The following is a 44,850-nucleotide window of genomic DNA, read 5'->3' on the forward strand; positions in this document are numbered from 1 at the left end:
ATCAATTGGGAGCAACTCCGCCATGCCGCCAAGCTCAGGCCCCGGTCCAGGTGGGCAAGATGGACGCGGTGATGTCCGTCCGGATGACAACCAGTGTCCGCAAAAGGGGGTCGACTCCGGCCGGTGGCTGAAGGTCAGCTAACGAGGCGCGCTGCGAATGACCGGTAGTGGCGCAACCACGACCCTTCTTGGGATGTCGGCTTTCAGGAAGGGGCAATGCTGATCTCAATGTCCGATTTCGGGCGCGATGCAGTCCGACTACTCTACGGCTCGCTTGGGCCGCTTGCCGGCCGGCAGCTTGGGGGCCGAATCCAGTCGGTCCGGTTTCAGATCGAGGATGGGAAAATCGGCCATTCGCTACCGCGGACGCTGCTGAAACCCAATTGGTAACTCTGTTTCAAACGCGTCGTCGCAAGCTGCAAAGACGGGTGGCAGCTCTCTCAGGGCCAAGTGAAGGCCGCCCGGAGAGTGCCGATCTGAGTTGCGCTTCATGCCACCAAGATGCATGCCTTGCGAGCAAGGCTCCGCGGTTCACCAAGAACCTGAAGGGAACGACTGTGCAAAAATTCGTGACGATTGGATATGGAGACCGTGAGGGATACGACCCGCAGTGGCCGTTCGAGATGCAGCCCACGCGCACGACGCTAAGTTGCAGAAAGACGGAGCGTTGATGGGTATCGCGGGCGCTCCTGTGCAAGTGGATCTGGCTCACCGGTTCGACTGCCGGCGCCGTGATGATCGTGCAGTTGGTGATGCCGAGTTTCTTGTTATGCGCTCAGAGGCCGGCGAACGAGAACGGCTGGTGGTCCGGCAGGTGAATATGCCACGGATCCTTGCCGCCTCGGTCGGCGAGATCGTCCATTCGTAAACCCCAGGAAGCGGCGCATCAGTTCCAAGTGTGGAGGCATACTCTCCACGATCCATCAGTTTCGCGTCGGAAGATTGTGACTATGGATCCTTCGTAGCGCTGCGTTTCGCCGCCTTCGGCCGACCATTTCCCGGTCGCGTAGGCAATGTCACCGGCGGCCACTGCATCTACCAGTTCGATGCCATGGTTCCCCACACCAGCCGAGATCAATTCCTTCCAGAAGTCTTTGATAGCGCTCGTCGCCCTTATGAAGGCATGGGTGGACGGCAATACAACCGCGTCGGGTGTGTAATGAGCGGCGACTGCGTCAGCATTGCCGCTATTGAAGGCCGAATTCCAGCCATCATTCGCCTTCTGAAGCACGTCGCGGATATTCTCGGTCGGTTGTGCCATGGCGTTCCTCCTTTGTCTGTCGCCAATTTCTATTAATTGGCCGCCCGAAGGCTTTCAGCCGGTGTTGCGAGTGCTCGTGCGGCTTGCAGGTCAGGCAACGTTTGTCCCTCGGCAAACCCGGAAATGATGAGTGCGAGCCGCTCGCGAGCACCAGAAATGGGACAGTCGGCCCGCGCGAGGCTCAGTGCAGCACGCAGCTCCCAGAATCGCGCGCCCTGGGCCTGGGCAATCGCCAACGCGTCAGAAAGGCGATTTTCGGCGAGTGCAACTCCGTCTTCCCCCGATTGCAGGAGCACCTCGCCCTGTAGGCGTAGCACCTCGGCTGCAAACCATCGTTCATCGGTGCGTTCGATCCTGGCATGTGCTTCTTCAAGCAAACGGAGTGCAACATTGTGGTCGCCGGCTCTGACCTCGATCTGCGCCTGAAGAGCGATGAAATAAGGAACCATGAATTCCGCGCCGGTCGCACGCCACTCAACAAGGCCTCGTTGGAATTCCAGGCGACCCCGATCGGCATCGCCCGCCTCAGCGAGTGTCCAAGCACTCAAGATTGTGGCGCCGGCAAGCCAAAAGCGGAATCCAGCTTCGCTGGCAATGCGGGTCAACTCTGCGCAGCATTCCCGGACACTTTCGCGATCGCCAAGGATCTGGCGAATGACGCCGCCGAAGAATAATGGTAGAGCAAGGCTGTTGCGATGACCCACACGATGCGCTTCAGCAACCGCCTCGTTGTTGGCCGCCAGAGCCTGATCAGGAAACCCAAGCGGCAGCAATGTGCGGGCGAGATAGTCCAGGCACACGACCCGTGGGTCGAAGGCGTAAACAAACGCCGGCGATCTGTGCTCCTGGGGATCGTAGAGAGCCAAGGCCTGCTCGAGATGTGCCCGGGCGCGGGCGAATTCGCCGGCAGGCAGCGCGCTGACCCCAGCTGCCCGATGAGCAAAGAACGACAGTCCACAGTCGTTGCTCGCTTCCGCCAATTCAAGCAGACGGTCCGCTGCGCTGCGGGCCTCCGCCAACTCGGCAGCATAGAGGTGGTAAAGACATAGCCCGTAAAGAACCGGAAAGAGCTGACGTGTATCGCTCAGCTCTTCACAGAGCTCTCGCGCGCGACCATAAGCGGTCGCTGTCGAAGGTGCGGCGAAGCCGTGCGCAGCAACGTGGGTACTGCCGAGCGCCAACTGAGTTGCAAGTTCGCGCCGCGAACGCTCTTCGGATGGTGGCATCGCCGAAAGCCCGGTTAGGGCGTTGTCGAATCTGGCGAGCGCCTCAGTCAGGACAGAGCGAGAAAGCGCCCGACGACCAGCGAGTTCATTGTACTCGACAGCCTTTTTCACAAGGCCCGCCTGACCAAAGTGGTGGGCAAGCAGTTCGGGCTCTGTGGTTACGATTTCGGGGAAGCGTTCCTCGAGAATGGACGCAATCCGGGCATGAAGCTGCTGGCGGCGGCTGTGCAGGAGGCTGCTGTAGGCCGCATCCCGCACGAGCGCATGCTTGAAGACGTAAGTTACGTGGCTGTTACTGCCGCGGCGGAAAACAAGGCCGGCCGCTACTAGCTCGTTCGTTGCCCGCTCAAGCTCAAAATCAGGAAGTCCAGCGGCTGCGGCAAGCAACTCGTGCTTGAACTCGCGACCGATCACTGCCCCGATCTGCGCGACCTCCCGGACCGAAGCCAACCGATCGAGCCGGGCCATCAGCGAGTCGTGCAGAGTGGCCGGGACGGCAAACGGAGGCAGTGGGCCCGCCAGCACGAGTTCGCCGTCACGCTCTTCAAGCAGGCCCGATTCAAGCACCACCTTCGTCAACTCTTCCACGAAAAGCGGCACGCCCTCGGTCTTCGACAGAACCTGATCCAGCACTGTTGCTGGCAACTGCTTGCCCCCCGTCATCGCTGCAATGATAGAGGCCGCTTGGGAACGGCTGAGCCGATTCAGGGTCAAAAAAGTCGCGTGCGGAAGACCAGCCCAGCGCACTGCGCCTTCCGGTCGCGAAGTTGCAATCAGCATTATAGGCAAGTGTTGAATCCGGCCCGCGATTTGGTCGAAGAGCTCGGCGGACATCGGATCAAGATAATGCGCATCCTCAAGCTGCATCAGGACCGGCTTGCTGCGGGCCAGTGCCTCCAGCTGCTCGATCAGCACCTCGAATGTGCGAGACTTCTGTTTTTGCGCCATCAGGTCGAGCTTGGGATAGTGTCCCTCGGTCGGGATCGACAGCAATGCCGCGATTAGTGGTATCGCCTCATTGGGGTTCTTTGTCGAACCGGCGAGCAGTTGCTCAAGAAAATCAAGCTGACGCTCGGGCGGGTCCGTCCGCTTGATGTTCCCGGCCCGGAGCAACTGATCCGTCACAGGATAGAGGGCGGTTTCGAGGTGATAAGGCGAGCAGTAATACCGCAGTCGCGTGTGTGCCTCGTCTTTTAGGCGCTCCAGCAGTTCTTGCAGAATGCGGGACTTGCCTATGCCAGCCTCGCCGAATAGCTCGACAACTTGGCCTTCCCCGGAAGCGGCAAGCCGCCACCGATCGAGGAGCAGGGCGATGTCATGTTCCCGCCCTGTAAGCGGCGCAGCTTCGGCTGCGTGAAGTGCTTCGAAACGACTCTCGGCGCGTCCCTCTCCAATCACCTTGAACGCGTTTATGGGCGCGTCGAAGCCTGGCAACCGCTGCGGCCGGATTCTGGTCACCTCGAACAGCTTTCCGATAAGTCTATAGGTAAGCTCCGAGATGACTACCGTTCCCGGCTCGGCCAAAGTTTGGAGCCGAGCTGCAAGATTAGGGGTCTCGCCCACGACTGCATTCTCTTGCGCGGCACCTACACCAATCAGGTCGCCCACGACTACGACGCCAGTTGCAATGCCGACCCGGACCGAAAGTTGCTGCCCGTCATCCAAAGACAAGTCGGATACGGCAGCGACCACCGCAAGCGCCGCGCGAACAGCGCGCTCGGCCTCGTCCTCGTGTGCCTGCGGCCAACCGAAATAGGCCAATACTCCGTCGCCCATAAGCTTGGCGACGTGCCCCTCGTAGCGAACGACTTCGCCAGCGACAGTATTCTGAAACTTCCTTAAGAGGTCGCGCATCTCCTCAGGGTCAAGCCGCGTCGCAAGCGCGGTAGAACCGACGAGATCCACGAACATGACCGTCAATTGACGCCGTTCTGCCTCGCGAGGCCGTCCAGGTTCGCCGGAGCGGTCAACCGAAGCCGACGTTCGGATTGGTGAGGCTGAAGCTGGTTTCGCCGGCTCTAACGCCGGCTCTCCTTGCATCGCGGCAATTGCCTCCAGGATGCGCTTGCGGTGGGCAAGCGCGGCAACCCCGATTTCTTTCAAGTCCTCGGCGGTGAGGCGCGGCAGTATTTCGGCATCAATCGCGTTTTCGTCGAAAGCCAAAATGTACTGCTCCAGGCCTAAACCTCTGAGCCAAACTGCGATATTCATTGGGCTCCCTCCGCAGCCATTTGGCCTCGCTTCGGTGGGGCAGGAAACATATCACAAAGGCATCGCGATAACACGCGAGTTCGTGTGTCGAAGGCCTGACATTCGGTGAGAACCCCGCAAAACGCCGCCAATTGGCGCAACCGCGGCCTGCAGCGTGTTCCCCGCCGATGTCGATCGTGCCCCATGGCGTGGTGTAGGTAACGGCATTGGTCGCCGTGCTCTCCGGCAAGGGCCGGACTGATCAGCGCGCCACTGCCGGCAGGCTGATGAGCGGATCATCGCTCATCTGGCTGATGGTCTCAAGGGTCATGTAGCGCGCCCGCCGCACGGCCCATTCATCATTCTGTTCGAGCAGGAGGGCGCCGACGAGACGGACTATGGCATCGTCATTGGGGAAGATGCCGACGACCTCGGTCCTGCGCTTGATCTCGCCGTTGAGGCGCTCGATCGGGTTGGTGCTATGCAGCTTGGCACGGTGCTCCTTGGGGAAGGTCATGTAGGCAAGCACGTCGGGCTCGGCGTCGTCCATGATGGTGGCGAGCTTGGGCACCTTCGGCCGGATCTGGTCGGCAACGGCGCGCCATTGGGTGCTGGCGGCCTCGGCCGTCTCCTGGGCGAAGGCGGTGGCGATGAAGGCCGAGGCGACGCGGCGGCCGCTCTTGCCGGCATGCGCCAGCACGTTCCTCATGAAATGGACCCGGCAGCGCTGCCATGTCGCGCACAGCACCTTGGTGACGGCCGCCTTGATGCCTTCATGGGCATCGGAAACGACGAGCTTGACGCCGCGCAGGCCGCGGCGGGTCAGCTTGCGCAAAAACTCCGTCCAGATCGGCTCGGCCTCAGACGTGCCGACCTCGATGCCCAGCACTTCGCGCCGGCCGTCTGCGTTGACACCGACGGCGATGATGACTGCGACCGAGACGATGCGTCCGCCGCGGCGCACCTTCAGGTAGGTGGCATCGATCCACAGATAGGGCCAGTCGCCCTCGATGGGCCTGTCGAGGAAGGCCTTCACCTTGCCGTCGATCTCCTCGCACAGCCGGCTGACCTGGCTCTTGGAGACGCCGCTCATGCCCATCGCCTTGACCAGGTCGTCGACCGAGCGCGTCGAGATACCCTGGACGTGGCCTCCTGGATGACGGCGATCAGCGCCTTCTCGGCCATGCGCCGCGGCTCAAGGAAGCTCGGGAAGTAAGAGCCCTTCCTGAGCTTGGGGATGCGCAGCTCGACGGTGCCGGCCCGCGTCTCCCAGTCTCTGTCGCGGTAGCCGTTGCGCTGGACAAGCCGCAGTGGGTTCTTCTCGCCATGGGCCGCGCCGGTGGCGGCGCCCACCTCCAGCTCCATCAGCCGCTCGGCGGCAAAGCCGATCATCTCGCGCAGGATATCGGCATCGGGGGTCTTCTCTACGAGCGTGCGCAGGTTCATCATGTCGTTGGTCATCGGTGGTTCCTTCGAATCAGGTTGTGTCAGCAACCCAACCCTACCGAAGAACATCGATGACCGCCGCTGCGCCGCTCGCTCGCTACAGCGCTGTTGAGGGCGCTCGCGAGCGGCTTCGCTATCGCCGACCTACACCACGCGGTGGGACACGACCCCGATGTCTGCTTATGGGCAGTGGCAAGGTCGCACTCTACGGCCGACATGGGGCGCGAAGCGGTCATCCATGGCTCCACTACGGGAGTCTGCTTCGGGTCGAGGGTGCGTTTCCGAAACGGCTCTGTAGCGGCAGAACCGGACGTTCAAGGACCCTGCTAAAAAGTAGCGGGCTTGCTTCGGGCGGTTAAGGCCAGGAGCGCCTCCGAAAGACGTTTCTTTGCCCGTTCGACCCCGTTCTCGTCGATCGCTTCGACATCGAGGAACAGGTCGAGGCCAGTCGCGTGCTCGCTGATGACCTGAGGGCGCTGTGCCAGTTCACCAAGGAGGCCCTCGACTTCATAGGGGACAACCTCCCGACTGATCCCCTTCATGGCGATCGGCGCCAACGGACGCGCTCGGACAAGGTCGCGCACGAGCGCATAGGTCTCATAGCTAAGGCAGATGCCGCCAGGTTCGGCAATCGATTGCAGGCGGGCCGCTAGGTTCGCTTCGGCCCCGATGATCGTGTAGTCCATGCGATCATCGGAGCCGAAGTTGCCGACATTGCAATAGCCCGTGTTGATGCCCATGCGAGCTCGGAACGGCTGCTCAATTCCTCGATCACGCCACAACCTGTTCAGCTGCTCTAGCCGGCGCTGCATGTCGACAGCCATGCGCAAGCAGGCCCTCGCGTCCTCCTCGACACCCTTTGTCTCGGGGTCTCCGAAGAACACAAGAAGTGCGTCGCCGATGAACTTGTCGACCGTAGCCTCGTGCTTGAGCGCGATCATTGACATCTCGGTGAAGTACTCGTTGAGGAGTGCCGTGAGGTCCTCAGGCTGGAGCCGTTCCGCGATCGCGGTGAAATCTTTGATATCTGAGAAAAAGATTGTGAGCTTCTTGCGCTCGGTCGCGATAGTCACGTCCTTTTGGCCGCTGAAGATGCTTTTATAAATTTGAGGCGAGAGATATTTGGCGATCTTCAATGAAATTGCGGCGAGAAAGTCGTTTGCCTCGGCGAGTTCCGTGTTCATGCCGTGAACCAAGGCGGACTGCCGACGCTGCAGGAAAATGAACGTTAGACCCGCCGCAGCTGCGAAGCCGAAATACAGAAGCAGATACTTGAAAGAGAGGACGTTGGCCCCGATCGGCTGGGCGACCGATATCTCCTGGATACCTCGGACATCCCCCACCTTCCAGTCTGTCTTGGGGCTGTCCGGGTGCGAGTTATGGCAGTTGACGCAGACTTGTCCCATTACTACGGGAGCCGCCGCGCGAACGTGCCGGTCAAGCAGCGAACCCGAGGCTTCGATGATGGGCTCACTTGGATTGGCGCGAAAGGCAGAGATTGCGTTGCGCTCGAATGTGTCTAGCTGGTGGGGCTCGCGGCCTTTGAAAGGTAGGTCCGAGACGAAGCGATATTTGACGGACCCGTCGTGGGCGCTGATGCGCTTGCCGAGTTCGATTGAGAGGGTTGCTGGGATAGGGATCGCACCTGGCACGTCCCTGTAATTGTGCGTCGCGGTCACGGCGCCGTCTGCTTTCAGGACCCGTCCCACGACGTCGCTGCCGTAGAATCCGCGCATGTCGTCGATGATCCGGCTGATTTCGCTGGCTTGCGTGCGCAGCATGCGTTCCGACAGATCTCGGAGGTCGAGCCAGGCTGCGACGGGCAGACCTATAAGGCCGACGACCACTGCCGCAACCAGGAGCGGTCCCATGGTGCGTTGCTCACGCGCAATCTGTTCACGCAATCCAGCCATTGTCCAGGTTACCGCCCACCCGTAATCCAATACCTGAACTATACCTTCATTCGCGGCTCGCTACCAGCGCCAGTGGCTCGGTGAGAACACGATGGGGCCGGAAGCGGACTTGCGGCTTCGAGGCCTGGAATGTGAGAAGCGGACATTCAGGCGCCCCCCATGCATCGACGTGAACTGACCCATTCCGGCCGTCGCGCCGTTTCTTCTGAAGGTCGCGAAAGGGATGGAAGCCGGACTACGCACAAGCGCGCTTTGTGTTAGACGTTTCGGCAACCTCTTCGAGACGTTCGCAAGGCGCTTTCCCGATCGGCCGGCTTCGCAATGCGCTAAGCTCCTGACCTGATACGCCTAAGACGATGGCGCTGCCATTGGGAGATCGCCCGCCACGGAGCTTCGCTATGAAACGCAAAATGGCTGCCCTTATGGTCGGCGATATCGTCGGCTATTCCGGAATGATGGAGCGAGCCGAGGAGCAAACCGCGGAACGCTTGGCTAGCCGTCAGGCCCTCATTTCGGAAAAGGTCGATCTGCTCGACGGCCGGGTTTTCAAGACGACGGGCGACGGGGCCCTTGCCGAATTTCCGAGCGCCGTAAACGCCGTGCGCAGTGCATTCGAGATCCGCAGCGCGCTTGCAGGCGCACAACAGCCCGACACCGAACCTTTCAGGATGCGGTTCGGTCTCCATATCGCGGATGTCGTGGTGCAGGGCGATGATCTGGTCGGAGACGGCGTCAACCTCGCGGCGCGCATACAGGCGGCAGCCGAACCAGACTCGATCTATGTGAGCGGTGCGCTCTTCGATCATGTCCGCCGCAATTCTGCGTTCATATTCGACGATATGGGCGAGCGGGCGTTCAAGAACATTACGGAATCGGTGCACCTCCATCGGGTCCGCGGCGAGATCGGAGCGCATCGGCTGCAGTCGGCGCCGACGCAACTGGTCATCACGACGGAACGGTGGCCGGCATCGGTCGCGGTGCTCCCTTTCCGGGTTTCGGGCGACGACGAGAACCAGCGCTATCTCGCCGAGGGCCTCACCGAGGAGCTTATTGTCGAACTGGGGCGGTTTCGGCGTCTTTCGGTCAGTTCGCGGAGTGCGAGCTTCGCGGTTGCGGACTCCCACCCGGATCCGGTGAGGGTCGGCGGGGCTCTGGGCGTTCGATATGTGCTTGAGGGGCAGGTGCGCAAGATCGGAGAGCGGGTTTCGATCAGCCTCACGCTGTCGGAAACCGACCAGGGGACGGTGGTCTGGAGCGACAAGATCCAGCGTCCGTTCGAGGAAATCCTCGCCTTGGTTGATGGAACCATCGCGAGGATCGCCGCGACGGTATCCGGACGGATGGAGGACGCAGCCATGGTGGCGGCGCGCCGAAAGCCGCCAGAAAACATGACCGCCTTCGACTGCCTCTTGCGCGGGCTCGATCATCACCGCCTGGGCGGCGTCACCGACGACAATGCCCGCCAGGCCGTCGGCTGGCTTTCAAAGGCGATCGAGGCCGATCCGCACTACGCGGCCGCCTATGCGTGGAGGGTCTGCGCAGCGTCAGGGCTGCCGGGTTTCGACCCCGAGCAAGGTCGACGGGACATTTGCCGCGCGCTCGAGCTTGACCCCTGCGATGCCGAGGCAAACCGGATCATGGGCGCGTTTGAACTTATGGGTGGCAACTTCGACGAGGCACTGGCGCACAGCCGCAGAGCAATGGAATTGAACCCGACGGATGCCTACATCAAGGCAAAATGCGCCGCGATCTTTACCTTTGAGGGCGAAGCAGAGCGTTCCTTGCGTTTGCTCGACGACGCCGAAATGCTTGATCCATTCCTTCCTGTGTATTGCGTCGAGGAAAGGGGCGTGGCCCTCCATTCGCTGGGCCGCTATGCCGAAGCAATTGAATCCCTCGGTAGGCTAACGTTTCAGACCAACAGATCGCGCCTCTATCGGGCGGCTGCACTCGTAGAACTCAACCGAGTCGACGAAGCCAGTCGGCTCGTTAGAGAAGCTGTCGGGGGCAAGCCAGATCTTACGGCCTCGCCCTCACCAGCGGCGAGTATTACCGCGATCCTGAGAAAGTTCGGGAGCTTGGCCGCTTGCTGAGAAAAGCAAGTTTGCCGCCATAAGGTCACTGAGCGACCGTTTGCTGGTAACGACAACCCGTTCGACAACGCAGTGGATGTCTCAATGGCTCGACTCCGGCCGTTTGCGATCGAAACAGGGAATGGCGGGTTGTGGCGCATTCAAGCCGTGCGTTGGTTCGTATCTTGCAACGCCGGTAGCATCTGCCAAGGATACGCGATCCTGATCCGATGGAGCACGGGATGCCAAGCCAAATGAGAAAGCTGACTTTGACTGCGGACCATGTCGCGCGGGTCCACAAGGTCGTTCAAGACCAGGGTTTGACGGCAGGTGCCGAGCTACACACCGATGCTGACTACGACCGCTGGGTCGAGCAAATGATCCGAGCTCATCCGGCCCCGAAGGCACCGACCCGCCTATTCGCTTACGGCTCGTTGATCTGGAAGCCGGAGATCGAGCACATCGGTGAGCAACTAGGCGCTGCTCGGGGTTGGCATCGTGCTTTTTGCTTCCGCATGACCCGTTTTCGGGGCACGCCAGAGCAGCCCGGCCTTATGATGGCCCTCGATCGTGGAGGGCAATGCCGGGGCGTCCTGTACGACCTACCGGAGGACAACCTCGAACGCCAATTCGGCAAATTGTTTCGACGCGAGTTCACCTACAAGCCGGCCAATAGCATGCCCCGCTGGATCACGGTCGAGACCGCCTCGGGAGCCACGCCGGCGTTGACCTTTGTTATGAACCGCGCCTCGCCTCTTTATGCCGGTCGTCAGTCACTTGAAGCAGTTGCCGATGTCCTGGCCCGGGCCTGCGGTCATTGGGGCACCGGGGCCGAGTACTTGCTCAACACGGTTTCTCACCTCGAAGCCAAGGGGATACGCGACCGCAACCTCTGGCGACTTCAACGCCTTGTGGCAGAGTTGATAGAGCGAAACCCGGCGGAGCGGAACGTTCTTTGAGCCAACGGAGCGCACATCTCTTCAAGCGTCTGCAGTTGGCGCTCTGTGCTCGTTGCGGCCGACCGATTCAAACGGCAGGGCCTAACCCATCTCGGCCATTCGCGGCATAGCCAGAATGACTGAGTTTTACCCTAGTCTTCCTCCCGAAAATCCTGCAGCGAGGCATGGCGCAGATTCTCCTCGCCGCGGAGATGCTTCACGCGGCCGATCAGCACCGGCTTGACCCATTGCGTCGCCGGCCGTTTCATCCCGTTTGGCGGGCTCCTGCATGCTCCTGCACCCGTTTCCAGAGCCGTTCGCGCAACTCCCGGTTCAAGGTAATGAAAGCCGAGCCGACATAGCGTCCGTGCCGCGCTCGGCCATGAGCGCGAAAGCCGGCTTGCCTGCCTCGCGCTCGACGCCAAGAAGTTCGTATTCGTCGCTCGAACAGGCCTTGGTCTTCAGCCAAGCCGTGCGACACGATCACGATGGCGAGGTGACGCTTGTTCACGATGACGGGACCGTCACGGTTCGGCTTCACGGCTACGATGTTCCGGTGACGACGCGCGGGGAACGCCTCGCCGAAATACCGGACCTCTCCACCGCGTCCGCCCTCGGCAATCGCGACAGCATGCTTGGCTTTCGACACATCGACACCGACGTAAAAAACGTTATCTTGCGCCATGGCCCGTCGTTCTTCGCTTGGGGCTCGGCTCGGCACTCCCGAGCAAACCCCGTTGCTAAACAGCTGCAAAAACTAAGGGCGGGCCGCCGCTCAGACCACGGTCATAACGTCTAATAGCCATCGCAACATTACCCGCCAAATCGTCCTTGTTGCGCCAATATTTGACGAGCTTCTTTTCATACAGCTTTCGGAATCTCTCGAGTTTGGCCTTTTTCTCGAACTTCGACCTTTTCCGCGGCCCACGTCTTGCGAGCACCGCCTTCGAGCAAAAACGCCACGGTAGGCACGCCTTGGGCGACGGCGTACCCGTACTCCATCTGGGTGTAGCTCTTACCCTTCAACTCTGAGCCGTACCGCTCTGCTACGATGAGTACGTAGTAGTCGCTGTCATCGATGCGCCGCTTGATGTAATCCCATTGAGTGTCGTCGCTGGCTTGGAATGCCGCCATCCCCACAGGAATATGCCCGAGGTTAAGAACGGCCTCGATGACCGACCGTTTTTCGTCCACCAAATCGGCGTAGGTCGAGCTGACGAAGATTTGGTATTTAACGTCCATGCGGCTTCACCCTTCGATCCGCCCTTGTAAGTCTGCAAGCAGGCGTTCCGTGCCCGCATCAAGAAGCCCAGTCATGATTCTTGCAAGGGGTGAAGCGATCAAAGCCCGACCCGCGCGCTGGCACGCTAGGTTGCCCGGTTTGCCGGAAGGAATAATCACTTGCGGCCGAGGAGTATGAAACGTGCGGTGCCCCCCGCCGCAGCGACAGCCTTCGCTATTCCTTCTTGTCGACCAGCGCCCGTAGTGCCGAGACGTCATGCAGCAATAACCTGCTGCCGCGCTTTTCGATCAGGCCTCTCTTGGCGAGGTCGCTCATTTCGCGCGAGACCGCTTCCCTGTGCGTGCTCATCGTTGCCGCCAGCTCGGAATGCGTCGGTGCCGGGCTTATGGACACCTCGCCGTCCACGAGTGCGGCTTTCTCCGCCCGATGCAGGAGCTCGACGATCAGCCGTTTTCGCACGACCAGAGTGCTGTATTCGAATACCCGCTCGGTCATGCGCCGGAGCTGGGCAGACAGATGCTCAAGCAGCATCCAGGCAAAAGTCGGGTGGGTCATCACGATATCCCGGAATGCTGTGCCGGACAGCCGTGCAGCGCGGGTTGCCTCCAGCGCGACTACGCTGGCAGAGCGTGCAATCCCGTCAATGCCTCCGAGCTCCCCGAAAATGTCACCCGGTTCGACATCGCGATACGCTATCTCCCTGCCGTCCGCTGAAACCAGTGTCACGCGAGCCCGTCCTTCCAGCAGGAAGAAGACATCGCGACCAGTGTCGCCGTGGGAAATGATCAGCTCGTTGTGTCGATAGCTGCGCTCGTGCCACCGTTTGGTCAGCGCGGCGAGGTCGGCATCGCAAAGTCTTGAGATGAAGGCCGGAGAGCCTGTCACAACAGCCTCTTGTTCAATCAGGTGTACTTCATCTTACTCCCTATCCAAGGAAATTTGATGGCCGCAGGCCCCGCTTTCCGGAAAGCAAAACTGGGAGCGGATTTTTCCAATGTTTTCCCCGGTGTGGGAATTCCCACAGCCGAGCCTGGTTCGACTGTCATATCCTTGTTGCAACGTCAGGCCCGCCGGCTCGTGCGCAAGCCGGCGAAAGGAAAGGGAACAGTCATGAAATTCTTGGCTCCCGTCACAAAACTTGCTGCCGGGTTTCGCAAATTCGTCGCGCCGCGCTACCGCCCGGAGCTTTATTACATGCGTGGCCCGGGGCCAGCCACCGCCCGCCGTATGGGCACGCGGCGGCAAAACCAATCCATCGACCACTACGCCTAACTTGCCTCGCGGACGGCTGACGCTCTCGCCCGGAGTGCCGTTCGCGCCGTTCCGTACCGGTCAATTCAGATCAATGAAGGTACGATCTGATCATGGTTATAATTCATGCTGCCGCCATTGGTCCATTTCGCAGGTGGTTACGCCTCCGCGCCGAGGGAAAAGCTCTCTTGTCGGCAACGGACCAGTTGAGCCGTTTACCCGATGACGTTCTTGGCGACATCGGCATCTCACGTGACGAAATCATGTGCGCTTTGCGAAGCCGCGCCATCCGTCATGCGGAGGCAGGCGCGGCCGGCACGACGATCGAGCGCACCAGGATCGCTTCGGCCTCGATCCCGAAACGGTTGGCCGCCGGCAGTAGCTACGCCTCGGCCGAGATCCCCTTTGGCTGGTCCACGAGCGCGCGATCGAGCCTTACATCGCGGCTTCGACAAGCAGCGGCGCGCGGACGGGACCTTCGAACGGCACTACACCTGCGACCCCAAGGACTGAATGTTGACCGACGGGAACTGGGGAGGATCTCAAAATGATCATGTCAGTTGTTAAGTCCCTCGCGCTCGCTCACGCTGACATGCCAATCAAACAGCTGAAAGACGTCTATTTGGATTGCGAACGGGGAGGCCGCCGGTGCGCTGGGGACGGAAGACGTGATGTACTGTTCGATGCGCGAGTTCCGACTAGGCGCGCGATAGCAGTTTGCGCATAATCAACGATGCATGGCCTTCTGCACCGTGCAACGCGGCCACTTCGAACCATGTTTGCGGTAAAAGGCCATTGCCCGGTCGTTTCCCTCGAGCACTTCGAGTGCGATGCTCAGGATGCCGGAATGGGCGGCAAAGACAGCGTGCAATATATTAGCGGCTAGCCCGGTGCCGTACTCGCTTTGATCGATGTGGAGCCGGTCAAGCATGACGTCGCCGGCTTCATTCATCTTAGCCATCGCGTAGCCGGCAATCGAGCCGTCTGGCCGTTCTGCCACGAACGACATTTTGTTGGTGTCTGTCAGTTCCGCCGCAATCCGCTGCAGCGTGTGATCTTCATCCGAAATCAGGGCCGCGGTCTCGGCACCCATGATTGGCGAGTACGTTCTGCGCCAAGACTCTCCAATGAGCAGCGATACCGACGGCACGTCCTGCTCCGTCATGGCTCTGATTTGCGTCATCGATAACGTCCCCTGCCGGTCAATTATAGCGTTGCCGGACGGGCCGCTCAAATTCGGAGCGGCGGCCTACCGCCGCTTCATCGCATGGGGGTCACGTCGTTCCCTACATCTACCATCAGGCATGGTCCGCAGGTCGACTCCTACCGATGAGCTAACGTCCGCTCTGGAGAAGCACCGCGAATGTCTGAACATGGCGCTAGTTACCGGTTCGGGCCGCCGGCTCAAGCGGCAAAACCTGACCCGTTCGAGACCTTCATTCTCGGCGTTGCGAATGGCAGCAACGCGCCAAATGTCGGCCATTGAGGTGATCTTTGCTGTTGCCCGATAGCAGACGTTGCCGGCGATTACTCTGGACATCGTCGTTGCGCCAATTCCGGACGTTGATCAGGCTTCTCCGTTGCAGACATTCGAGCTACGGCTGGAGCTACCGAAGCCAGCCGTTGCTACCAAGTTTGGGTGATCCTCCCACGCGTCGACGCGAGTGAAGGGCGGCCTCGTTTCAAACTGGCTCCACGATAATCTCCGGCCAGGCCACGACATTGAAATAGAAGGGCCTGTCGGACGGTTCAATTTCGACGACCTGCCATGTGAGAAGCCGCTCTTTCTTTCGGGCGGCAGCGGCATCAGTCCTGTCAAGTCGATGCTGCGGGCGCTAACGGACCGGGCATCTGGCCATGACATTCGTTTCATTCACTGCGCCCGGACTGCGGACGACATCGTCTTCCGCTCCGAATTGGAGGCGCTCGCCGCGCGATTCTCCAATATTGATGTAAGCTTCGTCTGCAGCCAGGAAGGTTCGGCATGGCAAGGCCCTACGGGTCGGATCGACGGCCCCATGCTCCTGCGGCTGGCTCCCGACCTTCACTAGCGCACGTTATATCTCTGCGGCCCCGAGCCCTTTATGCGAACGGTTCGGGCCTGTCTCGCGGAGATCGGCATCGCGTTCTCGCAGTATCACGAGGAAAGTTTCGGGGGCGCGGTGGGCAATTCCATGCCTCCGCAATCGGCTGTCGCTGGCCCAACGCGCGTCCGCTTCGCCCGGTCTGGCGTGGAGCATCTTTGTGCGCCCGGAGAGATCCTGCTCGATGCGGCGCACAATTGTCACCTCTACATCACCAAATTGTGCAGACGGTGCTGGCTACACCTTGCACACAGCGAACGAGCAGGTCGGCTATGCGACCTGTCGTACGCGGTTGCTGTATGTCACCGAACCCTTCTCGCCAAAGACTCGACGGGTCTCAAGGATTGGACGCTCCTGGAGAGCCACTCGCAAGTATGAAGGACGCTCACGCCAATCATTTCGAGATGGATTTTGCCCAGCGGGAGTTCATTCAATGTGTCGTCGATCTCGGCACTATGTGTCGGATCAAGCTCTCCATGAATTCTCAATGTCCTGAATGCCGCTTCAGGAACGCCCGACCGATCTCGGATTTCATCGACACGCTGCTTGGAAGGAGGAAATGCTTCGAGAACTGTGATGTATCCCATCAGCATGATCGGGTGGTGATGGTTCAGCCAGTAATATTGCGAGCCAACGAGATTGGCCAACTGGGGCGAGGGCACAATCGAAAGCGCACAGTCCACATCGTAACCTGCTGAAGCAAGATCCTCGAGCGCCCAAGCATCGTGGTCCCGCTCATCTTCGATATGGCCGAGATAATAAGCACCCAACCTTCTCGCCAAAGGATCCGTTGCCGCCAGCTTTTCACAGACTTCAGCCCCACGGCCCATCAGCGGGACTGAGGCCCGCATCAGCTGGTGAAGCAAGACTAGGTAGGGTGGGACGACCTGTTCCAGCGGATCGTGGCTCCACAGCTTCTCGAACGCAGCCTCGAGCGGGCCGATACAGAGAGCGACTTTGGTCCTGACGCTTTCACTGTTGGCGATGGACATACTTACAACCTTCATGAGAGGACATAACGAACTGAGCGCTCATGAGCCGAGGGGGCCAAGCCGTCGAACTCCCGGCAAACTCCCTCCGATTCGCCTTGGCGTTCTGAGATGTGACCCATTCTGCTGGAACTCGCGTGCACATTCAACTCGTCACTTCGGACGTCATCAGCGTCACTACTGTCGGCCACGACGACACCTGCCCCTGAACGAGAATCCTCCGCAGCGCTCAGGCAATTCAGATGTATTATGACCTGCTAATAATGACTGGACAGTTCCAGGAGACCAATTACAATAGCGCTCGATATCTTCGCATTGCTGCTTCACAGACTGTTTCCAGATCGCGAGATTCAGGGGGAACCGATGCCGGATTTTGCAAAGAATTTCCAAAGCTTGAAAGACAGCGGGGTAATCCCCGACATCCAAGAGAACATGTTGCCGCCGAATGTTCACGATGTGATTTCGAACTTGAGTCCTGATGAAATAACGGTTCTTAAAAAGATCGCGGAAAGCACCGGGTCTCATCTCACCTTACACAACAAAGATTACCATTTCGCAGTTTGCGGCTTGTAAGAAGGCTGAGGCACTGACGTCCCGGCTTAGCACCTGGCCCGCCGCGAAGGCAGAGACTTTCGGGAAACTCTCGCCACAAAGCGGAAGAGTTTGCGACCTTGGCTTCGTTGAAGAGTTGGTTGAAGGGATACTGGACCGATTGCCAATAACACGCTTGGCGGATATCACGCCCCTTGACTGCGTGGGCGCGCCGGTGTTCGCGGCGATTTCGCCGCTCGCAAGCGACTTGACGACCCATTTGGGGAAGGGGCCGGACCGGCGATCGGCGCGGATCAGCGCGATCATGGAGGCGGTAGAAAGGGTCGCGGCCGAGCGGATTGCTGCTCCCTCCCGCTGTGCGAGCTTCGAGCAGCTTCGCGCATCCGGTGTCAACGTCGCTGATCCTCTGGATTTCGATTTGCCGCCGCGGACCGCTTACCAAGCGAACCTGGAGTTCGAATGGGTCGAGGCCTGGGATCTATACGGTTCCCGGCCGATCTGGATCGCGGCCGACCTCGCTAGGACGCCGCCCAAGCAGGGAATATTGGATCATGTCGATACGAACGGACTGGCCGCAGCCGCTACCTATGCGGAGGCGCTGCGCCATGCGCTCCTGGAAGTGATAGAGCGAGACGCTGTGAGCCAGCATCAGTTCTTCGATCTGTTCGGGGATGACGGGCGCGTGCCACCCCACAAGGCGAGGATCGATCCGGACTCGATTCCAGAGTCCTGTAAGCGCTTCGTCTTGTCCGCGACCGAAGCCGGCATGGATGTCGTTCTTGAGGACCTGACCAGCGATCTGGAAATCCCGGTTGTCGGCTGCATGCTGGTCGATCGCGCCTTCCTGACCGAGCATGGCCCGATCACGCATGTCTTCGGTGGCTGGGGAGCCGACCCAGTTACAGAAACGGCCCTTCGGCGAGCGGTTACCGAAGCATTCCAGTCGCGTGTTGGCGTCATTCAGGGCGCAAGAGACACTTTCAACGGCCTGTCCGCAACGGCTCGGCCGTTCACGCTCTCGGCAAGACGGCATCTGCTCTGCAAGGCGCCGATGGTCCCGTTCTCTGCGCTTCGAAGCAGGGCGTTCGACGATCTGGAATCCGAAACTGACTATATTCTCGATCGGCTGGGATCGGTGGGCATCCGGCAAGCAATCGCCGTGGACATGAAACGCGACGATCTAGGCATTGCAGTCGTGAGGGTCAGGGTGCCTGGCCTCTCCGCCTTCGTCGCGGACCGCCATCGCGTCGGCTGGAGATGTGCGAGACACCTCTTGTGATGCATGAGCTGCCGCCGATCGTTTTCATTGGGCCAACGGCGTCGCGAGAGGATGTTCTCTCGGTTCTGCCCGACGCCCTGGTGGCGCGGCCCTGCCGGCGCGGTGACCTCTATCGCTACCGTATCCTCAAGCATTCCATTTTTCTCATAATCGATGGTGTCTTTGGCGGCTCACTCGCTGTTCCCCCGCGCGAGGTCATTGATGTCATCAAAGACGGAGCTGTCGTCATCGGAGCTTCGAGCATGGGCGCGCTGCGTTCCGCAGACTGTTACCCGGCTGGCGCGCTGGGGATTGGCATCGTCTACCGCCTATACCGGCGGCGCGCGATATCCTCCGAGGATGAAGTCGCCGTCACGTTCAGGGAGGATAGGCCCTATCCGTCGCTGACAGACCCGCTCATCAATATCCGTGTTGCATTGCGCCGAGCCGTGAACCTTGGCGTGATGACGACAGCCGACGGTGTTTCCATCGTTGCAGCTGCCAAATCAACGCATTACTCTCATCGCACATGGAGCGCGGCGTTCAAGGATGCCGGGGTCATACCTCCCATGGCGACGCAAGAGTTTCTCAAGGGGGCCGACGCAAAGCGGCAGGACGCGAAGCTGGCGTTTCGCAGGCTCGAAAAATGGTTGCGGACGGGGGCTTTGCGACCACAGCCGCCAAAATATGGGCCTGGACTGTTCGGATTGTTGGACGAAGGGCGCGAGCGTGGGCCTGACCCGCTCGACGGCACCAAAATAGATGCAATCCGAGATGATCTGGTGGCGTGGATCGTGGTTTCCGGATACATTCACCGCATGCATCTGCATGGACTTTCAACACAAGAAATCACCAGCAAGCTGACGGTCGAGCAGGCAAATACGCTCTGGGCCGCGATCAGCACTTCCTTCGACTTCGACGCCGCTCTTACAGGGTTCAACGTATTCAATCGAGCGGTGAGGGAGGCACGGCGACTCGGGATTTCACCTGAGGCGAGCGACCTTCAAGACGCCGAGCTGGAACTTGCGTGCGCCCACCAAGTCTCGTGTTGGAACGAGCTGGCGACCAGTGGGAGATTGTCGACGCCGGACTTGGCGAAGCAGCGGGACCTGCACGCCCTGACGAAAAGCTTGAGACGCATCCTCTTTCCGCCTGCAAGTGCTCAGGAACCTATGGAACACCAACCACAATGGGAACGCAACTAACCAGCAACGACGGCTTGCAGAGTGAAAGCGTCTGCATGCTGTTCACGGACATCGAGGGGTCGACAGGGCTCGTTGACAGATATGCCGATGTCTATCCATTGATGTTGTCGCGGCACCATGAGCTGCTCCGAAACGCCATCGAGTCGCATGGAGGAGAGGAAGTCGGGGTTGCCGGAGATTCCATCTTCGCGCTGTTCCCCGGCGCGGACCTGGGGGTTCGGGCAGCGATCGACGCCCAAATTGCAATCAGCAAGGAAAAATGGGCTAAGGGGTGCGAGCCCAAAGTGCGAATGGGTTTGCACGCTGGCACGGTGCAGCGGCATGAATCCGCGATCGTGGGCATAGAAGTACATCGCGCGGCTCGAATAAGTGCAGTTGCGCACGGTGGGCAGATTGTGATTTCGCATGCCGTCCGTGATGATATCTCTCAAAGTGCAATTCAGCCGGGCATGCACATCCGCGACCTTGGCTTCCACCGCCTGAAAGATCTGCGCTATCCGGAAGCGCTGTTCGACCTGGTGGTTCCAGGACTGCCCAGCGATTTTGCGCCCATCTCGTCGATGGGTGCAAACAGGACGAATCTCGCTCTCGAGCCGGAGGCATTCTTCGGAAGGGACGCGGACGTCGAGAAGGTCCGGCGACTTATCCTCGAAAGCGGGCGCAGATTGGTCACACTCACCGGCACGGGCGGTTCTGGAAAGACGTCTCTTTCGCTCGTGGTTGGCAGGTCACTGATACAATCCTTCGCTCGTGGCGTATTCTTTGCCCAGCTCGGCAACATCCACAGTGCAGATTTGATTCCGTCTGCGATATGCCAGACGTTAGGCATACAGGAAGTAGCTGGACTTTCTGCGATCGAGTCCCTGCGCAACTCGATCGGCGATGCGCACTTGTTGTTGATTCTTGACACGTTCGAGCACGTCATTGCCGGTGCCCCGACCGTGACGTCGTTGATGAAGGAATGTCCCCATCTTGCTTTCATTGTCACCAGCCGGGAGACCTTGGGCGTTCGAGGTGAGACGGAAGTTGTCGTGGGACCGCTGCCTCTCCCCGATGAAAGGGCCCCTTTCGACGAGGTTTCGCAGAACCCCTGTGTACGGCTCTTCGTCGACCTGGCCCAGCGAGAACGTCCAGAGTTTAGGCTAACGCCCGACGTTGCCCGTGAGATTGTTCAAATCTGTCGGCGCCTCGACGGTTTGCCCTTGGCGATCGAGCTCGCTGCTTCGCACATACGCGTGCTGGATCCGGCCGCACTCTCGCGGCGGCTTGTCAGAGGTCTGCACAGCCTCAAGCACAAGGTGAGAGATGTCGACCCACGCCACCGCACCTTGCGGGCGGCCATTCAATGGAGTGAGGATCTTCTGACGAAGGACGAGCGCGAGGCGTTCCGGAAGCTGTCTGTCTTTGTGGGTGGGTTTGACGTGGCGGCGGCAGAATATGTGATGGCTCCATGGTGCAACGGTGATGAGGCCGTCGAACACTTGGAGTCTCTTCTAGCAAAGAACCTGGTGTATCAGAATGTGACGCTCGGGAAGCCAAGGCTCCACTTGCTCGACACCATTCGAGAGTACGCCAGCCAAGGCCTGAGCCAGTCGGGTTCGTTGCAGGATTGTCAGGCGCAGCATGCCCGCTACTTTGCCGCCCTCGTCGCGGACGATGCTCCGAACGTGATGCGGCACAATCAACGGGATTGCGTCGAACGGCTTTTCCAGGAGACCGGCAACATAAGAGCTGCTCTTGAATGGCTGATGAAGCAGTCAGACGCGGACGGGACGGCCAAGCTATTTTGCGCGCTGAAGTGGTTCTGGATCTCCCGTGGCCAATTCTCTGAAGCGAAGCGGTGGTCGAAAGTAGCTGTGGCGCAGGCTCGGCACGTAGGAGAGGCAGGTCCGCTCGCCGAGATATTGGATGCAGCAGGTTGGATCAGCTACATGTCGGGCGATCCTGCAAGGGCTCACGAATTGTCCAATGAAAGCCATAGGCTCTGTCTGGAGCTTGGCAATCAAGCCGGTGCAGCGAGTTCCGGCATTATTTTGGGCATTGCCAAGGTGACGTTGGGCGAAGATCTGGAAACCGGTCTCGAACTGATAAGCGGGTCGCTGGAACTCTTCAGGGCCTTGGGCGACGACTACGGGGCCGTGGTGGCGTTGATCGCTTTCGGCGAAGGGGCCCGTTCAGAAGGCGACGAGAAGACGGCCGAGAAATACTATCAGGAAGCTCTTTCCCTGCTGGAAGGTCTCGGGGATACCTACTGGCCAGGTCATTTGTTGCAGAACCTGGCTCATTTCAGGCTGCACCAAGGAGACTGGAAAGAGGCAGCCAGGTTGGCCCGCGACGCCTTGGCCATCAGCGAGAGGTACGACTACCCGGTGGTTGTCAACCTGGCGACTGCCGCTGTCAGCGGGGTATTCCTGGCAAAGGGAGCCGCCAAGGAAGCTGCCTGGATCATCGGTGCCATCCAGGCGCGTTTAACGCGATTTGGAGCCCGGTTCGAGCCGACCGACAACGCCGATTTTCAGAAGATTATATCGGTGACCCGCGAAACACTTGGTGAAGAGCAATTTGCATCCTGTGTTTCGAAGGGGTCGAGCGCTTCGTGGGAGGATATTCTAGCTCTCGCCCGGTCGTGCAGCTAGTCGGCCTCGAACACGCTGATCTCGGCGGGTTGGCCGGCGTGATCGGTCCCAAGGCACGGCGCCCTCGCAAGACGACAGTCTGCAAGCAGAACAGCGCGTTAGGACAGGGCTAACCGGGGCGTTTGCTGAAGGCGTTAGTAAACTTCACCTCGCCATCGCCGCCGACCGCTTCGGCTAATACCACGTCCAAATAGTCGTCCGTGACATGCACCACGGCAAAGCCGCCCATGAACGCGGCTTTCGGCTTGAAGAGATCCAATCCGCTGTGCTGATAGACCATGGCGGTTTCGTGCTGATGGCCGTGGAAAATGCCGATGACATTGTATTGCGCGAGAAGCGACTGCAGCGCCTGGCGCTCTGCATCGCTCCACCAGTGCGGCGTGCCGGACCCGTCGTCGTCGAAAGTCCGCCTGACGGGATCCCATCGTTCCGTCGAGAATTGGTCCCAGCCGTAATGTTGGAACAGCACGACTGGCCTGCCACGGCAGCGTAGGTGGCGAGGTCGTTCTTGAGCCAGGGCAGCCCGCTGATTGCGCCTTTCGTGGTGTCACCCGCGAAGCGGTGCGCCTGGACAAGATGGAGTCCGCCCAGTCCCACGAGTAACTGTCGGACGCTACATCGTAATTTAACACCGGTACTGGCGGCTTGAAAAATACCGTCGTGCGGTGATTGAGTTCGACATAATCCCGCAGTTCTCGCCGATACCAATCGACATGAGGCGGTGGACCGTCTTAATCTAGGTCGTGATTTCCCAGACCGGTGTAAACCGGAAAATGGATACGATCGGGACCGATACCCTGCTGGTAGCGCTGGCTGAACTGGCGAAGCTGTGATCCCTCGCCGGGCGTCGCGACCTGACCGCCCCCGTCATCGGTCATGTCGCCGCCGATGATCACGCCGAGCGGCTCCGCGATCTTGTGCCCCGCACCCGCAAGTCGCGTCGCGGCCCCGTCAATTCGGCTTGGCCAACTCTCGCCGGAAATGCGATTGATGACAGCGATGTGACGGAGGAGGCTTGCGTCGGTCTTGCCCTCATTCGCGCAATTGGGGTTCAGGCCGCTGGCCATGCGGCAGGCATGCACGTCACTGGTAAAGATGAATGTTGCGTCGGTTCGGGGCCGTTGTGGCGCAGCCTGGCCCAACGAGGCATTGGGGAACATGGCTGCTGCGCCAAGGCCGAGCAATTGCATCACGACGGCGCGTCTGGATGGAGGATAATGTCCGTCGCCGCATTGGTTCATTGTTTATCGTTCCGACTTACGAGTTAAATCGCATTGGGTTGAAGCGAAGCGACGTGAATTTGTGCCAGCCCTCATTTGGTCACATCTACGGGAGCCTGCGACGACTCGTGCCCAGTGTATCCAGCAGCTTTCCTCAAGCCCACTCAAATACAGCAGTCTGTCCTTGCAGGCGGCCGGACCTCCGGAAGGGCGCCGAGATCGCTCTTGATCTGCGCCGTATCCACCTCCTTGAGAGTGGATCCGGGCTCAGCGCGATCGTCCGGATTGGAGAAATGTCGTGACCGGAAGTGGCGCGACCGAGCCGGCCGGGCATCGGCTCGATACCGCGATGGAGCGTTCTACGTCTCAATCGGGTCAGTCAGGGGCCTCGGACCTACCGGATCGAATGTCCGCTATCGCTTTTTTGGACGCCAGAAACTGCCGGTCGGCAAACGGCCCCATTGCGGTCATCCGCGAGTATGCATCTGGCTGACTGGAATTGGCGCTAGTTGCCCATTCCGGTGGCCAGCTCGAACGGTAAAACCTGACCCAATCCGGACCTTTGCCGCGCCGGATTCCCTTCCCGAAAGCGGACTTCGGGCGCAATCAGCACTCATGACCCTGAGCAGACTTCCTGGAACCGTCTGCCTTCCCGAAAGCAGACCTTCGCCGAAACCGGCACGAATGGCGGGCTCGACCCATCGCAGACCTATGTCGTCGGCCCCTGAGCAATGTTCGGAATGATGCCCATAGCAGCCAATGGACATCGTGGCACAGCACAAATACCATCGACGGAGACTGCCCTAAGGCATCATCTAAATGGCCGACGAACGCGCCAAACGCCGCCTTGCCGCCATCGCCGTCGCAGACGTCGTCGGCTACTCGCGCCTCATGGAGGCCGACGAGACGGGAACGCTGGCGGCGCTGAGGGAACGGCGGAAGACCGTCCTGGAGCCGATTGTGCGGGACCATGAGGGGCGCATTGTCAAGGTCATGGGCGACGGCGTGCTGGTGGAGTTCGCCAGTGCGGTCAATGCAGTTAAGGCGGCGCTGGAATTGCAGGAGAAAATGGCCGAGGCCAACACGCTTTTGAGTGAGGATCGACGCATCGTTCTGCGTATCGGCATCAATCTTGGCGACATCATTGGCGAGGGATCGGACGTCTATGGCGACGGCGTCAACATAGCCGCGCGGCTGGAGACGCTAGCGGAGCCGGGCGGGATCTGCGTTTCGGCAAAAGTGCGCGATGAGACCCATGGCCGACTCGAGCTTGCTTTCGAAGACATTGGTGAGCAACAGCTGAAGAACATCGCCAATCCTGTGCGTGTATTTAGGGTCGCGGCTTGTGCGGTATCTTCAGCAGCCGTCGGTCCCTCGTTGTCCCTTCCCGACAAACCTTCCATTGCCGTCCTGCCGTTCACCAACATGAGCGGCGATCCTGAACAGCAGTATTTTTCCGACGGCATCACCGAGGATATCATCACCGAACTGTCGCGCTCGCGTTCGCTGTTCGTCATTGCCCGGAACTCGTCGTTTCAATATCGCGACAAAGGCGTCGATGTGCGCCGGGTCGCGCGCGACCTTGGCGTTCGCTACGTCGTCGAGGGCAGCGTCCGCAAGATGGGCAGCCGGATTCGCATTACGGCGCAGCTGATCGACGCCGTTCCAGGCAACCATCTGTGGAGCGAGCGTTTCGATCGCGGCATCAAAGAGCTTTTCGACGTTCAGGACGAGTTGACACAGACCATCGTCGCCACTGTGGCTGGCCGTCTGGAGGACGCCGAAATCAGGATGGCCGCAAACAAGCGGACCGACAGCCTACCGGCTTATGATTGTCTGCTGCGCGGTATCCAGCATTTGCGCGGCTATGGTCCGGACGATAACCGTCTCGCTCGCGAATTGTTCGAGCAGGCCGTTGCTCTCGATCCGCGATATGCGCTGGCCCATGCCTACTTGGCCCTAGCGCTGCTGGTCGAGAACCATTATGGCGGTGCGTCCGATTCCATCAAACAACGTGCATTGGACATTGCCACGGCTGCAGTCCGATTGGACCCGCGCGACAGCCGATGTCACACGTTCCTCGGACAGGTCTACCGATTTCGTGACGAGTACGATCTGGCAATATCGCATCTCGAGCGCGGTGTGGCGCTCAACCCCAACGACGCCATCGGCATTGTTCATTTGGCCGGAGTGCTCGGCGTCTCCGGTCGTGCCGAAGAAGGCATCGAACTCCTCCACCGGGCCATCAGGCTCGATCCCTATTTGAACTTTTTTTGGGGCACTCTTGCCCTATGCCTGTATCCGTTAAGGCGTTACGAAGAGGCCTTGGTGGCAAGCCAGAAGATCGGGCCCACCAAGTCTCCGTGGCAGATGGCGCGCGAAGCAGCCTGCCTGGCACAGCTTGGACGTCTCGACGAAGCTCGCGCCAAGGCTGCCGAAGTGCTCCGACGCAAGCCGCGGGCGGAGATGCCGCACTACAGATATCCGGCCGATGCGGAGCACCTGCGCGAAGGCTTGCTGAAGGCAGGTCTTCCCGAATGAGGTTGAACGTCCGCCTTGCGTCGCCTCCAGTCGCAGCGTGAACGGCCGCTATTGAGAAACCCTTGAATGACTGGTTGTGGTACAACCGAGCCGGGCTCGGATTTTACCGCTACGGAGCGTTCTAGGTCTCAATCGGGTTCCTCCAGTCACTGCAAAGATCGCGAAGCGTCGATCGGCACGCTCGTGCTCTGTGACAATCCAGCACGTTTGTGCGAGTATTGGATTGCCGAAATTGAAGAGGATAGAGGTCGGCTTTGACGTTCGTCGGTCGCGAACGAGAGCTTGCAGCGTTGTCGTCGGCGTTGATGTCGGCGAAGGGTTGTCGCGGCCAAATGGCCCTCGTCTGCGGCGATCCCGGGATCGGAAAATCGGCCCTCATGCGCGAATTCGCGGCGCGTGCTGAAGCCGAAGGGTTCCGACCCCTCTGGGGCCGGTGCCTTGAGGAGCCGGGAACGCCGATCTACTGGCCATGGCTGCAGATCGGGCGTGCCTGGCTGCTCTGCCACGAGGAAGAGGATCGGAACGCCATCGTCGGGCCCGATCTGGACATCCTTGCCGACCTCTTCCCTGACCTCACCAGACAATCATCGGAACCGAAGCATCAGCCATCAATCGATGATGCAAACCAAGCGCGCTTCCGCCTTTTCGACGCCTATGCGCGATTTTGGCATCGTGCGACCCGGCAGGAATCGTTCCTGCTACTTCTTGATGACCTGCATCAGGATTCGAGTGCATCCATCAAACTCCTCGAATTTGTGGCCGAAGCTTCTCAGGATTGCTCTTTGGTCATTGTAGCAGCGTTCCGCGACAGCGAGATTGCGCCTGACCATCCCGTAAATGCGTTGCTCTCTCGCGTCGTCGGGCGTCCCTCGGTGCAGCGTCACAAGCTTGCCGGTCTTGGCGAGGATGCGACGCACGCCCTTCTCGCAGCGATGATAACGGCAGATCTGTCACGTGCTATCCGCGCAACCGTGTACCGGGAGACCGAGGGCAATCCCCTCTTCATACATGAGATTGCGCGCGAAATAGACCGGGCATACGTGGCAAATCCCGCAGCGCTTAGCGCCGGTTCGACTTTACCACTACCCGACAGCATTCGCACACTCATAGGCGAGCGGATTGACCGGCTTTCGGTGTCATGTCGCAGCGTTCTGGAGATGGCGGCCGTTTTCGGCCGCACTTTCGACTACTCGCTGGTTGCATCGCTTTGCGATGTAGACAAATCCATCGTCGGCGAGGCGCTGGACGAAGCCTTCAAGGCCCGGATCATCGAGGAAGCGCCGCAACGCGGTTATTGCCAGTTCACACACGCTCTGGTCCGGGAAACCCTTTACGATGCGATGTCGCCGCCTCGGCGCACGCGACTACATCGGGAGGCCGGCGAGTTGATCGAACATGCATACGCCGGCAACCTTGATCAGTTCCTTCCGCTCTTGGCGCATCACTTCACGGAGGCCGCCAGCGAAGCGAATGAGAAGGCACTGGAGTATTTGCAGCGCGCGGGCAGGTGGGCGGACGCGTTCTACGCCCATTCAGAGGCAATTCATTACTATCGGGAAGCCTTGCGGCTGCCGCATGTGCAGACCGACACCCGCATTGAACTGCTCCTCGCGCTTGGGTGGGCTTTGGTCCACGGCGGATCGCTGGACGCCGCTGCCAAGACATTTCTTCGGGCCGCAGCAGCAGCGCGAGATCGGAGGCGCGATGATTTGCTGGCGAGTGCCGCCCTGGGATTCGAAGACGCCCGGTGGCGTGAAGGGAAAAAAGGCGGAGAAGCCGTCGAGCTTCTGGAGAAGGTCCTGAACTCGGGCACTGTGATCGACTGGAAGCAACAGGTCTGCCTGTATGCCGCACTCTGCCGCGCCTGCGGTTATGCGTCGCGAAAACAGGAAGCGCTGGACGCCTATAATAAAGCCGTCACTCTTGCTCGCCGGCTCGGAGACCCACAGGCGCTTATCGTTGCCTTGTGCGCCATTGCTTCCGCGCAGACGTGGCCGGAGCTTTTGCCTCTGCGGCTCGATGCAGCGAAAGAGGCGATAGAACTAGCCGAGAGGCGCGGACACCAGAGTTGGCCTGTCAGCCTGATGACGGGCTTCTTCTTCGAAGACCTCATGGAGGTCGGCGACATAAGAACTGCACGGACGATCACGGAAATGCACAACCGAGTCGCCGACGCCATGCGTGATCCGTTCCTGCGCGCCGTCGGCCAGAATATGCAGGTCGTGCTCACGATGCAGGAGGACGTCGGGGAGCGGGCGGAAGAAGCAATCCGGCAGTCCTTTCTAATTGGCAGGCGTTTCTCCCCAGATAGAGCCGAGGGCGCTTTCGGAACTCAAATGTTCACGCTCCGCCGCGAACAGGGCCGGTTGGAGGAATTGCGGCCGGTCTTGGAAGAATTCCTGAATGTCGGCCCGAGATCGGCATGGCTTCCCGGTCTTGCCGTCATCTGCGCCGAACTTGGACTGACGGAGAGAGCGCGAGAACTTCATAGACACATAGTTGCGAACAATTTTGCGGCGATCCCCCGTGACGCGATGTGGCTTCTCAGTCTCACCTATTCCGCTGAGACCTGCGTTTATTTGCGGGACCGAGATCACGCCTTTCCAATCTACCAACAGCTCGCGCCGTATTCGGGACGCAACGTGCCTGCCAGCGTCACCGTATGCGTCGGATGCGCCGACCGCTATCTCGCCATGTTGGCTAATCTCATGGGGAATTGGCCGTTAGCGGAGCGTCATTTCCAGGTAGCACTGGCGTTCGACGAACGCTGTGGCAGCGTCATTTGGCTTGCGCACACATGTTTCTGTTATGCCGAAGCCATCATGGATAATGGGGGGAATGTTGGGCAAGCGGCGGACCTGCTTGAGCAGGCCCGCTCGACTGCCACCGAAGTGGGCATGCCCGCTCTGCAAAGGCGCTGCAAAGAGCTCCGTGAACGAATGGTGACTTCTATCGATGATCAGGACGGGCTGACCAAGCGCGAGCTGCAGATCATGGAACTGCTTGCGACCGGCAACAGCAACCGGGCGATCGGCGATCGGCTTTTCATTAGCCCGCACACCGTCGCCAATCACGTCCGTCATATTCTCGAGAAGACCGGGATGCCAAATCGAACCGCGGTTGCGACCTATACCGTCGAGCGGAAGGGGGCCAAGAAATAGTCAAAGTTGACTATATGACCACCGCCCGGAAATGCTCCCAAATTGATCAGTCCGGTGGATTTTTTTGCTCGCTCGATCGGCGCATCATGCCCCTAAGGATCAGCTTAGGGCGGACAATCCAAAACGGAGCAAAAACGATGCGCAGGTATATCGGTCTTGTGGCATTTTGCCTGACGACGACTCCCCTGCATGCCGGCGAACTTTCAGTCATGGCAGGCGAAAGCCTCGACCTCGGCGGCTTTCATGGCGTCGTCTATTACACCAGTGAAGGTGACGGTTATCGGGTCGTCACAACAATCGCGGATGGCGAGGCTGGCTTGCCCGTGCGCTTCATGGCAACCCTCGCTGAAGGCCAGTCGCTCACGATCTCCGTGCCCGGCGAATTGGACGAGCCGAGCCTGAGGCTCGAAATCTCACGTGTGGGTAACAAACTCTTCCTCGCCAAAGCGGAACGCGCCGTGGAAGAATTCGGCAACGCCAGCACGCATGCCATAGCTGAGTAATTTTCGACAACGGCGTGAATGGCAACCGACGCAGCGCAACTCTCGCCCTTTCCTTGGCAGAAATCCAGAACCAAAAATGCGGCGGATGGGACCCGGCGCGGCATCTTTGATCCACGCAAGGATAATTTGTGCAGAGGAACCGTTATGCAGCTCTTGATGTCCATTTGTCTTATCGCTGCCCCGACGCAATGCCGAAATGAGCGCGTGATAGTGGCTTACGAACCGGTCGGCCCCGTCATGTGCATGGTCACAGCGCAGCAATCAATCGCACGGTGGCAAGGAACCCATCCGAAGTGGCGAGTGATGAAATGGAAATGTCAAGCACGGCTACCGACCGTAGAGCGCCTCATCTAATTAATTGGGGTCACCGCGACCGTTGTCGCTTGATCCCGTCAAGTCCTTGTGGCGATCCCATTGTCGCATTCGCGAGGGGTTGTTCCCGAATCCGGCTTCGCCAGGGTGGCCCTGGCTCAGCGGATACGGACATCACGCCGCGAATACTTCCGGATGAAACTCGCTGACCTCCACGACCGCGTCGGCTGGAACATTTGCCCGCCGCGCTGCCTCGCGGATCAGTTCCGCGCTGTCGGCCTCATAAAGGCAGTAGGTCTTTCTCTTGTCCGCGCTGAGGAAGGAATAAAGCCAGTGCACGCCCATTTCGTCGTTGATCAGGGTCACGCCTTCGACACCCTCCCGTGTGAATTCCAGTTGCTCCGCGAAATTTCGCTCGATTAGAAACAGGGGCATAATTCAATCTCCAACACGAATTGATAGTCCAAACGATATCCCACGTCAGACTAATTTGTCTTCTTAAAAGGCCGGAAATGTTCTTCAATCATGAAGTGCATTAGTTCTTTTTTCTACCGAACTTTTTGCCTCTGAGGGGGCAATAACGCAGATTGCAGCAGCCGAAACTCTTGCCACGAGATGCGCGGCCCGGTTATTGAGCGAGAGAGCTCCGAATGCGACGAAGCCCGAAACCTCTATAATGGGGCCATCTATGGCAGTAACTACGACCGTCTGGTCTCCTTGAAGGGCAAATACGACCCGACCAACTTCCTCCACGTCAACCAGAACATCAGGCCGGGTCAACGACCGCGTTCCAAAATACCGGTAGAGATCGCGGACAGGGGCATTGAATGATTGGCGGAGGACGAAAGGTAGGTTTGGCTTCTCAGTCCCGACGTTCTGATGTCGTCGGAAATGACTGGATCGGGTCGAATCCTGCGGTTGAGCGAATGTCGGCAATGGAGAAGCCCGCCGAATGGCCGGAATTGGCGCAACCAGGACCAATAGCTTCGCGCTCCCGATGTCCGCTTTCGAGAACAGCGAAATTGCTTCGAATGACCAAGATAGGCGCTAAGCCGACCTTCGAACGGCACGATTGAACACGCGTCCTGCTACCGTCATCTCTAAGCGCTTACCGCGTCGCCCGGCGCCGTCCCTCCACGGCGTCAAGCCGCTCCTGCAGGTGCCCATTGAGCACGATCATCTCCTTGAGCGCCTTCACCGCGTCGCCCTTGTGCTGGGCGATGAACTTTTGGGCGATCGCCTGAAGGGCGGCCTCCTGGCGTCTGTCCAGCGTCACGATGTGGTCCATAACGATGCCTCCGACAGTTTCTGTTTAAATTGAACAAAACGGGAACAAAAATGTCAAGTGTGAATTGACTTGGCGAGGAATGCCTTCCTATTTGTCAGTGGTGGGGCGGTTGCTCACAAACTGGGGAGAGCCGCGATGGGCAGACGAAAAAGCCGGTTTGACAGGCTGTCGGCGAGGCATGCCGAGGCGATCATCAGCGACGCTCTCAGCCTGCGCAGGACGGTGCTTTCGTCGCAACTGCATCTGAAGGCGCATGGCGAGCTGTTTTGGCAGCTTTGCGGGCTTGTCGAAAAATTGCATGAGGTGATGGCCAGCGTAGCGGAGAAGGAGCCCGATTTCCGGATGCCGGATCTTGGCCTGCTTCCGCTTCCCGAGGGCTATTTGACTCGGAAATGAGGCCATGGCCGGGCCGATGGACAGCGTTGGACGTGCCGCGAAGGCCAACATGCTGCTGATCGTCGAGTGCGGCCACTGCTACCATGTCGGGCGTTTTCGGGCCAACGACGTGGCCAAGGTGGTGGGCTGGAACAAGCCGCTGGAGACCATCCGATTCAGATGCAAGCGGTGCAACCGAACGGACACGACGGTGAAGACCCAGTTCGTCGACCAGGACCATCCGCCGAAGGGCTACATCTGGGTGCTGCAAAAATTCAAGCTTTAGAACAGCGAACCCTGTACCGGCGCCTGTGGGGCCTGCGGCGGAAATTTTATCTGTGTCGCCGGCTTGTCGACGATCACCAGCGCGTCGTCGGGTGCCGTGCGCTGCAGGTGCCTGGCCTGCGACCACGGTGCGGTCAGCCAGGTCTCGGTTTCCTCCTGCGTGGTCAGGATCACGGGCATCGCCTTCTCGTGGATCGGCGCGATCAGGGCGTTGGGCCTGGTGGTCAGAAAACCGTAGAGCTCGAACTCGCCGGGGCCATCCTTGACCTTGCGCACGCCTTGCCAGGGCGTCCACAGGCCGGCGAAGAAGAACAGCGGCCGCGCCTCGTTCAGCGCGAACCAGTGGTTTTTCTGGATACCGGTATCCGGGTCCTTGTCGCCCGGCGTTGGGCTCGGTTCGGCAAAACTGGTCAGCGGCACCACGCAGCGGTTCTCGACGCCGAGATATTGCTGCCAGTGGCCGTATTGCGGGTTGCGGATGTTGGTGGTGCCGTAGTCGGCCTTGCCCTTCACGCGCTCGACCGGCGTCGGCATGCCCCACAGCAGGTTGGCCAGTTCCCGCTCACCGTCCGGCGCGTTGCGAACTACCGGGCCGGGCTGGTTGGGGTAGATGTCGATGGAGGGCTCGAGATTGCCGAGACTGTCGCGCAAGGCGCGGGTCCACTGGCGGATCGCCTCCTGGCTGGTGGTGATGTTGTAGAGGTTGCACATGTCGAGCCCAGGGATGTTCAGGCATCTTGCGGGAAAGGGCAGGTAATTTCCAGCGCTCTCCGGCCGGCTGCTGACACGCTACCCCAGCCCACAGCGCCACGATCACCGCCGCCATCCCGGCGATCGACCGCGGCAGAAGGATACCGCCGCGCGCAGCACGGCGAACCGCGGGCTCCGCCTACGCAACGCACACCGCTCGCGCGCGTTCTACCCATTAGGAGGAGCATGGCGATGTGACAGCTGGTCTCATGCGCTCACAATTGGAGGCAAACCACCATGTCCAAGTTCAAAGATGCCCTTGACCGCGGCAAGGAAGCTCGCCGTGAGCAAGAGGAGAAGGTCGGCAATGAGAAGGCCGAGGGGGTGGACTTCGGCGCGCAAGCAAGGGCCTGGCTAAACGACGTCGTGGTTGCGTCGCTGGAAACGGCCAGGGCTGACGTAGCAGGCGAGGTGGCCGTCGAGATGGACACCGCGCCACGCCGCCAAGCCAAAGCATCAACACCATCTATTCGGTTCAGAATCTACAGGAAGCGGGGAACGGAAAAGGAGGTGGTCGGAAGAACGTTCACGGTCAACGTCCAGCTGAGTGGACAAGTGTCGGTCTCTTCGCCGGGGATGGTGGCAAGAGAAGTGGGAAACATCGGGGATAGGGCTGACGAGCGGTTCTCTAGCTTACTGGCGGAACTGATCGAGGACGCAGCGAAGGGCACTTAGCCAGCAAGGTGTCGAGGAGGGGCCGGCGATTTCCAGCGTTGTCTGCGGCTGCTGACACGCCGAGCCTGTCAGTAACAGCTTTCCGGACGCCGCAAACAGCCCTCCGTTAACCTTTCGTTAACCATGGCTGGCTAGCGTTTACCTATCAGTAAGGAATCGCTGTCCGTGACCTTCGCCGCCCCCGTCGAGACCAAATCCATTCGCTTTCGCGCCCGCTCCTTCGTCGCCTTCACGCTCACCCCGGAGACGCCGCTTTCGGAGTGGCTGGAAAGCCTCGACCGCTGGATCGGCAATTCTCCCGGCTATTTTGCCGGCCGCCCGGTGGTGCTCAACCTCAACACGTTGAAGCCCGCGGTCAGCCAGATCGAAGCGCTGGTTGCCGAGCTTGGCCTGCGCGGCATCCGCATCTATGCCATCGAGCTCGAAGGCAACACGGTGCTTGAGCCCAGTCTGCCGCCTTTGCTGATCGGCGCCAAAGAGGCCACAGCCGGGCTGCTCATGCAGGCCGACCAAAAGGCTGCCGGCGGGCCGGAAGAGGCGGGCAGGGCGGAAGAAGGCAGGGCGGAACCGGGCAAGCAGTCAGAAGACAGGCAACCAGAAGACAGGCTGCCGGACGCGCCGGCCACGCTGATGGTCAAGACGCCGATTCGCTCGGGCCAGTCGATCTTCCACGCGCATGGCGATGTCATCGTGCTGGGCTCGGTCGCCTCCGGTTCCGAGATCGTCGCTGCCGGCTCGATCCACGTCTACGGCACGTTGCGCGGGCGGGCGTCGGCCGGTGTGCTCGGCCATTCGGCGGCGCGCATCTTCTGCCGCAAAAACGAGGCCGAACTGCTGTCGGTCGACGGCTGGTATTGCACCGCCGAGGAGATGGAGCCGGCCTTGCGTGGAAAAGCGGTGCAGGCGTTTCTGGAAAAAGACACGCTGCGCATCGCGCCGTTCAGCTAATGCAGTCGCCCGAAAGTATGCAGCAGTTTTAGAATTAAAACAAAGACTTAAGCGCATCGCATAAATCAAACGCTTAACAATACAAACAACAATAAGGAGGCATAGATGGGCAAAGTTGTGGTGGTCACCTCGGGCAAGGGGGGCGTCGGCAAGACGACCTCGACGGCCGCCCTTGGCGCCGCCGTCGCGAGAACCGGCAAGAGGGTGGCGCTGGTCGACTTCGACGTGGGTTTGAGGAATCTCGACCTGATCATGGGCGCCGAGCGGCGGGTGGTGTTCGACCTGGTCAACGTCATCCAGGGAACGGCCAAGCTGTCGCAGGCGCTGATCCGCGACAAGCGGGTCGAGACACTGTTCCTGCTGCCGGCCTCGCAGACGCGCGACAAGGATGCGTTGACCGAGGAGGGCGTCGGCGAGGTGATCGAAAAGCTGAGCTCGGTGTTCGACTACGTCTTCTGCGACAGCCCGGCCGGCATCGAGCGCGGCGCGCAGCTTGCCATGCGCTTTGCCGACGAGGCGGTCATCGTCACCAACCCGGAAGTCAGCTCGGTGCGCGATTCCGATCGCATCATCGGCCTGCTCGACGCCAGGACCGTCAAGGCCGAGCGGGGCGAGCAGATCGCCAAGCATGTGCTGGTGACGCGGTACGATGCGGCGCGCGCGGCGCGCGGCGAAATGCTTTCGATCGACGACGTGCTGGAAATCCTGTCGACGCCGCTGCTGGGCATCATTCCCGAGAGCCAGGACGTGCTCAAGGCCTCCAACCTCGGGTCGCCGGTGACACTCAGCGATCCGACCAACTCCGCCGCCCGCGCCTATATCGAGGCGGCCAAACGGCTCGAGGGCGAGGACCTGCCGGTCGTCGTGCCGTTCGAGCGCAAGGGCTTTCTCGATCGGCTTTTTGGAAGGAGGGCAGCATGAGCCTGTTAGACCTCTTCAAGCGGCGCGGCAGCGCGCCGGTGGCGCGCGAGCGGCTGCAGGTGCTGCTCGCATATGAGCGCCGCAACCGCAGCCAGCCCGATCTCGTCTCGGTGCTGCGCGAGGAGATCATGGCCGTGATCGCCAGGCACGTGCAGATCGACCAGGATTATCTGCAGGTTTCCATGGATCGCGGCGAGACGATGTCGACGCTGGAGATCGACATTCAGATCCCCAACAAGAGCGCAAGGCCGCTGGCCATGTCGGCCTGAGCGTTGCGCCTGTAGTAGCTTTTGACGCCGGCGGGACAGCGCCCCCTCTGGCCTACCGGCCATCACCCCAATGGCCGGCAGGACAGAGGGGGTACTGTCCCGCCGACATCTTCTTAATTTATATCAACCATAGGTTGCGTTAAATACTTCCCATCCATTTGCCGCTTGCGAAACCAACAAAAGGGTGAAAACGTTGGTCCGGGGTAAATGGGCAAGGGTGGTCGTCGCGGCTGTTAGAAGCTCCGGGGCGGCCTTGAAGAGCGATGAATTTTCCACAGTTCCTGGTGGGGATGACCGCCGCGGCATTCGTCGTGGCGCTCTCGACTTTTTTGGCAACGGGTTCAATCTGGAAGGCGCTCGGCTGGACGGTCCTCACCTTGATCGTTCTGCAGCTTGGATATTTTTTGTCCGTCGTCCGGCTGATCTATAGGGCCGAACGAAAGACACACAGTGACCGCGACCCGCGAGTACTGGACCGTCGAGACTGCATGCGGTTTCGAGATTCAGGTCGGCCACCACAAATATAAACATGCCTAGACCATGATGTTCATCAGATAGACAGTATGGTCTAAACCGCTTGAAAGCGGACATGTTCGGTTCTTGGAATGTGCCTTGGACGTTCCGTTACTTTAGTCAACCAGTATATATCTCGGGGTGCATGTGACCGATACTGCGCAGCGCGTCATCCGCTCCAGCTCCGTCGCTCTGCTCACTCCGCCGCCAGTCTGTCCTGCGTCCTGGTGTCGAAGTCGCTGGCGTCGTGGCGCTCGTGCAATTGCATCGCCGGCTCGCCGAAGGCGCGGTTGACCATGCGGCCGCGCTGCACCGCCGGCCGCGCGTCGATCGCGTCGGCCCAGCGCTGCACGTGCTTGTATTCCTGCACCGACAGGAACGCGCCGGCGTCGTTGTACATGCGGCCCTTGGCCAGCCCGCCATACCAGGGCCACACGGCGATGTCGGCAATCGTGTAGGCGTCGCCGCCGAGATATTCGCTTTCAGCCAGCCGCCGGTCGAGCACGTCCATCTGGCGCTTCACCTCCATGGCGAAGCGGTCGATGGCATATTCGAACTTTTCCGGTGCATAGGCGTAGAAATGGCCGAAGCCGCCGCCGAGATAGGGCGCCGAGCCCATTTGCCAAAACAGCCACGACAGGGTTTCTGCGCGCGCCGGCTGCTCGATCGGCAGGAACTCGCCGAACTTCTCGGCCAGATGCAGCAGGATCGAGCCGGATTCGAAGACGCGGATCGGCTTTGGCCCGCTGCGGTCCATCAGCGCCGGGATCTTGGAGTTGGGATTGACCTCGACGAAGCCGCTGCCGAACTGGTCGCCGTCGTTGATCCTGATCAGCCAGGCGTCATATTCGGCGCCTTTGTGGCCGCGCGCCAACAACTCCTCCAGCATGATCGTCACCTTCACGCCGTTTGGTGTCGCCTGCGAGTAAAGCTGCAGCGGATGCTTGCCGACCGGCAACTGCTTGTCATGCGTCGGGCCGGCGATCGGCCGGTTGATGCTGGCGAAGGCGCCGCCATTCTCCTTGTTCCAGGTCCATACTTTCGGCGGTGTGTATTGGTTCATTTCGGAGGCCTTTGATGTGAGCGGAGAGGGTCTTAAGGAGGATCAGCTTGCATAGATACAGGTAGTGCGGGCTGACGGAAGTTCAACTTGTGTTGAACTATTGTCGATATCGGCAGCGCAAGCCTGCGCGATTGCATCCTGCCCTTGCGCCTCGTCACATGCGCCATAGCTATAGAAGATGCCGGCCCTCTGAACGGTCGTCGTGAATATGGCCAGGATTGAGAGCATGACCATCGATACGATTTTGCGGTCCATCGTGACGGTGCGGGCTTCGATCCCGGATGATGCCTTCACCGCGAATGCGCTAGGCACCAGCCGGGAAGGCAGCGGCGTGGTCATTCGCGACAACGGCCTGGTGCTCACCATCGGCTATCTGATCACCGAGGCGGAAGAAGTCTGGCTGACCGACCACAGCGGGCGCGTGATTCCCGCGCACGCGCTCGCCTACGACCAGGAAACGGGCTTCGGCCTGGTGCAGGCGCTGGCCCCGCTCGGCCTGCCCGCGGTGGCTTTCGGCGACGCGGCCAGGGCGATGGCCGGCGACCCGGTGGTGCTCGCCGACGGCATCGGCCAGGCGGTCAGCGCGTACATCGTCACCAAGCAGGAATTCGCCGGCTATTGGGAGTATCTGCTGGACGAGGCGATCTTCACCGCGCCGGCTCATCCGTCATGGGGAGGTGCGGCCCTCATCGGGCAGGATGGCAGGCTGCTCGGCATCGGTTCGCTGCGTCTGCAGATGAGCCGCGCCGGCGAGATCGCCGATATCAACATGGTGGTGCCGATCGACCTGCTGCCGCCCATCCTCGACGATCTGCTGACACGCGGCCAGGTTGCCAAGCCACCGCGCCCATGGCTCGGCGCCTTCTCCGCCGAAAGCAATGGCGAGGTCGTGGTGATGAGCGTCGCCGAAGGCAGCCCGGCCGCCGAAGCCGGCCTGCGCCAGGGCGACATCATCTCGGATGTGCGCGACGGCGAAGTCGACGGGCTCGCCGATTTCTACCGCAAGTTGTGGCAGAACCAGGCGGGGGCGGAGATCCCGTTGCGTGTTGTGCGCGACGGCCGCGAAACCTGGCTGCGCGTCAAATCGGCCGACCGCAACAGCTTTCTCAAGAAACCGCAGCTGCAGTGAAGCTGACGATCCACCTTCTCCCACAAGAAGGGGAGAAGGAAAGGCATCACGATGCGAAGGACCGCCATGGGCGGCGCGAAGCACCCCCCTCTGTCCTGCCGGACATCTCCCCCTCAAGGGGGGAGATTGGAAGTTTCAGCGCATCGCCCGTCTTCAATCGTTGGAAATTGGCGAAAGCCGAAGCGACATCTAATCTCCCCCCTTGAGGGGGAGATGTCCGGCAGGACAGAGGGGGGTGCTTCGCGCCGGCCTTGCAACAAGGCCACTGTTGCTCCATTCGATCGGAGCCAAGCAGCGACAAAGGAGAACCGATGACGACCACAGAAAGGCAGACCCGCTGATGGCGCCGGTCGAGGTCGACCCCGCCAAGGTCCGCGAATTCAGCGATGCCGAGAGCTTCTACACCTGGCTCGGCAAGCATCACGACACCAAGACAGAAATCTGGATCAAGATCCACAAGGTCGGTTCGGGACTGCTTTCGATCACGCCCAAGGAGGCCATCGACGTCGTGCTGTGCTGGGGCTGGATCGATGCCGTGCGCAAGGGGCTCGACGACAAGAGCTATTTGCAGCGCTACACACCGCGCGGCAGGAAGAGCATCTGGAGCCAGATCAACGTCGACAACGTCGCCCGGCTGATCGAGGCGGGCCGGATGACCGAGCATGGGCTCAAACAGGTCGATGCGGCGAAGACCGACGGCCGCTGGGCGCGTGCCTATGCAAGCGGCAAGGACATGAAAATCCCCGCGGATCTGCAGGCCGCAATAGACGCCGAGCCCGAGGCAAAGGCGATGCTGGCAGGGCTCAGCGCGCAGAACCGCTTCGCGCTCGCCTTCCGCATCCACAACATGAAGACCGAGGCTGGCCGCAAGAAGAGGATCGCCTCCTTCGTCGAGATGCTGACGCGCGGTGAGACGATCTACCCGCAAGGGAAGAGGTGAGGGCTGGCGCCGTCGCGGCTGTGGCTGCCATTGCGGCAAAGTTCCCGCCTCGTGGGTGTCAGGGTGAGAGAAATTGGCCGTCCACCCCGGCCGCTGCGCAGTAACGGTTTCTTCTTTGCTTTTGCCACACAATGGCGGCGACGAGGCGGGCGAAGTCCAGAGCATGGCCGAAAAGAAAAATCGCGACGGGGAGTTCTGGGAACTGGCGCTCGAACGCGCGCATCTTGGCGTCTGGGACTGGGATCTCGCGAGCGGCGACTGTTTTTACTCGGCGATGTGGTTGCAGATGCTCGGCTATGGCGAGGGTGAGCTTGCGGAGACAAGCGATCTCTGGTTGCAGCTGACGCATCCCGACGATCGCGAGCGGGCGGTGGCCAGCGGCGAACGCCACATTGCCGGCCTGACCGATTCGATCGAAACCGAGCTCAGGCTGAAGCACAAATCCGGTCACTGGGTATGGGTTCTCGATCGCGGCGGAGTGGTCGAACGCGACGCCGAAGGCCGGCCGGTCAGACTGATGGGCGTCCAGACCGACATCACCAAGCAGAAGCAGGCGGAAGCAGAGCTTGAACAGGTCAACGTCCGCTTTCGCCTGGCATTGGCGGCCAGCGGCACCGGCATCTGGCACCACGATCTCGCCGCACGCAAAAGCTACTGGGACAAGCGGACGCGGGACATCTACGGGCTTGTCGCCGACACCGACGAAGTGTCGCAAGACCTCTGGCACAGCTATCTGCATCCGGACGACCGGGCCGACGCCGAGCGGGCCCATTTGGCGCCGCTGCAAACCCAAAAGGTCGTCGCCGTGCAATACCGCATCATCAAGCGGGACGGCGAAATCCGACATCTCGAATCGCTGATACGGTTCGCCGACGCCCAGTCATCGGGCCAGATCCTGGGCACGGTGCGCGACATCACCGAGGCGAAGCAACGCGAGCAGGAGCTTGCCCATGCGGCCCGCCATGACGCGCTGACCGGCCTTTTGAACCGCGCCGCTTTCGACCGGCTGCTGGCCGAGCACATCGCAACGGCGCGCCGGCTCGCGGTGTTCTACGTCGATCTCGACTACTTCAAGGCACTGAACGACTTCGCCGGCCACGCCGCCGGCGACCTTGCCCTGAAGAGCGTCGCCGAGCGCATTCTGGGCTGTCTGCCGCCGTCGGTGCACGCCGCGCGCCTCGGCGGCGACGAGTTCGCGCTGCTGGTGCCTGATTGCGACGCAGCGCAAGCCGAGCGTCTCGCCGGCGCCGTACTCGCGGCGGTTCGCGATGCCGACCTCGGCTCGACGGCGGCGTCGCGCAAGCTCGCGGCCAGCATCGGCATCGCCTTTGTCGCCGATGCGAATACCGCAGTGGCCGACGCGCTCGCCTGCGCCGACGACGCCTGCTATGCGGCCAAGGCTGCCGGGCGCAATCGCTTCGCGGTGTTCTCGCCCGAGACGACGTCCGGTTCCAGCGGGCTCAATGCGGCGCGGCTGGCGGCCGACACCGTCGACGCCATGGCGGACGGAAGGCTGAAACTGTTCGGCCAGGAAATCCACCAGCTCGGAAAACCCTGGCAAGAAAGCCGCCATGTCGAGGTCCTGGCGCGGCTCGCCGGGCGCAACGGGCGGCTGATCCCGCCGGGCGAGTTCATCCCGGCGGCGGAGCGGTTCGGCGTCGCCTCGCGGCTCGACCGCTGGATCATCAGGACGGCGCTGTCGCTTCATGGTCCGGCGCTGAAGTCAGGGGCGCTCACGCTCGGCTTCAACCTGTCGGCGCAGACGCTGAGCGACCCGCAGCTTTGGGATTTCGTCGACGCCGTCATCGCCGAGACCGGGGCGCCGCATTCCGGCATCGGCTTCGAGATCACCGAAACCGCCGCGGTCACCAATTTCGCAGCTGCCGAGCAGTTCGTCGGCAAGGCGCGCGAGCGGCGCTGCCGCGTCAGCCTCGACGATTTCGGGGCGGGCATGAGCTCGTTCGAATATCTCCGGCGCTTTCCCGTCGACACGATCAAGATCGACGGTGCGTTCATCGAGCATATTGCCGATAGCCGCTTCGACCGCGAAATCGTCTCGGCGATATCCGGCATCGCCAGGAGCCTCGGCTGCTCCGTGGTGGCGGAGAAGATCGAAGCGCAGGATGCGCTCGACATCCTCGCGGATATGGGCATTGACTTCGGCCAGGGATTTCTGCTGCACCGGCCGGAGCCGCTGCAAGCGATCGTGGCGCGGGCGTGCGCGACCCGGGCGAGCGCGACACAAGCGAGCGTGGCACGGGCGCGCAAGACACGGGCGAGCGCGCCGGCACCAGCCGGACGGCGAGCCTAGCCCGGATCTCTCCGGGCTAGCCGGGCGAAAAGTCCGCGAAACCGGTCCGGCGCCGTGATGCGCGACTGGTCAGGACTTTCCCGGCGGGCGATAGCGGACCGACTTCGCCTTGCCAAGCGCTTGCATCGTCTCTTCGACGCTCAGGAGAACGGTGGTCTCGTACGAACTGAGCGCTCCTCCCGCACCAATGGCAAGCATGACCGATGCCATCGAAACGTTGTCGGGCGCTTCCCACAGGTTCCAGCCATCGTGCTCTCCGAAGCCGTACCAGAACCCGTGCAGCTTTCCGCCTACCGATTCGATGTAGGTGCGGGCTGCCTCGCGTCTATCCTCGGGGTTTTCGATCAGGCGCGCCCAGGTCTCGGGCGTATAGCTGAATCGTGAGAGATACATGGGCATGGTTCGCCTCCAGGGCCGCCGATCCCCAGCGGCTCGGCGTCGAGGGGATCGAGGGAGGGGCTGGCGCCGAGCCTGACCGGCTTGGTTGGTTCACCGGCTGACAAAATATGCGCTCAGGCTAATATAATCGCAACACCTATCCTGCAGGCGCCGCCGATGCGGATCAGGCGTTGCGGCTCGCCATATGCGCGTCGAGCTTCTTTCTCGAAGGCCCGTACCGCTTGATGATGGTCGCGGCCTCGCTCGGCGGTATGCCATATTTTTTCGCAAACGCCGCTACGTCGTAAGGCTCCTCGCCGGCGGCCGGTTTGCGGTCCTGCTTGCTCCTGGATTTGTCGTCGGCCATGTCGTCCTCCGTCATATCTGGTGGTTATAGGGTTGCTTGATCGGCCCGACCATCCTTGCCAGTTTGGGAAAGGAGGCACGCCGGTCTGACCGGTTGCCCGGCGGGGCGATGCTGGTTCCCGCTCATGGGCTCGAACCACGATTCACGCCTTCAAAGGGCGCTGTCCTACCATTAGACGAAGCGGGAATAGAGGAAGTGACGCTGTCTAGCACTTTCTCATCCGCGCATGAAGCTGCTTCATGTCATCATCGGCTTGAGCATGAGCTTTCAGCCGGGCCTTCTAGAGACGGGAGCAATCGCCGTGACCAGAACCGACCTCTCCGACTTCTACCGAGACTACATTGCCTGCCTGAACAAGCAGGACTGGCCGAAGCTGGGGCAGTTCGTTGATGATGAGGTGATCCACAACGGCCGGCGGCTCGGTCTATCAGGCTATCGCAAAATGTTGGAGCGAGACTTTGCTGAAATTCCGGACCTTTATTTCAACGTCCAGATGCTGATTTCCGATCCGCCCTACATAGCGAGCCGGCTCGGGTTCGACTGCACGCCGAAAGAAAGCTTCCTCGGCCTCCCTGTAAATGGGAGGAGAGTTTCCTTTTCCGAGAATGTTATCTATGAATTTGGGGACAAAAAGATTGTAGAAGTATGGTCTGTCATAGACAAGGCTGCCATCGAAGCCCAGCTTTAGCGCAGGAATGCTCGGCCGTCGTTCCACGTTCCGATATGAACCACGATATGAACAATGGCAGCTGCCTGTCTACCGCCTGTCAAGGACCCGGCCTTGACGCCTGAACACGCTGCCCCAGATTACGCGGCGGAGTTTTTAGAAATGCGATACGACTGGCAGGGGCGCAAATTCCTCGAACGGCATTTCGGCATTGTTATCGCAATTGGCCTGGCTGCAGGGCTGTCCGTGCTGGTCGCGCTGGGCTACACGCCTTAGAGACTGTTTGGAAACTCTACTCTGGCGGCCATCTGATGGCGTTTTCTGCGCTTCCGGTGCTCACGGACCAAAACGTCCGCTGCGCGCCGGTTCTCGAAACCACCACCATATGACTCGCCAGAGCGAATTTCGAAACAGTCTCTTAAGCCTCGGATTTAGCGCTCTGCTGCGCATGCCCCACGGCATTGGCGAAAGAAATGTCATCCTTGATCTCACGCATCGCCATCGAGGTGATCGTGCGGCGCACGCCGGGCAGGCGGCTGAGCTCGACGCGCAGCATCCTGTCCAGCGCCATCATGTCGACGGTCACGATCTGCAGGAGATAGTCGGCCTCGCCTGTGGTGGCGTGGCAGCGCCGGATAAGCGGATGCGCCTGGACGGCAGCCTCGAAGGCTTCGGAGAGCTCGAAATCGATCGACACCTGGATGAAGGCTTCGATGCCGAAGCCGAGCTTGGCCGGGTCGACCCGCGTCGAGTAGCCGCGGATGATGCCGGCGTCCTCCAGCGCCTTGACCCGCTTCCAGCACGGCGTCTTGCTTAAACCAACCTCGTCGGCGAGCACTGCGAAGGAGGTGCGCGCATCGCGTTCCAGCGCCGCGACGATCTTCCAGTCGACCGCATCCAGCATCACACGTTCTCGAAACATTCGCAATAGATGAACATTCGTCCTCCATTTTCTGGCATTTGGATAACACAAAGGAACAATGTTCAAGTGAAAAGCGACTAAACTGCGGGCTCGGACCGAACAGGGACCCTATGGGCCGGGCAAAGGAGCAGCTGCCATGGACAAGCCGGATTATTACGCCCGTATCGAAGCGCCCGAGATGCGCGACTATGGCGTCTACCTCAGCTGCGACAAACTACTCGCCTGCCAGAAGCCGCTGGCCGAGATGGTCAATGCCGACGAGCTGCAGTTCCAGATCGTCCACCAGGTCGAGGAGCTGTGGATGAAGCTCATCGCCTACACGCTGGTCGATGTCGTCGACTTCCTCGAGCAGCAGAACACCCATCGCATCGTCGCGCTGATGGGGCGGGTGCATCGGCTGATGCGCCTGATGACGGCGCAGCTCGACCTGCTCGAAACCATGTCGCCCAAGGAATACCAGGAGATTCGGCTGCAGCTCGGCAACGGCAGCGGCCAGGAATCGCCGGGCTTCAAGCTCTTGCTGCGCATGCCGCCGGACCTGTGGCGGGCGTTCAAGGCGTCCTATCTCGATGGTCGCGGGCTCTCGGTCGAGGATGTCTACGATGTCAGCTATGACCACGGCGACAGCTATGTCGTCGCCGAGGCGCTGATGGAATTCGACGAGCTGTTCCAGAAATTCCGCGCCAATCATCTCTACCTCATCCACCGCTCGATCGGGCTCGGCTCGAAATCGCTCAAAGGCCGACCGGTCGAACTGCTGCAGGCCGGCGCCCTGCATCGCTTCTTCCCGGAGCTGTGGGACATACGCTGCGACATGACCGACCGCTGGAGCGGCCAGTATGGGACTGTGCGGGCACCGATCAGCCACCACGCGGCCGAGTAGATCCAGGCTTGGGTTCCTCGCCCCGCGCGAAGCGGGGGGAGAGGTGGGGGCGGCGCGGGCCGGGGGGGGGGGGGTGGTTTGGGGGGGGGGGGGGGGCGCGCGCGGGGGGGGGGGGGCGGGGGGCCCCCCCCGCCCCCCCCGGGGGGGGGGGGGGGCGGGGCGCGG

At 60.7% G+C, this 44,850-nt stretch carries 41 protein-coding genes, 1 tRNA gene and 2 pseudogenes; 26 read left to right on the forward strand and 18 right to left on the reverse strand.

The window, feature by feature from the left end; genetic code table 11:
* The first annotated feature begins 670 nt into the window (after nucleotides 1–670).
* Complete coding sequence (locus AC0L2K_RS31425; RefSeq protein ID WP_208602560.1) at nucleotides 671–868, forward strand: hypothetical protein; 198 nt, start codon at nucleotides 671–673, stop codon at nucleotides 866–868.
* 18 nt (nucleotides 869–886) lie between these two features.
* On the opposite strand, the gene AC0L2K_RS31430 is transcribed toward AC0L2K_RS31425, so the two are convergent.
* From AC0L2K_RS31430 to AC0L2K_RS31445, 4 genes and pseudogenes are all read right to left on the reverse strand, one after another.
* Entirely contained in the window at nucleotides 887–1,261 is a 375-nt protein-coding gene (locus AC0L2K_RS31430; protein WP_473533242.1) for a YybH family protein, read from the reverse strand.
* A 32-nt stretch (nucleotides 1,262–1,293) separates the two neighbouring features.
* A complete protein-coding gene (locus tag AC0L2K_RS31435; RefSeq protein WP_473533243.1) occupies nucleotides 1,294–4,698 on the reverse strand; it encodes an adenylate/guanylate cyclase domain-containing protein in 3,405 nt (1,134 codons plus the stop codon).
* Nucleotides 4,699–4,939: 241 nt separating this feature from the next.
* Nucleotides 4,940–6,138, reverse strand: a pseudogene (locus AC0L2K_RS31440) (IS256 family transposase).
* Nucleotides 6,139–6,449: 311 nt separating this feature from the next.
* Nucleotides 6,450–8,036 (reverse strand): adenylate/guanylate cyclase domain-containing protein, encoded by a 1,587-nt coding sequence (locus AC0L2K_RS31445; protein ID WP_023798997.1) that lies wholly within the window; start codon nucleotides 8,034–8,036, stop codon nucleotides 6,450–6,452.
* 398 nt (nucleotides 8,037–8,434) lie between these two features.
* Between AC0L2K_RS31445 and AC0L2K_RS31450 the strand changes: the two genes are divergently transcribed.
* Together AC0L2K_RS31450 and AC0L2K_RS31455 are read left to right on the forward strand one after the other, a co-directional pair.
* On the forward strand, nucleotides 8,435–10,129 hold the full coding sequence (locus AC0L2K_RS31450) for an adenylate/guanylate cyclase domain-containing protein (protein ID WP_473533244.1): 1,695 nt from the start codon (nucleotides 8,435–8,437) through the stop codon (nucleotides 10,127–10,129).
* A gap of 233 nt (nucleotides 10,130–10,362) precedes the next feature.
* On the forward strand, nucleotides 10,363–11,067 hold the full coding sequence (locus AC0L2K_RS31455) for a gamma-glutamylcyclotransferase (protein WP_236378985.1): 705 nt from the start codon (nucleotides 10,363–10,365) through the stop codon (nucleotides 11,065–11,067).
* A gap of 244 nt (nucleotides 11,068–11,311) precedes the next feature.
* Here AC0L2K_RS31455 and AC0L2K_RS31460 read toward each other — a convergent pair whose 3' ends face one another.
* The 3 genes from AC0L2K_RS31460 to AC0L2K_RS31470 form a co-directional block, all read right to left on the reverse strand.
* On the reverse strand, nucleotides 11,312–11,731 hold the full coding sequence (locus tag AC0L2K_RS31460) for a hypothetical protein (RefSeq protein ID WP_287241048.1): 420 nt from the start codon (nucleotides 11,729–11,731) through the stop codon (nucleotides 11,312–11,314).
* Nucleotides 11,732–11,907: 176 nt separating this feature from the next.
* The gene (locus tag AC0L2K_RS31465) at nucleotides 11,908–12,288 is read right to left on the reverse strand and encodes a DUF4062 domain-containing protein (RefSeq protein WP_128248497.1); all 381 of its coding nucleotides are present in this window, start codon (nucleotides 12,286–12,288) and stop codon (nucleotides 11,908–11,910) included.
* 214 nt (nucleotides 12,289–12,502) lie between these two features.
* The gene (locus AC0L2K_RS31470; RefSeq protein WP_091600388.1) at nucleotides 12,503–13,174 is read right to left on the reverse strand and encodes a Crp/Fnr family transcriptional regulator; all 672 of its coding nucleotides are present in this window, start codon (nucleotides 13,172–13,174) and stop codon (nucleotides 12,503–12,505) included.
* A gap of 57 nt (nucleotides 13,175–13,231) precedes the next feature.
* On the opposite strand from AC0L2K_RS31470, the gene AC0L2K_RS31475 reads away from it, so the two are divergent.
* Entirely contained in the window at nucleotides 13,232–13,561 is a 330-nt protein-coding gene (locus AC0L2K_RS31475; RefSeq protein ID WP_287176254.1) for a hypothetical protein, read from the forward strand.
* A gap of 706 nt (nucleotides 13,562–14,267) precedes the next feature.
* Here AC0L2K_RS31475 and AC0L2K_RS31480 read toward each other — a convergent pair.
* Nucleotides 14,268–14,723: a GNAT family N-acetyltransferase gene (locus AC0L2K_RS31480; protein WP_236473060.1), complete on the reverse strand. Its 456-nt coding sequence runs from the start codon at nucleotides 14,721–14,723 to the stop codon at nucleotides 14,268–14,270.
* Nucleotides 14,724–14,903: 180 nt separating this feature from the next.
* Here AC0L2K_RS31480 and AC0L2K_RS31485 point away from each other — a divergent pair, with 180 nt between their 5' ends.
* Entirely contained in the window at nucleotides 14,904–15,026 is a 123-nt protein-coding gene (locus AC0L2K_RS31485; protein WP_287240925.1) for a hypothetical protein, read from the forward strand.
* A 178-nt stretch (nucleotides 15,027–15,204) separates the two neighbouring features.
* The gene (locus AC0L2K_RS31490) at nucleotides 15,205–15,591 is read left to right on the forward strand and encodes a ferredoxin reductase domain-containing protein (protein WP_128247666.1); all 387 of its coding nucleotides are present in this window, start codon (nucleotides 15,205–15,207) and stop codon (nucleotides 15,589–15,591) included.
* A 335-nt stretch (nucleotides 15,592–15,926) separates the two neighbouring features.
* Here AC0L2K_RS31490 and AC0L2K_RS31495 read toward each other — a convergent pair whose 3' ends face one another.
* The gene (locus AC0L2K_RS31495; protein ID WP_023801609.1) at nucleotides 15,927–16,616 is read right to left on the reverse strand and encodes an iron-containing redox enzyme family protein; all 690 of its coding nucleotides are present in this window, start codon (nucleotides 16,614–16,616) and stop codon (nucleotides 15,927–15,929) included.
* A 360-nt stretch (nucleotides 16,617–16,976) separates the two neighbouring features.
* On the opposite strand from AC0L2K_RS31495, the gene AC0L2K_RS31500 reads away from it, so the two are divergent.
* From AC0L2K_RS31500 to AC0L2K_RS31515, 4 genes are all read left to right on the forward strand, one after another.
* Nucleotides 16,977–17,186, forward strand: coding sequence for a hypothetical protein (locus tag AC0L2K_RS31500; protein ID WP_031255812.1), 210 nt, complete (start codon nucleotides 16,977–16,979; stop codon nucleotides 17,184–17,186).
* 139 nt (nucleotides 17,187–17,325) lie between these two features.
* Nucleotides 17,326–18,444 (forward strand): YcaO-like family protein, encoded by a 1,119-nt coding sequence (locus AC0L2K_RS31505; RefSeq protein WP_287137047.1) that lies wholly within the window; start codon nucleotides 17,326–17,328, stop codon nucleotides 18,442–18,444.
* On the forward strand, nucleotides 18,444–19,628 hold the full coding sequence (locus tag AC0L2K_RS31510) for a TfuA-like protein (protein WP_288142178.1): 1,185 nt from the start codon (nucleotides 18,444–18,446) through the stop codon (nucleotides 19,626–19,628). The genes AC0L2K_RS31505 and AC0L2K_RS31510 overlap by 1 nt, the downstream gene beginning before the upstream one ends.
* Nucleotides 19,613–22,264, forward strand: coding sequence for an adenylate/guanylate cyclase domain-containing protein (locus tag AC0L2K_RS31515; protein ID WP_287240927.1), 2,652 nt, complete (start codon nucleotides 19,613–19,615; stop codon nucleotides 22,262–22,264). The genes AC0L2K_RS31510 and AC0L2K_RS31515 overlap by 16 nt, the downstream gene beginning before the upstream one ends.
* A gap of 109 nt (nucleotides 22,265–22,373) precedes the next feature.
* Here AC0L2K_RS31515 and AC0L2K_RS31520 read toward each other — a convergent pair.
* Nucleotides 22,374–23,454: pseudogene (locus AC0L2K_RS31520) on the reverse strand (metallophosphoesterase).
* An 849-nt stretch (nucleotides 23,455–24,303) separates the two neighbouring features.
* On the opposite strand from AC0L2K_RS31520, the gene AC0L2K_RS31525 reads away from it, so the two are divergent.
* The 3 genes from AC0L2K_RS31525 (at nucleotide 24,304) to AC0L2K_RS31535 (ending at nucleotide 29,689) form a co-directional block, all read left to right on the forward strand.
* Nucleotides 24,304–26,025 (forward strand): adenylate/guanylate cyclase domain-containing protein, encoded by a 1,722-nt coding sequence (locus AC0L2K_RS31525; protein ID WP_473533245.1) that lies wholly within the window; start codon nucleotides 24,304–24,306, stop codon nucleotides 26,023–26,025.
* 254 nt (nucleotides 26,026–26,279) lie between these two features.
* The gene (locus AC0L2K_RS31530) at nucleotides 26,280–29,186 is read left to right on the forward strand and encodes a helix-turn-helix transcriptional regulator (protein WP_473533246.1); all 2,907 of its coding nucleotides are present in this window, start codon (nucleotides 26,280–26,282) and stop codon (nucleotides 29,184–29,186) included.
* Nucleotides 29,187–29,323: 137 nt separating this feature from the next.
* Nucleotides 29,324–29,689 (forward strand): hypothetical protein, encoded by a 366-nt coding sequence (locus AC0L2K_RS31535; RefSeq protein ID WP_128247671.1) that lies wholly within the window; start codon nucleotides 29,324–29,326, stop codon nucleotides 29,687–29,689.
* 486 nt (nucleotides 29,690–30,175) lie between these two features.
* Here AC0L2K_RS31535 and AC0L2K_RS31540 read toward each other — a convergent pair whose 3' ends face one another.
* Nucleotides 30,176–30,436, reverse strand: coding sequence for a DUF4242 domain-containing protein (locus AC0L2K_RS31540; RefSeq protein ID WP_128247672.1), 261 nt, complete (start codon nucleotides 30,434–30,436; stop codon nucleotides 30,176–30,178).
* A 180-nt stretch (nucleotides 30,437–30,616) separates the two neighbouring features.
* Here AC0L2K_RS31540 and AC0L2K_RS31545 point away from each other — a divergent pair, with 180 nt between their 5' ends.
* On the forward strand, nucleotides 30,617–30,832 hold the full coding sequence (locus tag AC0L2K_RS31545) for a BBE domain-containing protein (protein WP_353817178.1): 216 nt from the start codon (nucleotides 30,617–30,619) through the stop codon (nucleotides 30,830–30,832).
* A gap of 277 nt (nucleotides 30,833–31,109) precedes the next feature.
* Here the strand turns inward: AC0L2K_RS31545 and AC0L2K_RS31550 are convergent, their stop codons facing one another.
* The gene (locus AC0L2K_RS31550; RefSeq protein ID WP_128247673.1) at nucleotides 31,110–31,289 is read right to left on the reverse strand and encodes a hypothetical protein; all 180 of its coding nucleotides are present in this window, start codon (nucleotides 31,287–31,289) and stop codon (nucleotides 31,110–31,112) included.
* 135 nt (nucleotides 31,290–31,424) lie between these two features.
* Here AC0L2K_RS31550 and AC0L2K_RS31555 point away from each other — a divergent pair, with 135 nt between their 5' ends.
* Nucleotides 31,425–31,685 carry a hypothetical protein gene (locus AC0L2K_RS31555; protein WP_091598970.1) on the forward strand — a complete coding sequence of 87 codons (261 nt, stop codon included), beginning with the start codon at nucleotides 31,425–31,427 and terminating at the stop codon, nucleotides 31,683–31,685.
* Nucleotides 31,686–31,689: 4 nt separating this feature from the next.
* A complete protein-coding gene (locus tag AC0L2K_RS31560) occupies nucleotides 31,690–31,950 on the forward strand; it encodes a hypothetical protein (protein ID WP_023803860.1) in 261 nt (86 codons plus the stop codon).
* Here AC0L2K_RS31560 and AC0L2K_RS31565 read toward each other — a convergent pair.
* Nucleotides 31,947–32,660, reverse strand: a complete 714-nt coding sequence (locus AC0L2K_RS31565; RefSeq protein WP_128175135.1) for an SOS response-associated peptidase — start codon at nucleotides 32,658–32,660, stop codon at nucleotides 31,947–31,949. The two genes, AC0L2K_RS31560 and AC0L2K_RS31565, sit on opposite strands and share 4 nt — an antisense overlap.
* A gap of 276 nt (nucleotides 32,661–32,936) precedes the next feature.
* Between AC0L2K_RS31565 and AC0L2K_RS31570 the strand changes: the two genes are divergently transcribed.
* The 4 genes from AC0L2K_RS31570 (at nucleotide 32,937) to minE (ending at nucleotide 35,512) form a co-directional block, all read left to right on the forward strand.
* Nucleotides 32,937–33,374 (forward strand): hypothetical protein, encoded by a 438-nt coding sequence (locus tag AC0L2K_RS31570; protein WP_023803858.1) that lies wholly within the window; start codon nucleotides 32,937–32,939, stop codon nucleotides 33,372–33,374.
* A gap of 165 nt (nucleotides 33,375–33,539) precedes the next feature.
* Nucleotides 33,540–34,322 carry a septum site-determining protein MinC gene (gene minC, locus AC0L2K_RS31575; RefSeq protein ID WP_023803857.1) on the forward strand — a complete coding sequence of 261 codons (783 nt, stop codon included), beginning with the start codon at nucleotides 33,540–33,542 and terminating at the stop codon, nucleotides 34,320–34,322.
* 105 nt (nucleotides 34,323–34,427) lie between these two features.
* Entirely contained in the window at nucleotides 34,428–35,243 is an 816-nt protein-coding gene (gene minD / locus AC0L2K_RS31580; RefSeq protein ID WP_023803856.1) for a septum site-determining protein MinD, read from the forward strand.
* Nucleotides 35,240–35,512, forward strand: a complete 273-nt coding sequence (gene minE / locus AC0L2K_RS31585) for a cell division topological specificity factor MinE (RefSeq protein ID WP_023803855.1) — start codon at nucleotides 35,240–35,242, stop codon at nucleotides 35,510–35,512. Before minD ends, minE begins: the two co-directional genes overlap by 4 nt.
* Before the next feature lie 709 nt (nucleotides 35,513–36,221).
* On the opposite strand, the gene yghU is transcribed toward minE, so the two are convergent.
* Complete coding sequence (gene yghU, locus AC0L2K_RS31590; protein ID WP_128247676.1) at nucleotides 36,222–37,088, reverse strand: glutathione-dependent disulfide-bond oxidoreductase; 867 nt, start codon at nucleotides 37,086–37,088, stop codon at nucleotides 36,222–36,224.
* 226 nt (nucleotides 37,089–37,314) lie between these two features.
* Between yghU and AC0L2K_RS31595 the strand changes: the two genes are divergently transcribed.
* The 3 genes from AC0L2K_RS31595 (at nucleotide 37,315) to AC0L2K_RS31605 (ending at nucleotide 41,468) form a co-directional block, all read left to right on the forward strand.
* Complete coding sequence (locus tag AC0L2K_RS31595) at nucleotides 37,315–38,217, forward strand: S1C family serine protease (RefSeq protein ID WP_128170519.1); 903 nt, start codon at nucleotides 37,315–37,317, stop codon at nucleotides 38,215–38,217.
* 340 nt (nucleotides 38,218–38,557) lie between these two features.
* On the forward strand, nucleotides 38,558–39,157 hold the full coding sequence (locus AC0L2K_RS31600) for a YdeI/OmpD-associated family protein (RefSeq protein WP_473533247.1): 600 nt from the start codon (nucleotides 38,558–38,560) through the stop codon (nucleotides 39,155–39,157).
* Between the two features lie 163 nt (nucleotides 39,158–39,320).
* The gene (locus AC0L2K_RS31605) at nucleotides 39,321–41,468 is read left to right on the forward strand and encodes an EAL domain-containing protein (protein WP_473523406.1); all 2,148 of its coding nucleotides are present in this window, start codon (nucleotides 39,321–39,323) and stop codon (nucleotides 41,466–41,468) included.
* A gap of 69 nt (nucleotides 41,469–41,537) precedes the next feature.
* Here AC0L2K_RS31605 and AC0L2K_RS31610 read toward each other — a convergent pair whose 3' ends face one another.
* The 3 genes from AC0L2K_RS31610 to AC0L2K_RS31620 form a co-directional block, all read right to left on the reverse strand.
* Entirely contained in the window at nucleotides 41,538–41,867 is a 330-nt protein-coding gene (locus AC0L2K_RS31610) for a GYD domain-containing protein (RefSeq protein WP_027155386.1), read from the reverse strand.
* A 163-nt stretch (nucleotides 41,868–42,030) separates the two neighbouring features.
* Complete coding sequence (locus tag AC0L2K_RS31615) at nucleotides 42,031–42,213, reverse strand: DUF3606 domain-containing protein (protein WP_027155385.1); 183 nt, start codon at nucleotides 42,211–42,213, stop codon at nucleotides 42,031–42,033.
* 112 nt (nucleotides 42,214–42,325) lie between these two features.
* Nucleotides 42,326–42,399 (reverse strand) — tRNA-Gln (locus AC0L2K_RS31620).
* Between the two features lie 115 nt (nucleotides 42,400–42,514).
* Here AC0L2K_RS31620 and AC0L2K_RS31625 point away from each other — a divergent pair.
* Nucleotides 42,515–42,901, forward strand: coding sequence for an ester cyclase (locus tag AC0L2K_RS31625; protein ID WP_473523486.1), 387 nt, complete (start codon nucleotides 42,515–42,517; stop codon nucleotides 42,899–42,901).
* Between the two features lie 93 nt (nucleotides 42,902–42,994).
* Complete coding sequence (locus AC0L2K_RS31630) at nucleotides 42,995–43,156, forward strand: hypothetical protein (RefSeq protein WP_287068712.1); 162 nt, start codon at nucleotides 42,995–42,997, stop codon at nucleotides 43,154–43,156.
* Nucleotides 43,157–43,298: 142 nt separating this feature from the next.
* On the opposite strand, the gene AC0L2K_RS31635 is transcribed toward AC0L2K_RS31630, so the two are convergent.
* A complete protein-coding gene (locus AC0L2K_RS31635) occupies nucleotides 43,299–43,784 on the reverse strand; it encodes an Lrp/AsnC family transcriptional regulator (protein WP_473533248.1) in 486 nt (161 codons plus the stop codon).
* A 154-nt stretch (nucleotides 43,785–43,938) separates the two neighbouring features.
* Here AC0L2K_RS31635 and AC0L2K_RS31640 point away from each other — a divergent pair, with 154 nt between their 5' ends.
* The gene (locus AC0L2K_RS31640; protein ID WP_473533249.1) at nucleotides 43,939–44,685 is read left to right on the forward strand and encodes a tryptophan 2,3-dioxygenase family protein; all 747 of its coding nucleotides are present in this window, start codon (nucleotides 43,939–43,941) and stop codon (nucleotides 44,683–44,685) included.
* Nucleotides 44,686–44,850 lie beyond the last annotated feature (165 nt).

The sequence above is a fragment of the Mesorhizobium sp. WSM4817 genome (assembly GCF_055811135.1).

Excerpts from the sequence above, each read along its gene's own strand:
- AC0L2K_RS31425 (WP_208602560.1), top strand. The coding sequence starts at position 671 with ATGGGTATCGCGGGCGCTCCTGTGCAAGTGGATCTGGCTCACCGGTTC.
- AC0L2K_RS31430 (WP_473533242.1), bottom strand. The coding sequence starts at position 1,261 with ATGGCACAACCGACCGAGAATATCCGCGACGTGCTTCAGAAGGCGAAT.
- AC0L2K_RS31435 (WP_473533243.1), bottom strand. The coding sequence starts at position 4,698 with ATGAATATCGCAGTTTGGCTCAGAGGTTTAGGCCTGGAGCAGTACATT.
- AC0L2K_RS31445 (WP_023798997.1), bottom strand. The coding sequence starts at position 8,036 with ATGGCTGGATTGCGTGAACAGATTGCGCGTGAGCAACGCACCATGGGA.
- AC0L2K_RS31450 (WP_473533244.1), top strand. The coding sequence starts at position 8,435 with ATGAAACGCAAAATGGCTGCCCTTATGGTCGGCGATATCGTCGGCTAT.
- AC0L2K_RS31455 (WP_236378985.1), top strand. The coding sequence starts at position 10,363 with ATGAGAAAGCTGACTTTGACTGCGGACCATGTCGCGCGGGTCCACAAG.
- AC0L2K_RS31460 (WP_287241048.1), bottom strand. The coding sequence starts at position 11,731 with ATGGCGCAAGATAACGTTTTTTACGTCGGTGTCGATGTGTCGAAAGCC.
- AC0L2K_RS31465 (WP_128248497.1), bottom strand. The coding sequence starts at position 12,288 with ATGGACGTTAAATACCAAATCTTCGTCAGCTCGACCTACGCCGATTTG.
- AC0L2K_RS31475 (WP_287176254.1), top strand. The coding sequence starts at position 13,232 with ATGGCCGCAGGCCCCGCTTTCCGGAAAGCAAAACTGGGAGCGGATTTT.
- AC0L2K_RS31480 (WP_236473060.1), bottom strand. The coding sequence starts at position 14,723 with ATGACGCAAATCAGAGCCATGACGGAGCAGGACGTGCCGTCGGTATCG.
- AC0L2K_RS31485 (WP_287240925.1), top strand. The coding sequence starts at position 14,904 with ATGTCTGAACATGGCGCTAGTTACCGGTTCGGGCCGCCGGCTCAAGCG.
- AC0L2K_RS31495 (WP_023801609.1), bottom strand. The coding sequence starts at position 16,616 with ATGTCCATCGCCAACAGTGAAAGCGTCAGGACCAAAGTCGCTCTCTGT.
- AC0L2K_RS31500 (WP_031255812.1), top strand. The coding sequence starts at position 16,977 with ATGCCGGATTTTGCAAAGAATTTCCAAAGCTTGAAAGACAGCGGGGTA.
- AC0L2K_RS31510 (WP_288142178.1), top strand. The coding sequence starts at position 18,444 with ATGCATGAGCTGCCGCCGATCGTTTTCATTGGGCCAACGGCGTCGCGA.
- AC0L2K_RS31515 (WP_287240927.1), top strand. The coding sequence starts at position 19,613 with ATGGGAACGCAACTAACCAGCAACGACGGCTTGCAGAGTGAAAGCGTC.
- AC0L2K_RS31525 (WP_473533245.1), top strand. The coding sequence starts at position 24,304 with ATGGCCGACGAACGCGCCAAACGCCGCCTTGCCGCCATCGCCGTCGCA.
- AC0L2K_RS31535 (WP_128247671.1), top strand. The coding sequence starts at position 29,324 with ATGCGCAGGTATATCGGTCTTGTGGCATTTTGCCTGACGACGACTCCC.
- AC0L2K_RS31540 (WP_128247672.1), bottom strand. The coding sequence starts at position 30,436 with ATGCCCCTGTTTCTAATCGAGCGAAATTTCGCGGAGCAACTGGAATTC.
- AC0L2K_RS31545 (WP_353817178.1), top strand. The coding sequence starts at position 30,617 with ATGCGCGGCCCGGTTATTGAGCGAGAGAGCTCCGAATGCGACGAAGCC.
- AC0L2K_RS31550 (WP_128247673.1), bottom strand. The coding sequence starts at position 31,289 with ATGGACCACATCGTGACGCTGGACAGACGCCAGGAGGCCGCCCTTCAG.
- AC0L2K_RS31555 (WP_091598970.1), top strand. The coding sequence starts at position 31,425 with ATGGGCAGACGAAAAAGCCGGTTTGACAGGCTGTCGGCGAGGCATGCC.
- AC0L2K_RS31560 (WP_023803860.1), top strand. The coding sequence starts at position 31,690 with ATGGCCGGGCCGATGGACAGCGTTGGACGTGCCGCGAAGGCCAACATG.
- AC0L2K_RS31565 (WP_128175135.1), bottom strand. The coding sequence starts at position 32,660 with ATGTGCAACCTCTACAACATCACCACCAGCCAGGAGGCGATCCGCCAG.
- AC0L2K_RS31570 (WP_023803858.1), top strand. The coding sequence starts at position 32,937 with ATGTCCAAGTTCAAAGATGCCCTTGACCGCGGCAAGGAAGCTCGCCGT.
- minD (WP_023803856.1), top strand. The coding sequence starts at position 34,428 with ATGGGCAAAGTTGTGGTGGTCACCTCGGGCAAGGGGGGCGTCGGCAAG.
- minE (WP_023803855.1), top strand. The coding sequence starts at position 35,240 with ATGAGCCTGTTAGACCTCTTCAAGCGGCGCGGCAGCGCGCCGGTGGCG.
- yghU (WP_128247676.1), bottom strand. The coding sequence starts at position 37,088 with ATGAACCAATACACACCGCCGAAAGTATGGACCTGGAACAAGGAGAAT.
- AC0L2K_RS31595 (WP_128170519.1), top strand. The coding sequence starts at position 37,315 with ATGACCATCGATACGATTTTGCGGTCCATCGTGACGGTGCGGGCTTCG.
- AC0L2K_RS31600 (WP_473533247.1), top strand. The coding sequence starts at position 38,558 with ATGGCGCCGGTCGAGGTCGACCCCGCCAAGGTCCGCGAATTCAGCGAT.
- AC0L2K_RS31605 (WP_473523406.1), top strand. The coding sequence starts at position 39,321 with ATGGCCGAAAAGAAAAATCGCGACGGGGAGTTCTGGGAACTGGCGCTC.
- AC0L2K_RS31610 (WP_027155386.1), bottom strand. The coding sequence starts at position 41,867 with ATGCCCATGTATCTCTCACGATTCAGCTATACGCCCGAGACCTGGGCG.
- AC0L2K_RS31615 (WP_027155385.1), bottom strand. The coding sequence starts at position 42,213 with ATGGCCGACGACAAATCCAGGAGCAAGCAGGACCGCAAACCGGCCGCC.
- AC0L2K_RS31635 (WP_473533248.1), bottom strand. The coding sequence starts at position 43,784 with ATGCTGGATGCGGTCGACTGGAAGATCGTCGCGGCGCTGGAACGCGAT.
- AC0L2K_RS31640 (WP_473533249.1), top strand. The coding sequence starts at position 43,939 with ATGGACAAGCCGGATTATTACGCCCGTATCGAAGCGCCCGAGATGCGC.